The organism is Halorubrum sp. Atlit-8R (assembly GCF_003666025.1).
GTDB classification, from domain to species: Archaea; Halobacteriota; Halobacteria; order Halobacteriales; family Haloferacaceae; genus Halorubrum; species Halorubrum salinarum.
The window spans coordinates 161,150-212,702 of sequence record NZ_QPLV01000003.1; the positions used below are offsets into that span (position 1 = coordinate 161,150).

72 protein-coding genes (1 of these 72 only partly in view) are annotated in these 51,553 nt (G+C 69.1%); 37 read left to right on the forward strand and 35 right to left on the reverse strand.

Going from position 1 to position 51,553, the window contains the following annotated elements:
* Positions 1-201, forward strand: the 3' portion of a protein-coding gene (locus tag DVK05_RS09455; protein ID WP_121563112.1) for a helix-turn-helix domain-containing protein. It extends 138 nt beyond the left edge of the window; the window shows 201 of its 339 coding nt (coding positions 139-339); its start codon lies off the left edge, out of view; its stop codon occupies positions 199-201.
* Positions 202-228: 27 nt separating this feature from the next.
* On the opposite strand, the gene DVK05_RS09460 is transcribed toward DVK05_RS09455, so the two are convergent.
* Complete coding sequence (locus DVK05_RS09460; RefSeq protein ID WP_004597593.1) at positions 229-960, reverse strand: ATPase domain-containing protein; 732 nt, start codon at positions 958-960, stop codon at positions 229-231.
* 144 nt (positions 961-1,104) lie between these two features.
* Between DVK05_RS09460 and DVK05_RS09465 the strand changes: the two genes are divergently transcribed.
* The 4 genes from DVK05_RS09465 to DVK05_RS09480 all read left to right on the forward strand — a co-directional run bounded on the left by DVK05_RS09465 (position 1,105) and on the right by DVK05_RS09480 (position 4,301).
* Positions 1,105-1,668: a HalX domain-containing protein gene (locus DVK05_RS09465; protein WP_121563113.1), complete on the forward strand. Its 564-nt coding sequence runs from the start codon at positions 1,105-1,107 to the stop codon at positions 1,666-1,668.
* Positions 1,669-2,084: 416 nt separating this feature from the next.
* Entirely contained in the window at positions 2,085-3,623 is a 1,539-nt protein-coding gene (locus DVK05_RS09470; protein WP_121563114.1) for a molybdopterin-dependent oxidoreductase, read from the forward strand.
* Positions 3,624-3,723: 100 nt separating this feature from the next.
* A complete protein-coding gene (locus DVK05_RS09475) occupies positions 3,724-4,005 on the forward strand; it encodes a winged helix-turn-helix domain-containing protein (RefSeq protein WP_121563115.1) in 282 nt (93 codons plus the stop codon).
* Entirely contained in the window at positions 4,002-4,301 is a 300-nt protein-coding gene (locus DVK05_RS09480; protein ID WP_121563116.1) for a hypothetical protein, read from the forward strand. Before DVK05_RS09475 ends, DVK05_RS09480 begins: the two co-directional genes overlap by 4 nt.
* Before the next feature lie 43 nt (positions 4,302-4,344).
* Here DVK05_RS09480 and DVK05_RS09485 read toward each other — a convergent pair whose 3' ends face one another.
* Positions 4,345-5,763, reverse strand: a complete 1,419-nt coding sequence (locus DVK05_RS09485; RefSeq protein WP_121563117.1) for a DHH family phosphoesterase — start codon at positions 5,761-5,763, stop codon at positions 4,345-4,347.
* Between the two features lie 198 nt (positions 5,764-5,961).
* Here DVK05_RS09485 and DVK05_RS09490 point away from each other — a divergent pair, with 198 nt between their 5' ends.
* From DVK05_RS09490 to DVK05_RS09500, 3 genes are all read left to right on the forward strand, one after another.
* Entirely contained in the window at positions 5,962-7,263 is a 1,302-nt protein-coding gene (locus tag DVK05_RS09490) for an O-acetylhomoserine aminocarboxypropyltransferase/cysteine synthase family protein (RefSeq protein ID WP_121563118.1), read from the forward strand.
* 1 nt (position 7,264) lies between these two features.
* Positions 7,265-8,563, forward strand: a complete 1,299-nt coding sequence (metX, locus tag DVK05_RS09495; protein WP_121563119.1) for a homoserine O-acetyltransferase — start codon at positions 7,265-7,267, stop codon at positions 8,561-8,563.
* A 423-nt stretch (positions 8,564-8,986) separates the two neighbouring features.
* Complete coding sequence (locus tag DVK05_RS09500) at positions 8,987-10,639, forward strand: long-chain fatty acid--CoA ligase (protein WP_121563120.1); 1,653 nt, start codon at positions 8,987-8,989, stop codon at positions 10,637-10,639.
* Between the two features lie 35 nt (positions 10,640-10,674).
* On the opposite strand, the gene DVK05_RS09505 is transcribed toward DVK05_RS09500, so the two are convergent.
* Positions 10,675-11,115 (reverse strand): DUF5807 family protein, encoded by a 441-nt coding sequence (locus DVK05_RS09505; protein ID WP_121563121.1) that lies wholly within the window; start codon positions 11,113-11,115, stop codon positions 10,675-10,677.
* A 336-nt stretch (positions 11,116-11,451) separates the two neighbouring features.
* Between DVK05_RS09505 and DVK05_RS09510 the strand changes: the two genes are divergently transcribed.
* The 3 genes from DVK05_RS09510 to DVK05_RS09520 all read left to right on the forward strand — a co-directional run bounded on the left by DVK05_RS09510 (position 11,452) and on the right by DVK05_RS09520 (position 14,576).
* The gene (locus tag DVK05_RS09510) at positions 11,452-13,905 is read left to right on the forward strand and encodes a DEAD/DEAH box helicase (protein ID WP_121563122.1); all 2,454 of its coding nucleotides are present in this window, start codon (positions 11,452-11,454) and stop codon (positions 13,903-13,905) included.
* A gap of 69 nt (positions 13,906-13,974) precedes the next feature.
* The gene (locus tag DVK05_RS09515) at positions 13,975-14,187 is read left to right on the forward strand and encodes an antitoxin VapB family protein (RefSeq protein ID WP_053770444.1); all 213 of its coding nucleotides are present in this window, start codon (positions 13,975-13,977) and stop codon (positions 14,185-14,187) included.
* On the forward strand, positions 14,184-14,576 hold the full coding sequence (locus DVK05_RS09520) for a PIN domain-containing protein (RefSeq protein ID WP_121563123.1): 393 nt from the start codon (positions 14,184-14,186) through the stop codon (positions 14,574-14,576). Before DVK05_RS09515 ends, DVK05_RS09520 begins: the two co-directional genes overlap by 4 nt.
* A 6-nt stretch (positions 14,577-14,582) precedes the next feature.
* Here DVK05_RS09520 and DVK05_RS09525 read toward each other — a convergent pair whose 3' ends face one another.
* Both DVK05_RS09525 and DVK05_RS09530 read right to left on the reverse strand, forming a co-directional pair.
* Entirely contained in the window at positions 14,583-15,671 is a 1,089-nt protein-coding gene (locus tag DVK05_RS09525) for a molybdopterin-dependent oxidoreductase (RefSeq protein WP_121563124.1), read from the reverse strand.
* 56 nt (positions 15,672-15,727) lie between these two features.
* On the reverse strand, positions 15,728-16,555 hold the full coding sequence (locus DVK05_RS09530; RefSeq protein WP_121563125.1) for an MBL fold metallo-hydrolase: 828 nt from the start codon (positions 16,553-16,555) through the stop codon (positions 15,728-15,730).
* Between the two features lie 124 nt (positions 16,556-16,679).
* Between DVK05_RS09530 and DVK05_RS09535 the strand changes: the two genes are divergently transcribed.
* Positions 16,680-17,741 carry a succinylglutamate desuccinylase/aspartoacylase family protein gene (locus tag DVK05_RS09535; protein ID WP_121563126.1) on the forward strand — a complete coding sequence of 354 codons (1,062 nt, stop codon included), beginning with the start codon at positions 16,680-16,682 and terminating at the stop codon, positions 17,739-17,741.
* Between the two features lie 28 nt (positions 17,742-17,769).
* On the opposite strand, the gene DVK05_RS09540 is transcribed toward DVK05_RS09535, so the two are convergent.
* The 3 genes from DVK05_RS09540 to DVK05_RS09550 form a co-directional block, all read right to left on the reverse strand.
* Positions 17,770-18,255, reverse strand: a complete 486-nt coding sequence (locus DVK05_RS09540) for a Tfx family DNA-binding protein (protein ID WP_121563127.1) — start codon at positions 18,253-18,255, stop codon at positions 17,770-17,772.
* 126 nt (positions 18,256-18,381) lie between these two features.
* Complete coding sequence (locus DVK05_RS09545; RefSeq protein WP_121563128.1) at positions 18,382-18,855, reverse strand: TRAM domain-containing protein; 474 nt, start codon at positions 18,853-18,855, stop codon at positions 18,382-18,384.
* Between the two features lie 146 nt (positions 18,856-19,001).
* Positions 19,002-19,349, reverse strand: a complete 348-nt coding sequence (locus tag DVK05_RS09550; RefSeq protein ID WP_121563129.1) for a hypothetical protein — start codon at positions 19,347-19,349, stop codon at positions 19,002-19,004.
* A 133-nt stretch (positions 19,350-19,482) separates the two neighbouring features.
* Between DVK05_RS09550 and DVK05_RS09555 the strand changes: the two genes are divergently transcribed.
* Positions 19,483-19,704 (forward strand): hypothetical protein, encoded by a 222-nt coding sequence (locus DVK05_RS09555; RefSeq protein WP_121563130.1) that lies wholly within the window; start codon positions 19,483-19,485, stop codon positions 19,702-19,704.
* Positions 19,701-20,543: a 3-keto-5-aminohexanoate cleavage protein gene (locus DVK05_RS09560; RefSeq protein ID WP_121563131.1), complete on the forward strand. Its 843-nt coding sequence runs from the start codon at positions 19,701-19,703 to the stop codon at positions 20,541-20,543. The genes DVK05_RS09555 and DVK05_RS09560 overlap by 4 nt, the downstream gene beginning before the upstream one ends.
* Positions 20,544-20,548: 5 nt before the next feature.
* Here the strand turns inward: DVK05_RS09560 and DVK05_RS09565 are convergent, their stop codons facing one another.
* Entirely contained in the window at positions 20,549-22,411 is a 1,863-nt protein-coding gene (locus tag DVK05_RS09565; protein ID WP_121563132.1) for a biotin carboxylase N-terminal domain-containing protein, read from the reverse strand.
* 86 nt (positions 22,412-22,497) lie between these two features.
* Between DVK05_RS09565 and DVK05_RS09570 the strand changes: the two genes are divergently transcribed.
* Positions 22,498-22,710, forward strand: a complete 213-nt coding sequence (locus DVK05_RS09570) for a hypothetical protein (RefSeq protein WP_121563133.1) — start codon at positions 22,498-22,500, stop codon at positions 22,708-22,710.
* Positions 22,711-23,008: 298 nt separating this feature from the next.
* Here DVK05_RS09570 and DVK05_RS09575 read toward each other — a convergent pair whose 3' ends face one another.
* Positions 23,009-23,314 (reverse strand): hypothetical protein, encoded by a 306-nt coding sequence (locus tag DVK05_RS09575; protein WP_121563134.1) that lies wholly within the window; start codon positions 23,312-23,314, stop codon positions 23,009-23,011.
* Complete coding sequence (locus DVK05_RS09580; RefSeq protein ID WP_121563135.1) at positions 23,314-24,858, reverse strand: acyl-CoA carboxylase subunit beta; 1,545 nt, start codon at positions 24,856-24,858, stop codon at positions 23,314-23,316. Before DVK05_RS09580 ends, DVK05_RS09575 begins: the two co-directional genes overlap by 1 nt.
* Before the next feature lie 294 nt (positions 24,859-25,152).
* Between DVK05_RS09580 and DVK05_RS09585 the strand changes: the two genes are divergently transcribed.
* From DVK05_RS09585 to DVK05_RS09605, 5 genes are all read left to right on the forward strand, one after another.
* Positions 25,153-25,791: a 50S ribosomal protein L1 gene (locus DVK05_RS09585; RefSeq protein ID WP_121563136.1), complete on the forward strand. Its 639-nt coding sequence runs from the start codon at positions 25,153-25,155 to the stop codon at positions 25,789-25,791.
* Entirely contained in the window at positions 25,788-26,831 is a 1,044-nt protein-coding gene (locus DVK05_RS09590; RefSeq protein WP_121563137.1) for a 50S ribosomal protein L10, read from the forward strand. The genes DVK05_RS09585 and DVK05_RS09590 overlap by 4 nt, the downstream gene beginning before the upstream one ends.
* Positions 26,832-26,847: 16 nt before the next feature.
* Positions 26,848-27,192, forward strand: coding sequence for a 50S ribosomal protein P1 (rpl12p, locus tag DVK05_RS09595; protein WP_121563138.1), 345 nt, complete (start codon positions 26,848-26,850; stop codon positions 27,190-27,192).
* A gap of 124 nt (positions 27,193-27,316) precedes the next feature.
* Positions 27,317-27,508: a hypothetical protein gene (locus DVK05_RS09600; RefSeq protein ID WP_121563139.1), complete on the forward strand. Its 192-nt coding sequence runs from the start codon at positions 27,317-27,319 to the stop codon at positions 27,506-27,508.
* Positions 27,509-27,565: 57 nt separating this feature from the next.
* Positions 27,566-27,781 carry a hypothetical protein gene (locus DVK05_RS09605; RefSeq protein ID WP_121563140.1) on the forward strand — a complete coding sequence of 72 codons (216 nt, stop codon included), beginning with the start codon at positions 27,566-27,568 and terminating at the stop codon, positions 27,779-27,781.
* Between the two features lie 55 nt (positions 27,782-27,836).
* Here DVK05_RS09605 and DVK05_RS09610 read toward each other — a convergent pair whose 3' ends face one another.
* The 5 genes from DVK05_RS09610 to DVK05_RS09630 all read right to left on the reverse strand — a co-directional run bounded on the left by DVK05_RS09610 (position 27,837) and on the right by DVK05_RS09630 (position 32,246).
* A complete protein-coding gene (locus tag DVK05_RS09610; RefSeq protein WP_121563141.1) occupies positions 27,837-28,997 on the reverse strand; it encodes a DNA primase in 1,161 nt (386 codons plus the stop codon).
* A 105-nt stretch (positions 28,998-29,102) separates the two neighbouring features.
* Positions 29,103-29,753, reverse strand: a complete 651-nt coding sequence (locus DVK05_RS09615) for an HVO_2922 family protein (RefSeq protein WP_121563142.1) — start codon at positions 29,751-29,753, stop codon at positions 29,103-29,105.
* A gap of 85 nt (positions 29,754-29,838) precedes the next feature.
* Positions 29,839-30,483, reverse strand: coding sequence for a protein sorting system archaetidylserine decarboxylase (locus DVK05_RS09620; RefSeq protein WP_121563143.1), 645 nt, complete (start codon positions 30,481-30,483; stop codon positions 29,839-29,841).
* Positions 30,480-31,529 (reverse strand): AAA family ATPase, encoded by a 1,050-nt coding sequence (locus DVK05_RS09625; RefSeq protein WP_121563144.1) that lies wholly within the window; start codon positions 31,527-31,529, stop codon positions 30,480-30,482. Before DVK05_RS09625 ends, DVK05_RS09620 begins: the two co-directional genes overlap by 4 nt.
* Before the next feature lie 60 nt (positions 31,530-31,589).
* Entirely contained in the window at positions 31,590-32,246 is a 657-nt protein-coding gene (locus DVK05_RS09630; RefSeq protein WP_121563145.1) for a DUF4013 domain-containing protein, read from the reverse strand.
* Between the two features lie 171 nt (positions 32,247-32,417).
* Between DVK05_RS09630 and DVK05_RS09635 the strand changes: the two genes are divergently transcribed.
* The 4 genes from DVK05_RS09635 (at position 32,418) to DVK05_RS09650 (ending at position 36,918) form a co-directional block, all read left to right on the forward strand.
* A complete protein-coding gene (locus DVK05_RS09635) occupies positions 32,418-33,716 on the forward strand; it encodes an ABC transporter substrate-binding protein (RefSeq protein WP_121563146.1) in 1,299 nt (432 codons plus the stop codon).
* Between the two features lie 53 nt (positions 33,717-33,769).
* A complete protein-coding gene (locus tag DVK05_RS09640; protein ID WP_121563147.1) occupies positions 33,770-34,756 on the forward strand; it encodes a carbohydrate ABC transporter permease in 987 nt (328 codons plus the stop codon).
* On the forward strand, positions 34,753-35,697 hold the full coding sequence (locus DVK05_RS09645) for a carbohydrate ABC transporter permease (protein ID WP_121563148.1): 945 nt from the start codon (positions 34,753-34,755) through the stop codon (positions 35,695-35,697). The genes DVK05_RS09640 and DVK05_RS09645 overlap by 4 nt, the downstream gene beginning before the upstream one ends.
* Positions 35,698-35,799: 102 nt before the next feature.
* Entirely contained in the window at positions 35,800-36,918 is a 1,119-nt protein-coding gene (locus tag DVK05_RS09650; protein WP_121563149.1) for an ABC transporter ATP-binding protein, read from the forward strand.
* A gap of 48 nt (positions 36,919-36,966) precedes the next feature.
* Here DVK05_RS09650 and DVK05_RS09655 read toward each other — a convergent pair whose 3' ends face one another.
* Positions 36,967-37,380, reverse strand: coding sequence for an SHOCT domain-containing protein (locus DVK05_RS09655; protein WP_121563150.1), 414 nt, complete (start codon positions 37,378-37,380; stop codon positions 36,967-36,969).
* 64 nt (positions 37,381-37,444) lie between these two features.
* The gene (locus DVK05_RS09660) at positions 37,445-37,924 is read right to left on the reverse strand and encodes a DUF192 domain-containing protein (RefSeq protein WP_121563151.1); all 480 of its coding nucleotides are present in this window, start codon (positions 37,922-37,924) and stop codon (positions 37,445-37,447) included.
* Positions 37,925-37,999: 75 nt separating this feature from the next.
* Between DVK05_RS09660 and DVK05_RS09665 the strand changes: the two genes are divergently transcribed.
* Complete coding sequence (locus tag DVK05_RS09665) at positions 38,000-39,268, forward strand: tyrosine-type recombinase/integrase (protein ID WP_121563152.1); 1,269 nt, start codon at positions 38,000-38,002, stop codon at positions 39,266-39,268.
* Here the strand turns inward: DVK05_RS09665 and DVK05_RS16880 are convergent.
* From DVK05_RS16880 to DVK05_RS09695, 8 genes are all read right to left on the reverse strand, one after another.
* Entirely contained in the window at positions 39,208-39,396 is a 189-nt protein-coding gene (locus DVK05_RS16880) for a hypothetical protein (protein ID WP_147437751.1), read from the reverse strand. The genes DVK05_RS09665 and DVK05_RS16880 overlap by 61 nt on opposite strands.
* Complete coding sequence (locus DVK05_RS09670; RefSeq protein WP_121563153.1) at positions 39,393-39,734, reverse strand: hypothetical protein; 342 nt, start codon at positions 39,732-39,734, stop codon at positions 39,393-39,395. The genes DVK05_RS16880 and DVK05_RS09670 overlap by 4 nt, the downstream gene beginning before the upstream one ends.
* Positions 39,735-39,815: 81 nt before the next feature.
* A complete protein-coding gene (locus tag DVK05_RS09675; RefSeq protein WP_121563154.1) occupies positions 39,816-40,520 on the reverse strand; it encodes a hypothetical protein in 705 nt (234 codons plus the stop codon).
* On the reverse strand, positions 40,510-40,647 hold the full coding sequence (locus DVK05_RS17095; protein WP_158598855.1) for a hypothetical protein: 138 nt from the start codon (positions 40,645-40,647) through the stop codon (positions 40,510-40,512). The genes DVK05_RS09675 and DVK05_RS17095 overlap by 11 nt, the downstream gene beginning before the upstream one ends.
* Entirely contained in the window at positions 40,644-41,309 is a 666-nt protein-coding gene (locus tag DVK05_RS09680; protein ID WP_199712307.1) for a helix-hairpin-helix domain-containing protein, read from the reverse strand. The genes DVK05_RS17095 and DVK05_RS09680 overlap by 4 nt, the downstream gene beginning before the upstream one ends.
* Positions 41,302-41,580 (reverse strand): hypothetical protein, encoded by a 279-nt coding sequence (locus tag DVK05_RS09685; RefSeq protein WP_121563156.1) that lies wholly within the window; start codon positions 41,578-41,580, stop codon positions 41,302-41,304. Before DVK05_RS09685 ends, DVK05_RS09680 begins: the two co-directional genes overlap by 8 nt.
* The gene (locus DVK05_RS09690; RefSeq protein WP_121563157.1) at positions 41,570-42,307 is read right to left on the reverse strand and encodes a hypothetical protein; all 738 of its coding nucleotides are present in this window, start codon (positions 42,305-42,307) and stop codon (positions 41,570-41,572) included. Before DVK05_RS09690 ends, DVK05_RS09685 begins: the two co-directional genes overlap by 11 nt.
* Positions 42,308-42,541: a hypothetical protein gene (locus tag DVK05_RS09695; protein ID WP_121563158.1), complete on the reverse strand. Its 234-nt coding sequence runs from the start codon at positions 42,539-42,541 to the stop codon at positions 42,308-42,310.
* A 242-nt stretch (positions 42,542-42,783) separates the two neighbouring features.
* Between DVK05_RS09695 and DVK05_RS09700 the strand changes: the two genes are divergently transcribed.
* Positions 42,784-43,044, forward strand: coding sequence for a PhiH1 repressor (locus tag DVK05_RS09700; RefSeq protein ID WP_199712308.1), 261 nt, complete (start codon positions 42,784-42,786; stop codon positions 43,042-43,044).
* Positions 43,045-43,172: 128 nt separating this feature from the next.
* Here DVK05_RS09700 and DVK05_RS09705 read toward each other — a convergent pair whose 3' ends face one another.
* The 8 genes from DVK05_RS09705 to DVK05_RS09740 form a co-directional block, all read right to left on the reverse strand.
* Entirely contained in the window at positions 43,173-43,445 is a 273-nt protein-coding gene (locus DVK05_RS09705; RefSeq protein WP_199712309.1) for a hypothetical protein, read from the reverse strand.
* A gap of 83 nt (positions 43,446-43,528) precedes the next feature.
* Entirely contained in the window at positions 43,529-43,771 is a 243-nt protein-coding gene (locus tag DVK05_RS09710; protein ID WP_121563160.1) for a hypothetical protein, read from the reverse strand.
* Entirely contained in the window at positions 43,768-44,295 is a 528-nt protein-coding gene (locus DVK05_RS17565) for a hypothetical protein (protein WP_233562185.1), read from the reverse strand. The genes DVK05_RS09710 and DVK05_RS17565 overlap by 4 nt, the downstream gene beginning before the upstream one ends.
* Entirely contained in the window at positions 44,288-44,473 is a 186-nt protein-coding gene (locus DVK05_RS09720; RefSeq protein ID WP_121563161.1) for a hypothetical protein, read from the reverse strand. The genes DVK05_RS17565 and DVK05_RS09720 overlap by 8 nt, the downstream gene beginning before the upstream one ends.
* Positions 44,470-44,850: a hypothetical protein gene (locus tag DVK05_RS09725; protein ID WP_121563162.1), complete on the reverse strand. Its 381-nt coding sequence runs from the start codon at positions 44,848-44,850 to the stop codon at positions 44,470-44,472. The genes DVK05_RS09720 and DVK05_RS09725 overlap by 4 nt, the downstream gene beginning before the upstream one ends.
* Positions 44,843-45,244 (reverse strand): hypothetical protein, encoded by a 402-nt coding sequence (locus DVK05_RS09730; RefSeq protein WP_121563163.1) that lies wholly within the window; start codon positions 45,242-45,244, stop codon positions 44,843-44,845. Before DVK05_RS09730 ends, DVK05_RS09725 begins: the two co-directional genes overlap by 8 nt.
* Entirely contained in the window at positions 45,237-45,815 is a 579-nt protein-coding gene (locus tag DVK05_RS09735; RefSeq protein WP_121563164.1) for a hypothetical protein, read from the reverse strand. Before DVK05_RS09735 ends, DVK05_RS09730 begins: the two co-directional genes overlap by 8 nt.
* On the reverse strand, positions 45,815-46,123 hold the full coding sequence (locus DVK05_RS09740; protein WP_121563165.1) for a hypothetical protein: 309 nt from the start codon (positions 46,121-46,123) through the stop codon (positions 45,815-45,817). The genes DVK05_RS09735 and DVK05_RS09740 overlap by 1 nt, the downstream gene beginning before the upstream one ends.
* A gap of 184 nt (positions 46,124-46,307) precedes the next feature.
* Here DVK05_RS09740 and DVK05_RS09745 point away from each other — a divergent pair, with 184 nt between their 5' ends.
* Genes DVK05_RS09745 through DVK05_RS09785 form a run of 11 tightly spaced genes read left to right on the forward strand, consistent with a single transcriptional unit; the run spans position 46,308 to position 50,789 of the window.
* Positions 46,308-46,526, forward strand: coding sequence for a winged helix-turn-helix domain-containing protein (locus DVK05_RS09745; RefSeq protein WP_121563166.1), 219 nt, complete (start codon positions 46,308-46,310; stop codon positions 46,524-46,526).
* The gene (locus DVK05_RS16885; RefSeq protein WP_147437752.1) at positions 46,519-47,289 is read left to right on the forward strand and encodes a hypothetical protein; all 771 of its coding nucleotides are present in this window, start codon (positions 46,519-46,521) and stop codon (positions 47,287-47,289) included. Before DVK05_RS09745 ends, DVK05_RS16885 begins: the two co-directional genes overlap by 8 nt.
* On the forward strand, positions 47,282-47,473 hold the full coding sequence (locus tag DVK05_RS09750) for a hypothetical protein (protein ID WP_121563167.1): 192 nt from the start codon (positions 47,282-47,284) through the stop codon (positions 47,471-47,473). Before DVK05_RS16885 ends, DVK05_RS09750 begins: the two co-directional genes overlap by 8 nt.
* Positions 47,457-47,744, forward strand: a complete 288-nt coding sequence (locus tag DVK05_RS09755; protein ID WP_121563168.1) for a hypothetical protein — start codon at positions 47,457-47,459, stop codon at positions 47,742-47,744. The genes DVK05_RS09750 and DVK05_RS09755 overlap by 17 nt, the downstream gene beginning before the upstream one ends.
* A complete protein-coding gene (locus DVK05_RS16890) occupies positions 47,731-48,024 on the forward strand; it encodes a hypothetical protein (RefSeq protein WP_147437755.1) in 294 nt (97 codons plus the stop codon). The genes DVK05_RS09755 and DVK05_RS16890 overlap by 14 nt, the downstream gene beginning before the upstream one ends.
* Before the next feature lie 52 nt (positions 48,025-48,076).
* Positions 48,077-48,355 carry a hypothetical protein gene (locus DVK05_RS09760; RefSeq protein ID WP_121563169.1) on the forward strand — a complete coding sequence of 93 codons (279 nt, stop codon included), beginning with the start codon at positions 48,077-48,079 and terminating at the stop codon, positions 48,353-48,355.
* A complete protein-coding gene (locus DVK05_RS09765; RefSeq protein WP_121563170.1) occupies positions 48,348-48,791 on the forward strand; it encodes a hypothetical protein in 444 nt (147 codons plus the stop codon). The genes DVK05_RS09760 and DVK05_RS09765 overlap by 8 nt, the downstream gene beginning before the upstream one ends.
* 7 nt (positions 48,792-48,798) lie before the next feature.
* The gene (locus tag DVK05_RS09770; protein WP_121563171.1) at positions 48,799-48,999 is read left to right on the forward strand and encodes a hypothetical protein; all 201 of its coding nucleotides are present in this window, start codon (positions 48,799-48,801) and stop codon (positions 48,997-48,999) included.
* Positions 48,996-50,255, forward strand: coding sequence for a site-specific integrase (locus tag DVK05_RS09775; protein ID WP_121563172.1), 1,260 nt, complete (start codon positions 48,996-48,998; stop codon positions 50,253-50,255). The genes DVK05_RS09770 and DVK05_RS09775 overlap by 4 nt, the downstream gene beginning before the upstream one ends.
* Entirely contained in the window at positions 50,252-50,563 is a 312-nt protein-coding gene (locus DVK05_RS09780) for an SNF2/RAD54 family helicase (protein WP_121563173.1), read from the forward strand. Before DVK05_RS09775 ends, DVK05_RS09780 begins: the two co-directional genes overlap by 4 nt.
* Entirely contained in the window at positions 50,553-50,789 is a 237-nt protein-coding gene (locus DVK05_RS09785) for a hypothetical protein (RefSeq protein ID WP_121563174.1), read from the forward strand. The genes DVK05_RS09780 and DVK05_RS09785 overlap by 11 nt, the downstream gene beginning before the upstream one ends.
* A 59-nt stretch (positions 50,790-50,848) precedes the next feature.
* Here DVK05_RS09785 and DVK05_RS09790 read toward each other — a convergent pair whose 3' ends face one another.
* On the reverse strand, positions 50,849-51,502 hold the full coding sequence (locus tag DVK05_RS09790) for a hypothetical protein (protein ID WP_121563175.1): 654 nt from the start codon (positions 51,500-51,502) through the stop codon (positions 50,849-50,851).
* Positions 51,503-51,553: the final 51 nt, after the last annotated feature.

Here is a 51,553-nt window from a genome sequence, read left to right on the forward strand (position 1 = left end):
AACGAGTTAGAAGAGGCGGACCTCCTCGAGTTACACGACCGGCCGCTGTCGGACGAACACCGGCGCGTGAAGGTGTACCGCCGGAAGGTCGACGGGGTGGAGGTCGACTTCCGCGACGGGCTCACCGTCGAGGTCGAGGAGCGGTCGGCGGTGAAGAACCGCCTCGACAACGTCTGGCGCGACCTCTCGTCGCGGGAGTAACACTGTTCCCCGGCGGTTCCCGACCCGTCAGAACGACGGCTGGTCGTCGGAGCCGCCCATCATCGAGAAGCCGCCCGCGCGCTCGTGGACGGTGATGCCGCCCTGCCCGATCTCCATCGGGAAGATGTCGGTGTCGATGTCCTGTTTCCGCATCTTCGCCACCCAGACGTAGCGGTTGACGCCGGAGTCGGTCGGGGTCTGGATGAAGTAGATGTTCCCGTCCGTGAGGAAGTTCTCTAAGCCGACCTCCGTGTCGGGGAAGACGGCGCCCTGCTCGTTGATGAGCAGCGAGGTGAGCCCGTTCGCCTTGAGGATGTCCGAGAACTTCAGCAGGTACGTGCGCTTCTCCTGTTCGGCGTCGAAGAACAGCTGGAACATCGACAGCGAGTCGAGGACGAGGCGGTCGAAGTCGCCGTCCTCGACGGTGTCGAGCAGCCGGTCGACCGCGGTCGAGAAGTCGGTCTCCCGGAGCATCTCGCGTTTGTCGAGGATGACGATGTCGCCGTCGTCGACCATCTCGTCGAACCCCTCGAAGCCGACGGACTCGGCGGCGCCGCGGATGTCCGCCTCGTCCTCCTCGAAGGAGACGTAGACGCCGCGCTCGCCGTGTTCGGAGACGCCGTGGTGGAGGTACTGGATACCGAAGATGCTCTTGCCGGTGCCCGGGTTCCCCGAGACGAGGACCGTGGACCGCTGGGTGATGCCGCCGGTGAGAATGGAGTCGAGCCCCTCGACCCCGGTGGAGACGAGTTCTGACATTCGTCTCCCCTTACACGGCCGGAGTATATAAAAGACGGTTCGGTACATCGGGCGAACGGACGGCGACAGTTTTATCTCTCGACACGCCGCCCGTTCGTGTATGCCCGGTGAAGCGTGTCCGGTCGCTCCCGGCGGTGATCGACGGTGACCGATCCGTCGATACTCGTCGTGGAGGACGAGCCTGACATCGCGGCGCTGTACGCCGGCTTCTTAGAGGAGCGGTACGACGTCGACGTCGCCGAGACGGCCGCCGAGGCGGTCGACCGCGTCGACGCCGCCGTCGACGTGGTGCTCCTCGACCGCCGCCTCCCTGACGGGAGCGGCGACGACGTCTTGGGACACATCCGCGAGGAGGAGTACGACTGCCGCGTGGCGATGGTGACCGCGGTCGAGCCCGACTTCGACATCATCGACATGGGGTTCGACCTGTACCTCACCAAGCCGGTGAGCCGCACGAAGCTGCTCGCGGCCATCGACACCCTCCTGACCCGCAGCGAGTACGACGACCTCGTCCAGGAGGCCGCCGCGCTCGCCAGCAAGCGCGCCGTGTTGAGCTCGCAGAAGCCGGCCGCGCAGCGCGAGGGGAACGAGGCGTACGCCGAACTCGTCGACCGGCTGGAGGAGTTGGACGCCGACATCGACGACCTCGGCGAGTCGCTGTCGACCGACGACTACCGCGCGATGTTCCGCGACCTCGGCGAGGCCTGACGCGACGCCGCCCGACGTTCTCGCGGCGGGACCGACCCGCGGTTCACCGCTCGCTCGATTCTCCCGACGCGCCGCCGAACGCGACAGCGTTTCCTTCGCCGCTCGCGCGCGAGCCGAACGTTATCGCGCTCCGACAGAACACGTCTATCGCCCTCCGACCGAGAGCGTCTTCCCGAACCCGCCGACAGCGGCGGGATACCGAACGAAGTTTGAACGAATCCGAGCCGGACTCCGAACGGATGTTGTCCGGTCGTTGAAAAATCTATATCCCCGCCGTCGCCCTCGTCGGAGACATGACGCAACGAGACGCGAGAGATCCGGCCGCGGCGTCCGGTCGCGGCGCGCCACCGGCAGTGTCCGCGGGCACACCGGCCGTTGAGGGCGTGGTTCAAGTGACCGCGACCCCGAGGTAGCGTATGATCGACGTTACCGAACAGCGAGACGCGCTGCTCGCGGCGGCGGCCGGCGCGGCCGCGGTCGCGGGCTCGTACCTCGCCACGGGGTGGACGCCCGCGTTCGTGGTCAGGCCGGTCGACCAGACCATCGTCAACCTGACCCCGGGACCGATCGTGACCTTCTCGATCGAGACCTTCGGCGACGCGGGGCACCTGATCCACATCGCCATGGCCGTCGCGACCGTCGTCGGCCTGTTCGGCGCGGTCGCGTTCGCCGGCCTCAAACTCGCCACGCGCACCGATAGCCGAGGGGTCGGCGCCGCGGTCGCGGGAGGCGGATCCTGGCTGCTCGCCGCCACTCTGACAGGCATCTCGCTCGGCGCGCTCGGCGCCGCGATCCCCGCGGCGGCGGTCGTCGGGGTCGGCTGGCTGCCGGAGTCGGCCGCGCCGTCCGGGGGCGACGCCACGCCGTCCGACGGCGATGCCACCGGCGCGCGGGACGCGCCGGCGGTCGTCGACGCGGTGCGCCGCCGGACGCTCGGAGCCGTCACGGGGGCCCTCGGGTTCGCCGCCGCGAGCGCGGTGGGGCGGCGGTCGCTCGCGCCGGGCGACGGGCCGCTCCCCGACGCCCCGCGGTCGGAGGGCGCGGCCGCGCGGCTTCAGGAGGTCGAATCGGCGTCGCTGGCGGTCGAGAGCGACGCCCTCGGCGGGATGGTGAGTCGGATCGGCGAGTTCTACAACGTCGACATCGCGGAGTTCGACCCCGAGGTCACCGCCGACGAGTGGTCGCTGACGTTCACCGGCGAGACCGGGAGCGAGCGGACGGTCGACTTCGACGAGCTGACCGACCGCCCGGTCGAACACCGCGCGATAACGCTGCGGTGCGTCGGCGAGGACCTGAACGGGCGCAAGCTGGACAACGCCGTCTGGACGGGGACCCCGATCCGACCGCTGCTGGAGTCGGTCGACCCGCAGGGCGAGTGTAACTGCGCCATGCTGCGCGGCGAGGACGGGTACTACGTCCAGTTCCCGGTCGACGTCCTCGCGGAGGGGTTCCTCGCGTGGGGGATGAACGGCAAGGAGCTGCCGACCAGCCACGGGCACCCCGTCCGAGTGCTGATCCCGGGGCACTGGGGTGAGACGAACGTGAAGTGGCTCTCGGAGATCGAACTCCTGAATGTCGAGGAGGACGGCTACTGGGAGGAGCGCGGCTGGGAGGGGACCGGCGAGGTGAAGACGGTCGCCAAGCTCTGGGACGAGGGGATCACGGAGCTCGGCGACGGCCGGATCGAGCTCGCCGGGCACGCCTACGCCGGAACGGCCGGTATCGAGCGCGTCGAGGTCTCGACCGACGGCGGCGACACGTGGACCGACGCCGAGCTCTCCGAGCCGCTGCCGGACGCCGACGTGTGGCGCCAGTGGCGACACGTCTTCGAGGCGGACGGGGAGCACGAGGTCGTCGTCCGCGCGACCGACGGCGAGGGGGTCCTCCAGACGCGGGAGGAGTCCGGGTCCGTCCCGAGCGGCGCCTCCGGGTGGGTCCGTCGGACCGTCGGCTGACACGGCCGTCCCGGGACCGTCCCGGGGCCGAGCCGATCCCTGGAGCGACCGCGCGGGTCGAAACGACTTTCATCGCCTGCTCACCACACCAGTACGCCAAATGGAGAAGGCCCTGTGGTACCTGTTCGTCGCGAGCCGCGGTGGCGCCAACAGGGTCCGGATCGTCCGGGAACTCCGCGACCGCCCCCGGAACGCGAACGAGCTGGCGGAGCGACTGGACGTCGACTACAACACCATCACCCACCACCTCGACATGCTCCGAGACCACGACGTCGTCGAACCGAGCGACCACGACTACGGCAAGCTCTACTTCCTGACCGACCGCTTCGAGCGTCACGCGGACGCGTTCGAGGAGATCACCGCGGAGGTGGACGCCGAATGAACCCGGTGACGCCGACCGGGCTCGCCGTCCTGATCGCGGGCGTCAACAGCGCGCTGCTGGCGGTGCTGGCCGCCGTGTGGCTCCGCAACTACCGGGAGTTCGGGTCGACGCTCCTCCTCGGGCTGTTGGGCTTTTGCGCCGTCCTGCTCGCCGAGAACCTGATCTCCATCGGCTTCTTCTTCAGCAGCATGCGGACGCTGTACGCGATGGACCCGCTGGTGGGGCGGGTCGTGCTCGGGATGAGCGTGCTCGAACTGCTCGCCGTCGCGCTCCTGACCTACGCCACGCTGAAGTGACGGCCGAGCGGGTCGCCGCGGGCGGCGCGGCGACCGGACAGGCTCAGGAGAGCTGCTCGCCGACGATCCGGTCCGCCTCGGCGAGGAACGCGTCGCGCTCGTCGGTCGGGATCGTTGCGCCCGCGGCCACGTCGTGGCCCCCGCCGTCGCCGCCGACGGCCTGGCTCGCCTCGCGCATCACCGCGGACAGGTCGAGCCCGCGTCTGACGAGCGCGTGCGAGCCGCGCGAGGACACCTTCAGCTCCTCGGCGCTCTCCTCGGCGAAGGCGATCACCGGCTTCGAGCGGTCGACCGCGGGGGAGCCGACCGCCATCCCGGCGACGATGCCGACGATGGTCTCGCGGATGCGGGAGCCGGCGTCGAACCACTGGAGGTGCTCCTCGTGGGTGACGCCCTCGTTTTTGACCCACTGGAGCCCCTCGGAGAGGTTCTGTCGGTGCGTGCGCAGCAGGCGGCGCGCCTCCGCGAGCGCGTCGCCGCGGTCGCCGAGACACACCGCGAGCCCCACGTCGCCGCGCTCGTAGCGCGCGGTGGCGTTGAGCAGGGTCGAGAACTCGCTGACGTCGCGCAGCTCGGTGCCGGGCTCCTCGTCGACCAGCGTGTAGGCGGTGCCGACGAGCGCCTCGATCCGGTCGGACGGGACGCCCGAGGCGACCGCGCGGCGCATCAGCGCCGACGCGAGGGTCCGGCGCTCCCCGCCGTCGAGGTCGACCCAGCGCCGCCACTCGCCGTCGCGTTTCACGTCGACGTCGAGGTCGGTGAGGAAGGCGATCGCGCCCGCCTCGTCGTTCGAGACCCCCGGGATCTTCACGTCCGAGGCGTACTCTAGGAACTTGGGGAGCGGGCGGGTCTGTCTGCCGTACAGGTCGAGGTCGGTCTGGGCCTCCAGGACGCCGGCGTCGACGCCGTCGGCGACGATCGACTCGTTGGCGCCGACGAGTCCGCCGTCGGAGTCCTGCATGTCGCCGACCGCGCCGACGACCGCGAGCGCGGCGAGGTCGCGGTTGTCGCCGTCCGGCCCCTCCAGCGCGCGGGCGAGGACGTAGCTCGCGCCGGCGCCGGAGAGCTCGCTCGCGCCGTCGATCCCTTCCAACAGGGGGTTGAGGTGGTAGCGCGTGTCGCGGTCGGCCGGCTGGTGGTGGTCGGCGATGACGGGGACGAAGTCGCCGCGCTCCTCGTGGTCGGCGATCACGTCGAGCTGGCCGGAGCCGAAGTCGGTGAAAAGCACCACATCGAACTCGCGGGCGGCGATGCCGGCGATCGCGTCGGCGTCCAGCTGCTTCTCGAAGACGACCTCGTGGTCGATCCCGGCCCGAGCGAGCGCGGTCGAGGCGACCGCGGCGCTCGTGATCCCGTCGGCGTCGATGTGCGACGCGAGCAGCACCCGGCCGGCCTCGCGCAGTCGGTCGGCGCAGTCGGTCGCGCGGTCGGCGAGGTCGGGGACTGGGGCGGCGACTGCCATTACCACCGGTTGGCGCCCGACCGGCCATAAACGCACGCTTCGACGGGGCCAGCGCGGCCCGGCGCGGCTCGACGCGGGGCCTGCGCGAGCCCGGCGCGGCGTGGCCCCGGTCCCGGCGACGCCCGGCGTCACCGGCGAAGGGGCATCAATTGCCGTAACTGACGGTTATAGAAGTGCGTAGACGTATGAGCAACAAACATGACACGTGGGTTTTCCACCCGGAGTCTCCACGCCGGCGCCGAGCCCGACCCGGCCACCGGCGCCCGCGCCACGCCGATCCACCAGACCACGTCGTACGTCTTCGACGACGCGGACACGGCGGCGGAGATGTACGCGCTCCGGGCGGAAGGTCACATCTACTCCCGGCTCTCGAATCCGACGGTGAACGCCTTGGAAGACCGGATCGCCGACCTCTCCGGCGGGTCGGACGCGGTCGCGACGGGCTCGGGGATGGCCGCGTTCGACGCGATCACGACCGTCCTCGCGAGCGCGGGCGACAACGTCGTGGCCAGCTCCGAAATGTACGGCGGGACCGCGGCGTACCTCACCAGCATCGCGGACCGCCGCGGCATCGAGACGCGGCTCGTCGACACGCTCGACTACGAGGCGTACGCGGACGCGGTCGACGACGACACCGCGTTCGTCCACGTCGAGACGATCGCGAACCCCTCGCTCGTCACGCCCGACTTCGAGCGGCTCGCCGAGATCGCCCACGAGCACGCGGTGCCGCTCGTCGTCGACAACACGTTCGCGACGCCGTACTGCTGCCGGCCGTTCGAACACGGCGCGGACATCGTCTGGGAGTCGACGACGAAGTGGATCACCGGCAACGGCACCACGGTCGGCGGCGTCGTCGTCGACGGCGGACAGTTCCCGTGGGGCCACCCCGACGCCGACTACGACGAACTGGACGGGCAGTCGCCCGCGTACCCGATCGACTTCGTCGAGCAGTTCGGCGACGCCGCGTTCGGCAACGTCGTCCGCCAGCGCGGCGTCCGCCCGACCGGCGGTCAGCAGTCCCCCTTCGACGCGTGGCAGACGATCCAGGGGCTCAACACGCTCCCGCTGCGGATGGAGCGACACTGCGAGAACGCGCGGGAGGTCGCCGAGTACCTCCGCGACGACGACCGGGTCGACTGGGTGAGCTACCCCGGCTTCGAGGACCACGAGAGCCACGGGAACGCCGCCGAGTACCTCGACGGCTTCGGCGGGATGGTCACCTTCGGCGTCGACGGCGGCTACGAGGCCGCCAAGACGTTCTGCGAGTCGGTCGAGCTGACGAGCTTCCTCGCGAACATCGGCGACGCGAAGACGCTCGTCATCCACCCGGCCTCCACGACGCACGCGCAGATGGACGAAGACCAACAGCGGGACGCGGGCGTCTACCCGGAGATGCTCCGGCTCTCGGTCGGTATCGAGGACCCCGAGGACGTGATCGCCGACCTCGACGCGGGGCTCGCGGCGGGCGAGCACGCGGTCGGCGCCGAGGAGGGGAGCTGAGATGAGCGCCGTCCCGACGGACCACGGGGTCGCCGAGCTCGGCGAGTTCACCTTCGAGTGCGGCCAGTCGGTCCCCGACCTCGAGGTGGCCTACGAGACCCACGGCGAGTTCGACGGCGACAACGTCGTGCTGATCTGTCACGCGCTCACCGGGAGCCAGAACGTCGCGCGCTCGCCGGAGCCGGAGCGGGACGCGGAGACGACCGGCGCCGGGCAGGCCGGGCAGGCCCGGGCGTGGTGGGACGACGTCGTCGGGCCGGGGAAGGCGATCGACACGACGGAGTACTACGTCGTCTGCGCGAACGTCCCCGGCTCCTGTTACGGGACGACGGGGCCCGCCAGCGAGCGGCCCGCGGACCTCGACCTCCGCGAGGAGCCCGACCACGACCGTTGGGGGACCGCGTTCCCGCCGGTCCAGGTCGAGGACTGGGCGCGCGCGCAGCGCCGCCTCCTCGACCGCCTCGGCGTGGGGCGGCTGCGCGCGGTCGTCGGCGGCAGCGTCGGCGGGATGAACGCCTTAGAGTGGGCGAAGCGGTACCCGGACGACGTCGACCGCGTGGTCGCCATCGCGACCGCGGGGCGGCTCGACGCGCAGTGCCTCGCGCTCGACGCGGTCGCGCGCCGCGCGATCCGCGCCGACGACGACTGGAACGGCGGCGACTACTACGGCGACGACCGGCCGGACCCGACCGAGGGGCTCGCCATCGCCCGACAGATCGGGCACGTCATGTACCTCTCGAAGGCGTCGATGGAGCGGAAGTTCGGGCGCCGGTCGGCGGGCCGCGACTCCTTGACGCGCGAGGACGGCGACCTCGGGCTGCCGCCGGAGCCGACGGCCGGCTTCTTCCCGTACCGCGAGGTGGAGTCGTACCTCGACTACCAGGCGGAGGGGTTCGGCGACCGCTTCGACGCGAACAGCTACCTCTACCTCACGCGCGCGATGGACGAGTACGACCTCGCCGCCGGCCACGGTACCGACGCCGACGCGCTCGCCGCGTTCGAGGGCGAGGCCCTGCTGATGAGCTTCACCGCCGACTGGCACTTCACCGTCGAGCAGTCCGCCTCCCTCGCCGACGCCTTCCGCGAGACGGGCGTGCCGGTCGCGCACCACGTCGTCGACTCCGACCATGGCCACGACGCCTTCCTCGTCGAGCCCGAACACGTCGGTCCGCCGGTCCGGGACTTCCTCGCGGACGGCGTCGACGGCCGCGCCGTCTCCGACGACGGCGGCGACGACGGCGACGACCCGCGGCCCGACTCCGACCACGCGCCAGTCCACGCGAGCCTGTTCCGAGGATAGTCTCTTTTTTCGTGGAACGTGTGCGGTGGCGCGTGCCGACGAGCGCCCGACAGGGCGCGAGTCGCACGCGCGAGGGAGTCGCGAGCGAAGCGAGCGACGAGGCTGGGGAGGCGTGAGGCGCGGTTGCCTGCGGGGCGGGACTCGAAGGGGCAGTCGCGAGGCGGGCGCAGGGGACGCGAGCACCGCAGGGAGCGAACGGAGTGAGCGACCGAGGAGCGCGGCGAGCGTGCGCCCGCCTCGCGACTGGGGCTTCGGCGAGTTCCTCCATGGTGGCAGCTGCGTATTGTCGTGTAACTGAAACTTCGGCGGTGTTCTCCGTGGCGGCAGCTACGTCGCACCGATCGGCGTCGGGGTCGCCCACGTCCTACAATCACGATCAATCATGATAACGTTCATAGTTCCCGACCGCGTGGTGTGTGAGGTATGCCAGGCGGACACGCTCAGACCCTGCGACCGTTCATGTGGCGCGCGGAACGACTGTACCCCGACACGGAAATCGTCTCGCGCACCCACGAGGGGCGGACGCGGCACACCTACGCCGAGTACGCCGACCGGACCGCACAGCTGGCGAACGCCTTGGACGACCACGGGATCGAGCGCGGCGACCGCGTCGCGACGTTCTGCTGGAACCACACCCGGCACTTCGAGACGTACTTCGGCGTGCCGAACACGGGCGCGCAGCTCCACACGATCAACCCGCTGCTGCCCGACGAGCACATTCAGTACATCGTCGACGACGCCGACGACGAGATAATCTTCGTCGACCCGTCGCTGGCCGAGAAGATCGCGGGCGCCGCGGAGGGCGCCGAGGAGTTCGAGGGCGTCGACTTCGTCGCCATGGGCTCCGAGGGGATCGACGCGCTCGACGCGCCCGCCTACGAGGAGTTCATCGCGGACCACTCGACGGAGTACGACTGGCCCGATCTCGACGGCGACCAGCCCGCCGGCCTCTGTTACACCTCCGGCACGACGGGGAAGCCGAAGGGCGTCGAGTACACCCAGTCGATGCTGTGGAGCCACACGATGGCCTCACAGACGCCGCAGGGGATCCCGATGGAGGACTCGGACGTGGTGATGCCGGTCGTCCCCATGTTCCACGTCAACGCGTGGGGGATGCCGTTCACCGCGGCCGCCGCGGGCGCGAAGCACGTCTACCCCGGGCCGTCGCCGGACCCGGCCGACCTCGCGGCGCTGATCGAGGAGGAGGGCGTCACCATCTCCGCGGGCGTGCCGACCGTGTGGCTCGGCCTGCGCGAGTACATCGAGGGGGGCAACGAGGTGGACCTCTCGACGCTCGACACCGTGATCGTCGGCGGCGCGGCCGCGCCGCAGGCGCTCATCGAGTGGTACGACGACCGCGGCGTGGAGGTGCTCCACGCGTGGGGCATGACGGAGCTGTCGCCGATCGGCACCGTCTCGCACCTCACCGACGACCTGCGCGACGCCGACTACGAGACGCAGGTGAACAAGCGCTCGAAGCAGGGGCTCGTCGTGCCCGGCTTAGAGTTCGAGGTCATCGACGAGAACGGCGAGGAGATCGCGTGGGACGGCGAGGAGTTCGGCGAGCTCCGCATCCGCGGCCCGTGGGTCACGAAGGAGTACTTCAAGCGCCCGGAGGCCAACGAGGAGGAGTTCGTCGACGGCTGGCTGAAGACCGGCGACGTGGTCACCGTCGACGAGGACGGCTACATGCAGCTCGTCGACCGGACGAAGGACGTGATCAAGTCCGGCGGCGAGTGGATATCGAGCGTCGAGTTGGAGAACGCGATCATGGCGTACGACGGCGTCAGCGAGGCGGCCGTCGTCGGCGTGCCCCACGAGCGCTGGCAGGAGCGGCCCGTGGCGTTCGTCGTCGTGGCCGAGGGCGTCGACCGCGAGGCCCTCGTCGAGCGGATCGAGTCCGGGCTCCGCGACGACTACCCCAAGTGGTGGGTGCCCGACGCGGTGGAGTTCATCGACGAGGTACCGAAGACCGCCACCGGGAAGTTCTCGAAGAAGGACCTGCGCGAGCAGTACGGCGACCAGTCGCTCGTCGAGGGCGCCGTTCCGGAAGACGACGCTCCCGACGGGGAGTAACGCGCCGCCGCGCGCAGCGATCGTTCGCTCCGGTTTCAGTCGTCGCGGTCGCCGATCACCCACTTGTGCGAGTAGCTCTCGCCGCACGTGCAGTGGGCGTACGCGTGGACCACGTCGCCCTCGGCGTAGAGGCCGCCGACCTCCTCGTTTTGCGCCTCCGCGAACGCGAAGACGAACCGGATCTCGTGGTCGTCGGCGTCCGCGTCGTCCGCGAACGGGCACGCCCCGTCGTCGAGCGAGCGCGCGATCTCGCCGTCGGCGTCCATCGCCGTCTTCGCGAACTCCATCGCGCCCATGCCCGTGCCGGCCTGGAACGCCGACCGTCCGGTCTCGCCGTCGAGGATCAGCCGGACGCCGCCGTCGGTCTCGGTCCCGACCTCGCGCAGCCGGGAGTCGTCGTCGAGGTACTCGTCGCTCAGGTAGAAGACCACGTCGTCGAGCCGCTCGCCCGCGAGGAACTCGTCGAGGTTGCTCATGGCGGTCGGAGGCGCGTGAGCGGTAAAAGGCGTGCGAGTCGGCCCGAGCGGCGAACGGACTCCGCGGCCCGGAATGGCGCGCGTCGCGACCGGGTGGCCGGCGGGATCCGTCCGGACCCGTGCTAAATCATGCAGAATCGGGGTAACTGTTAAGACGTATCACGGAGATCCGTCGCGTGATGAGTGCGCAAACCCGATCCGGCGACCGGCTCGCTGAGTGGGCACAGCTGGTCGACGAGGACGTTCCGGAAGAGCTCCGCGAGGAGCGCTCCGCCGACGGATAACTTTCACCCCGCTTCGCGAAGGCTTTAGGCCGACGGCGGCGAAGCACCGCCGATGGCGACCGAGGCCGCCGGGATCGACAGGGATCTGCTCGTCGACGGGTTCTTACAGCGCCGCCGCTACCAGCTCCAGCTGGCGGACGCCGCCGCCGACGAACACACGCTGGTCTGTCTCCCGACCGGCCTCGGCAAGACGACGGTCAGCCTGCTCGTCACCGCCGAGCGCCTCCGCGAGGCGGGCGGGAAGGCGCTCTTCCTGGCGCCAACCAAGCCGCTCGTCCAGCAGCACGCCGACTTCTACCGCGAGGCGCTGCGGATCCCGGACGACGAGATCGTCGTGTTCACCGGCGACGTGAAGCCCGCCGACCGCGCCGCGCTGTGGGACGACGCGCGGGTCGTGATCGCGACCCCACAGGTCGTCGAGAACGACCTCGTCGGCAACCGGATCTCCTTGCGGGACGTGACGCACCTCACCTTCGACGAGTGCCACCGCGCGACCGGCGACTACGCGTACGTCTACATCGCGGAGCGTTACCACGCCGACGCGGCCGACCCGCTCGTCACCGGCATGTCCGCGTCCCCGGGCGGCGACACCGAGGAGATCGAGACGGTCTGTGAGAACCTCGGGCTCGGCAACGTCGAGGTGATGACCGAGGAGGACGCGGACGTCGACGAGTACACGCACGACACCGACGTCCAGTGGGAGCAGGTCACCCTCCCGGACGAGGTCCTCGCGATCCGCGACGCGCTCAACGAGGTGATCACGGACCGGTTGGAGAAGCTGAAGCAACTGGGCGTGACGAACACGACGAACCCCGACCTCTCGCAGAAGGACCTCAACAAGATGCGGGGGCAGCTGAAGCAGATGATGGACAACGACCAGTCGGACGGCTACAAGGGCATGAGCACCCACGCCGAGGTGATGAAGCTCCGGCGCGCGACCGAGCTGGTCGAGACGCAGTCGGTCGAGTCCGTCCGGCGCTACTTCGAGCGCCAGCGCGAGGCCGCGCGCTCCTCGGGCGCCTCGAAGGCGAGCCAGCGGATGGTCGCGGACCCGAAAGTGCGCGAGGCGATGCGGAAGGCGGAGTCGTTCGACGGGCTCCACCCGAAGTTCTCGAAGGCCCGGATCCTGCTCGCCGAGACGCTCGGGATCGACGGCGGCGAGCGCGCCATCCTGTTCACCGAGTCGCGCGACACCGCGGAGGCGCTCGTGGACTTCCTCTCCGCGAGCTTCGACGTGCGGAAGTTCGTCGGGCAGGGCGACAAGGACGGCTCCGACGGGATGACCCAGAAGGAGCAGCAGGAGACGCTCGACGAGTTCAAGGCCGGCGAGTTCGAGGTGCTCGTCTCCACGAGCGTCGCGGAGGAGGGGCTCGACGTGCCCGAGGTCGACCTCGTCTGCTTCTACGAGCCGGTCCCGACCGCGATCCGGTCGATCCAGCGCAAGGGCCGGACCGGCCGGCAGGCCGAGGGGAAGGTCGTCGTCCTGATGGCCGAGGACACCCGCGACGAGGCGTTCTTCTGGATCTCGCGCCGCCGCGAGAAGGAGATGGCCAGCCAGCTCGCGGAGCTGAAAGCGGCGACCGACGACATCGAGGACTCCGTCGGCGACGACGGACAGGCCGGCCTCGACGCGTTCGCGAACGAGTCCGGCGGAGACGCGGAGGCGACCGAGGACGCCAGCGGCGAGGGGGAGACCGACGCGGACGAGGGCGGCGACGCCGGCCTCACCGACTTCGCGGCCGACGCGCGAGGAGAAGGAGACGACGGAGAGGGCGAGAGCGAGGAGAGCGAGGACGACGCGGCCGCGGACGACGGTTCGGACGACGACGGCGTCGTCGCGACCGCCGGGGTAGAGGACGGCGTCGAGGTCGTCGTCGACCAGCGCGAGCTCGACTCCTCCATCGCGAAGGACCTCTCGACGCGCGACGGGCTCGTCACCCGGCTGGAGACGCTCGCGGTCGGCGACTACGTCCTCTCGGACCGCGTCGCCGTCGAGCGCAAGTCCGCGGCCGACTTCGTCGACTCCATGCTCGACGCCGACCGCTCGATGTTCGAGCAGGTGGGCGAGCTCTCGCGGGCGTACGCCCGCCCCGTGATGGTCGTCGAGGGGACGAACCTCTACGGCCAGCGCGACATCGACCCCAACGCGATCCGCGGCGCGCTCGCGTCGCTCGCGGTCGACTTCGACGTGAGCGTGCTCCGCACCGAAGACGAGGCGGACACCACCGAGCTGCTCGCCACCATCGCCAGGCGCGAGCAGGAGACGCGCGACCGCGAGGTGAGCGTCCACGGCGAGAAGACGACGAAGACCCGCGCGGAACAGCAGGAGTACGTCGTCTCCTCCATCGCCGACATCGGCCCCGTCACCGCCCGGTCGCTCCTGGAGCACTTCGGCACCGTCGAGGCCGTGATGACCGCGCGCGAGGAAGACCTCTTGGAGGTCGACGGCGTCGGGCAGGTGACCGCGGAGCGCATCCGCGAGGTCGTCGGCAGCGAGTACGAGTAGCGTTGATCGAGGGGACGAACGACAACAGCGGCGAAAGGATATTGTATACGAGGTAGTATACGAGTAGACATGAGCAAGAGCATCCGCGTCGACGAGGAGACACACGCCGCGCTCGCCTCACTGAAAGGCGACGACGAGACCTTCGACGACCTGCTGACGCGGTTGCTTCGCGAGCGCCGCGAGGATATCCGGTCCGGGGCCGGCCTGTGGGAGGGAAGCGACGCGCCGGAGCGCGCCCGAGAGAAACGCCGGGAGATGAAACGCGGGGTCGACTCGCGGTGACCCTGTACGATAGTAGCGTCCTCATCGATTACCTCGCGGGACGATCCCCCGCCGTCGAGTATGTCGAGTCTCACGCTGACGAGCGTGCGGTCGCACCGCCGCTCGTGCTGTTCGAAGTGTATCAAGGCGAGGTGTTCAAGTCGGGAGCGACGGACCTCGGCGCGGTCGACGACGCGCTGGACTGGATAGATGTGATCGATACGTCGGCGGCAGTCGCTCGCGAAGCGGCGGTGCTTCAGGATGCCCTCCGTGATCGAGGAGATCCCCTCGCGGCCCGCGACGCTTTCATCGCGGGGGCCGCCGTCGCACAAGACGAACGGCTCGCCGTGTCGGACACCGACTTCAACGTCGACGGGATTCGTGACGCACTCGATTTCGATTTCGTCTGAAGGGGCTCAGTCGAACCCGCTCACCAGCGTCACCACCCACTGCCCGAGATCGTACTCCGCGCGGACCTCCACGCGCGTCACCCACTTCACCCACTGGAAGCCGCGGCGGTCGGGCGCGACCAGCCGCGCCGGCGCGCCGTGGCCGTGCGAGAGTCGCTCGCCGCCGACGTGCGTCGCGAGCAGGGCGTCCGCGGCCTCCTCGATCGGGAGGCTCCAGCGGTAGCCCGTCACGGACGTGAACCGGACGTACGCCGCGCCGTCGTCGAGGTCGCCGGCGGCGTCGAGCAGGTCGCCGACGCGGATCCCGCCCCACTCCTGGACCGTGTACCAGCCGCTCGTACAGTCGAGCAGCGCCTCCGTCTCGTGGCCCGCCGCCAGCTCGTCGGCGGTCAGCTCGACGGGGTCGCTCACGAGCCCGTCCACCCGGAGCCGGTAGTCGTCGCGGTCGATCGGGTCCGGGTCGTCGGCGACCCACGAGGTGATCGGGAAGGCGCCGTTGCCCGCGCCCTCGCGCGGCTGCGAGCCGGTGAACCGGCGGTCGGCGCCGGCGGTGTCGAGCGCGTCGTTGATCCCCTGCTGGAGCCGGTAGGTCGCGCCGCCCGCGGCCAGCAGCGCGAAGTAGGTGACGGCGGTGCGCCGGCGCTCGAAGTCGACGCGGCGCGGGAGCCGGAACCGGGTGGACGCGTGGGCGGCCACGAGCGGGACCAGCGCGAGGCCGAACCCGACGTGAACGGAGAGCAGCGTCCAGTAGGAGATCCGCACGTCGAGCCCGAACACCCACGCGATCCCGGTCCCGACGGCGCCGACGGCGGCGACGAGCGTCAGGACGGACAGCGCGGTCGACCGCCGCCACAGGCTCGGGTCGGTGAGCCGGCGGCGGACGCGCGCGAGCTTCCACGCGAGCAGCGCGACGATGCCGATCCCGAGCGCGCGGTGGAGCCAGAACAGCGGCCACCCCTCGGGGACGCCGACGGTAAAGGAGACCAGCCCGGTGAGCGCCTCGGCGACGACGAACGCGAACAGCGACCAGTCGACCGCGCGCGGCGGCGGCTCTACGCGGTCGAGCGCGGTCCGGAGGCGGTCCGTCGCGGCCATCTACGCGCGTTAGGCGCTAGCGAGACAAAAGGGTACAGCCCGCGGCGCGCCGTGACTCACAGCTCGTACACCTCGCCGTCGACCGCCAGCGGCTCCGCGAACGCCTCGTCGGCGGGGTAGTAGTGCGCGAGGTGGACCAGACGGGTGCGGTCGGGGTCGAGCTCGTCGGCGAGCGCGAGCGCCCCCTCCCGGGTCATGTGCTTCGTGCCGAAGGTCCGCGGGACGCCGTCGGGCCCCTCGTGGCGCCCGCCGATCGGGTGGTGTTCGCACAGCGACGCGGGGACGATGGCGTCGGCGAGCAGGAGGTCCGCGCCGGCGAGCGCGTCGCGGGACCGCTCCGGCACGTCGTAGCTGGTGTCGCCGGTGAGCGAGAGCGTCGCGCCCGTCTCGGGGTCCTCGATCACGACCCCGTAACAGACGAGCGGCGGGTGGTCGACGGGGACGAACCGCACCTCGAAGCCGCAGGTCTCGAACGGCTCGAACGGGTCGCGGGCGTGGACGCCGATCCGGTCTTCGAGGTAGTCGTACTTGTCGCGGATCGTCTCGGCGACGCTCCGGTCGGTCGCGGGGTCGGTCTCCGCGGGCGCGTGGACCGGGAGCCCGTCGACGAGCCGGTAGACGTTCCCCAGCCCGTCGAGGTGGTCGAAGTGGATGTGCGTCACGAGCCCGGCGTCCGGGAGGGGGACGTCGGCCGCGAGGAACTGCTGTCTGAAGTCGGGACTGAAGTCGACGAGCAGCGACTCGCCGGTGCGCTCGTTGGCGACGTGGACGGAGAAGCGCGACCGCGACACCCCGCGCTCGCGGGCCGCCTCGCAGGTGTCGCAGTCGCAGCCGACGGTCGGCGTCCCCGTCGTGTCGCCCGTCCCGAGGAGGGTGACCCGCATGGGACGGGATGCGCGGGCCACAGCCTTAGCGTCCGCGGTCGAGACCGTCGCGACCGGCGGCCCGGGGCGACCGCGTCGCGCTCGCACCCCGGACGTATAACTCCGCGCCGCCCCGATCCGAACCGTGCACACCAGTCGTACCCTCACCCTCGCGCGGCTCCCCTCTGGCGTACCGATCCGGACGACCGTCCACGCGTACGGCGAGGGGCGGCTCGTCGACGGCGACGACGGGCCCGAAGTCGACGCGCCGGGCGACGGCCCCGTCGTGTACGCGCAGGCGGCCCAGCACGGCCGCGAGGTGAACGGGACGGCGGTCCTCCGGCGCCTCCACGACCGGCTCACGGGCGGCGCCGAAGGTGAGGCCGGTACCGGCGGCGCGGAGCGCGCCGACGGACCGACCGCCGCCGACCTCGACGGGACGCTCGTGACGGTGCCCGTCGCCGACCCGCTCACCTTCGACCGCGTCTCGTACACGACGCCGGAGTCGCTCGACTCGCGGCAGCCGAACATGAACCGCTGTTGGCCCGGCGACCCCGAGGGGTCGCTCCACGAGCGGATGGCGGCCCGGCTCTGGGCGTTCGCGAGCGAGGCGGACGCGATCGTCGACCTCCACACCGGGTCGCCGTCGATGGCGACGCACACGGTGTACATGCGCGGCGACGACGACTGCCGCGGGCTCGCGGAGGCGTTCGGCACCGACCTCCTGCTCGCGGAGGCGGCCGGAGACGACGCCGACACAGAGTGGGACGAGCGCGGCTTCGCCGGGAAGCTCCGCGTCGCGGCCACGCGCGAGGGCATTCCGACGATCACGCCCGAACTCGCCCACAGCAAGGAGATCGTTCCCGCGGCCGTCGAGACCGGCGTGGCGGGAACCCTCGGCGTCCTCCGACGCGAGGGGCTGCTCGACGGCGAGCCCGACCCGTGGGACGGGGTCGTGGCGCGCAACCACCTCGGCCGCGTGATCGCCGACGACTCCGGGCTGTTCGTCCCCGAGCCCGACCTCGCCGTCGGCGACCGCGTCGCGGCGGGCGAGCGGGTCGGCGAGGTGTTCGACCCGACGGCGTTCGAGACGCTCCAGGTCGCGCGCGCCGACCGCGACGGGATCGCGTACTCGGTCGCTCGGGAGGCGACCGTCACCGCGGGCGCGACGCTCGTCGGCGTCGCGGAGCGGATCGACGGGGAGTAACGGGGCGGCCGACGGGCGAAACCGAGGGCTACGGCCGGCGGACGCGGATCCGTCCGTCGGCGGCGACCGTCACGAAGAGCCGGTTGCGGACCTCGCGGCCGCGGACCGCGTCGCCGGCGCGGTCGCCGATCGCCTTCATCAGCTCGGGCGCGGTCTGGTTCACTTTCACGCCCGCCTCGTCGCAGGCGTCGTACACGCGCTTGGGCGCGTCGTAGAGGTCGGTCCCGGCGTCGATCTCGACGCGGACCGGCGCCGACAGCGCCTCCGCGAACGCGACCGTCTCGCGGGCGCGCTCGACGTTGTCGCGGGCGCTCGCCTCGACGCTGGAGACGTTCGCCCGCGAGGTGCCGAGGCGGTCCGCGATGTCCGACTGTCTGAGCCCGCGCTCGCGGAGCGCCAGCACTTCGGCCTGCCGACGGGTGAGCACGCTCTCGTCGGCGTCGAAGCCGGCTCGCTCCAGGATCGAATCGGCGTCGACGTCCGCCGGATCCGGCCGCCCCTCGTCTGCCACCATGTGGTCACCGACGGGGCGGGCCGTCAAAAAACGGCGGATTCGCGGGCGGGCGGAGACGGGCGCGTGTCGCGCGGAAAATCGACGGCGTCCGGACTGTCCGTGGGGCGGGGCTCCCCCGGGACGCCGTCACTTGCCCCAGAAGTTCTCGCGGCTGCCGAGCCGTTCGCGGTCCGGGCGGTCGCGGCGACTGCGCTCGTCGTCCGCGTCCTCGTCGTCTCCCTCGTCGCCGTCCGCGGCCTCGCCGTCGGACTCCTCGTCGGGGTCGTCCGGGAGGCGCTCGATCACTTCCTGGGCCGTCGCGTGGCTCGACTTCACGCGGTGGATCTTGACCTCGGCGCGCGCCGGGGGGAGCAGGCCGTCGACGAGGACGATGAACCCGTCGTCGGTGCGGCCGACGCCGGCGCCGCTCTCGTGGATGTCGTCGACCTCGACGACGACCGCCTCGCCGGGCTGGACCGGCTGCTGTTTCAGCTCGTAGATCGGCATGTCGTAGTGGTTACACCACTCCGCGCCGCCTTTGTTGCCGTAGTGTTGACACCCCATCCCCTGGATCCGTTCGTCGAAGCTGGGGCAGTCGTCGGCGAGTGGACAGTCCGCCATACCGTAGGGGAGACCGGCCGCCGTTGTAAACGTTTTCGACTCTCAGACCGAAATTTACGAAAACGGCCGATTCACGCGGGCGAGCGGCGGCTGCTTCGAGACGGGGAGAGAGCGCGGAGCGCGGCGGGACGCGGATCCCGGCGGCCTCACAGGAACTCGCGGACCTCGGAGTACCACATGTCGTGGTGGTCGACGGCGTCGAGCGCGTCCGCGACGTCGACCGCGATGGCGTGCCAGCAGCGCTGGTCGGGGTCGTCGGCGTCGAGGTTGTACGTCGCGTCCGCGCAGTTACACTCCCCCTCCTCGACGACGTACTCGTCCTCGTGGCCCACGACGACGGTGAAGTCGCGGTAGCGCTTCACGCGCCCCTCGCCGACCGCCTCGATGGCGCGCTGTCCCCGGTCGCCGTGGGCCTCGACGATCGCCGCCGCGATCGGGCCGGTCAGCTCCCCGGCCTCGTCGATCGCCGACCGCCAGTCGTCGACCGGCTCCATGGCCACCCGTTCTCGGGCGGTCGGTTAAACAGCGTCGGTCAGATCGGACCGGATCGAATCGGATCGGATCGCAACGAGTCGGAGCGGTCGCCCCGACGCGGGGTTTCAAGCCGCCTCCCCGCCTCCGTCCGCCATGGACGAGACGTGCCAGCACCTGACATACCGCGAGGAGGGCGACGGGAAGTCGTTCGAGACCGCCCGCGCGTTCTGCACCGTGACGGAGTCGTTCGTCCAGCCGATGCGCGCGGACGTCTGTAACGCGCGGTACGACCTCGACCCCGCGACGGACTGCGAGTTCTACGTCGACCCGGACGCGGAGACGACCGACGGCGCGGACACCGACGGCGACCGATGACCTACGACGACTACCTCGACGGGAAGCCGGCGGTCATCACCGCGGCGCTCACGGGCGGCGTCCACGGGAAGGAGGCGCACCCGGACCTCCCGGAGACCCCCGAGGAGATAGCGGCGGCCGCGGCGGCCTGCGAGGACGCGGGCGCGAGCGTCCTCCACCTCCACGCGCGCCGCGACAACGGGGAGCGCGCCTTCTCGACGGAGCGGTTCCAGGAAGTCGCGGACGCGGTCCGCGAGGCCACCGACGACGCCGTCCTCCAGCACTCCACCGGCGGGACGGCGGCGCCGGACGCCCTCCGCCACGAGCCGCTGCGAACCGATCCGGCCCCCGAGATGGCGTCGCTCGACATGGGACCGCTCAACCGCTACGAGCGGCTCACCTCGGAGAACACCCGGGAACTGGTGGCGTCGCTCCACGCGGAGATGAGGGAACGGGGGATCAAGCCCGAACTGGAGGTGTTCAACGACGGCCACCTCAACGAGTCGCTGGCGATCCTCGACGACCTCGACGACCCGCCGTACCTCAACTTCCTGTTCGGCGGCGGGACCACGTCGCCGCCGCACCCGCGGAACCTCGTCAATCGGGTCGAGGCGCTTCCGGAGGGCGTCGAGTTCAACGTGATCGGCTTCGGCCCGCACCAGCTCCCGATGACGACCCAGTCGCTGCTGCTCGGCGGGCACGTCCGCGTGGGACTGGAGGACAACCGGTACTACGAGAAGGGCGAACTGGCGACGAACGAGCAGTTGGTGGCGCGCGCGGCGCGGATCGCCGAGGAGCTCGGGCGCCCCGTGGCGACGCCCGAGCAGACGCGGGAGCTACTGGGGCTGCGCGGTCGATAGCCCGCTCACTCCAGCACGATCAGCACGTCGCCCATGTCGACGCTGTCGCCCTCGCCGACGTGGACGCCCGCGACGGTGCCGCCGCGCTCGGCGACCACGTCGTTCTCCATCTTCATCGCCTCGAGGACGCAGACCACGTCGCCGGCGGCGACCTCGTCGCCCTCGTCGACATCGACCGAGAGGATCGTCCCCTGCATCTCCGCCTCGATGGCCTCGCCGCCCTCCGCGACGTCGACGCCACCGGCATCGCCGCCGTCGTCGGATTTCGCCTGCGGCGGGCGCTGCTGCCCGCCTCCGCCGCCGCTCTCGGGCACGGGGATCGCGGGCGCGCCGCGCTCCTCTAGCTCCACCTCGAAGCGCTTGCCGTTCACCTCGACGGTGAATTCGCGCTCGGTGACTTCCTCGTCGTCGTCGCCCGCCGAGGCCGACTCCGTCCCCCACTTCTCCTGGGCGTCGGCGACCAGGTCGCGGTCGAGCTCCTCGTCGAGGTACTTCGTCGTGTGCGTCCCGTCGACGAAGCGCTCGTCGTCGAGCATCAGGCGGTGGAAGGGGACGATGGTGACGACGCCCTCCAGGTCGTACTCTGCGAGCGCGCGCTTCGAGCGCGCGAGACACTCCTCGCGGTCGCCGGCCCACACGATCAGCTTCGCGATCATCGAGTCGTAGTCGGTGACCAGCTCGTCGCCCTGGCGGAGCGCGTCGTCGACGCGGACGCCGATCCCGCCCGGCGGGTCGTACGTCTCCAGCGACCCCTCGTTGGCGGGCTGGAAGTCGTTGGCGGCGTTCTCCGCGTTGATCCGGAACTCGATTGCGTGGCCTTCGAGCTCCACGTCGTCCTGCGAGACGGAGAGGCCCTCGCCGCTGGCGACCCGGAGCTGTTGCTTGACGATGTCGATCCCCGTCAGCTCCTCGGTGACGGTGTGTTCGACCTGGATCCGGGTGTTGACCTCGAGGAAGTAGAACGGCGTGTCGGGGCCGAGCGGCTCCGACGGGTCGCGGTCGGGGTCCTCCTCGACGAGGAACTCGACCGTCCCGGCGTTGGTGTAGTCGGCGGCGGCGACGCCGCGGCGGGCGGCCTCGCCGATCTTCTCGCGCAGCTCGTCGGAGAGCGCCGGGGAGGGCCCCTCCTCGATCACCTTCTGGTGGCGGCGCTGGAGCGAGCAGTCGCGCTCGCCGAGGTGGACCACGTCGCTCTCGCTCACCGAGCCGTCCGGGTCGTCGGCGACGACCTGGACCTCGACGTGGCGGGGGGTCTGGAGGTAGCGTTCGAGGTACACCGAGTCGTTCGAGAAGTACGCCTCGCCCTCGCGCTTGGCGGACTCGAGCGCCTCCGCGGCCTCGTCCGCGCCCTCGACGACCTTCATCCCGCGGCCGCCGCCGCCGCCCTCGGCCTTGATCGCGACCGGGTAGCCGTGCTCGTCGCCGAACGCCGTGACGGCCTCGGCGTCGGTGACGGGCTCGGTCGTCCCGGGGACGATCGGCACGTCGGCGTCGTCCATCACGCGCCGCGCGTGCGTCTTCTCGCCCAGCCGCTCCATCGCGTCGCTCGACGGCCCGACCCAGGTGATCCCGTCGGCGGCCTCGACGCGGGCCGCGAAGTCGGCGTTCTCCGCGAGGAAGCCGTACCCAGGGTGGATCGCGTCCGCGCCGGCCGACCGCGCCGCCTCGACGACGGCCTCGCCGTCGAGGTACGAGTCGGCCGCGCGGGCGGGTCCGACGTTGTACGCCTCGTCCGCATACCGGACGTGGCCGCCGTGCTTGTCGGCGTCGCTGTAGACGGCGACGGTGTCGACGCCCAGCTCCGCACAGGCGCGCATCACCCGGACCGCGATCTCGCCGCGGTTCGCCACGAGAACCTTATCGAACATTCCTGTCGGTTCTTCCACCAACTGCTACCAAACTCTGTCGGTCCGTGCCGAGACGGTTAAGGGGACCGCGGGCGCCACGGTGAGGTATGCTCGACGCGGGAAACCCGTACGTGCTGCCCTCGGTGCTGGTCGGCGCCGCCGTCTACCTCGGACTCACCGTGGCCACCGACGCCTCGCTGCCGGTCCGGATCGGCGCGCTCCTCGTCTTCGTGGCCGTCGTGCCGGTTGTCCTCAACCGACTCCTCGGCGGCCGAGGCGGGCCGACCGACCCCGACGACGGCGACGAGACGGCGGAGTAGCGGGGACGGACGCGACCGACGCGGGCCGCGCGACCCCCGGCGTCCTCGCCGGCGACGAGCGGGCACGCCGGCCGACCGCGTGAGCCGCTACCACAGGTATATATGTCAGCGGACGTATCTGCGAACGCGCCCTGAGTCAGGGCCGGGTCGACGGCGCGACGGACCGACGCCGCGCTGTCGGGGGAATGTACGCGGTCGGACGCCGCCGCGTCCGGCGGCGCCGTTCGACGTGTCGAGGACTCGACCAGCGACGGGTCGGGCGGACGAACGCGAAAAGGCGGAGCGGCGCGTCGGCGCGTCAGAACCGGTCGCTGCGCCCGGCCGCGGTCCACGGGTCCGCGGGCGCGTCGGCCGGGACGCGCACCCGGCGGCGGTGGAGCCGCTCGATCCGACCGGCGAACGCCCAGCGGTCCTCGTCGCGGCCGTCGTCCGTCTCCTCGACGGCGGCCGCGGCGGCGAGTTCACCGTCGCGAAGGTGGGCGGCGACCGCGGCCGCGATGGCGGCCGCCTCGTCGTCGCGGGCGTCGTCTGGGATGGAGAGCCCGGCGAGCGCGGCTGCCGGGTCGGTCGCCCCCGCCTCGCCCGGGTCGTCGTCGGCCGCCATCAGATCGGGATGTTGCCGTGCTTCTTGGCGGGCTGGTCCGAGTTCTTCCCCTTCAGCATCTTCAGGTCCTCGACGAGGCGCGCGCGCGTCTCGGTCGGCTCGATCACGTCGTCGACGAAGCCGCGGTCGGCGGCGGTGTAGGGGTTCGCGAACTCCTCGCGGTACTCGTCGATGAGCTCCTGCCTGCGCGCGTCGGGGTCGTCGGCCTCGGCCAGCTCCTCGCGGTAGAGGACGTTGACCGCGCCCTTCGGCCCCATCACGGCGATCTCCGAGGTGGGCCACGCGTAGTTGACGTCGCCGCCGATGTGCTTCGACGACATCACGCAGTAGGCGCCGCCGTACGCCTTCCGAGTGATGACGGTGAGCAGGGGGACAGTCGCCTCCGAGAAGGCGTACAGCAGCTTCGCGCCGTGGCGGATGATCCCGTTGTGCTCCTGGTCGGTGCCGGGCATGAAGCCGGGCACGTCCTCGAAGGTGACGATGGGGATGTTGAACGCGTCGCAGAAGCGGACGAACCGCGCGCCCTTCTGACTCGCCTCGATGTCGAGCGTGCCGGCGTTCACGCGGGGGTTGTTCGCGACGACGCCGACGGAGTGGCCGTCGAGGCGGGCGAAGCCGACGACGATGTTCTTCGCGAAGTTCTCGTGCACCTCGAAGAAGGAGCCCTCGTCGGTGACGCTCGCGATCACGTCCTTCATGTCGTACGGCTTCCGGGGCGCGTCGGGGACGATCTCGGCGAGCTCCTCGTCGGCGCGCTCGGGGTCGTCCCACGGCTCGACGCGCGGCGGGTCCTCCACGTTGTTCGCGGGGAGGTACGAGAGCAGCCGCGCGATGTTGTCGAGCGCCTCCTCCTCGCTCTCCTCGGCGAAGTGCGCGACGCCGGAGGTCGACGAGTGGGTGACCGCGCCGCCGAGCTCCTCGAAGCTCACCTCCTCGCCGGTGACCGTCTCGATGACGTCCGGCCCGGTGATGAACATGTGGGAGGTGTCCTTCACCATGAAGGTGAAGTCCGTGATGGCGGGGGAGTACACCGCGCCGCCCGCGCACGGCCCCATGATCGCCGAGATCTGGGGTATCACGCCCGAGGCCTCCGTGTTGCGCCGGAATATCTCCGCGAAGCCGCCGAGCGAGGCGACCCCCTCCTGGATCCGGGCGCCCGCGGAGTCGTTGAGGCCGACGACCGGCGCGCCCACGTCCATCGCCTTGTCCATCACCTTACACACCTTCTCGGCGAACACCTCGCCGAGCGACCCGCCGAAGACGGTGAAGTCGTGCGCGAACACGAACGTCTTCCGGCCGTTCACCTCGCCGTAGCCGGTCACCACCCCGTCGCCCGGGATCTGCTGTTCCTCCATCCCGAACGTGTGGTTGCGGTGGGTGCGGAACCGGTCGAACTCGTGGAAGGTGCCGTCGTCGAGGAAGTAGTCGATCCGCTCGCGGGCGGTCATCTTCCCCTTGTCGTGTTGCGACTGGATCCGTTCTTCGCCCCCGCCCTTCGCCGCCCGCTCGCGGCGCTCCCGGAGGTCCTCGATACGGTCGTCCATCGTCACGGCGGACCACCCTGCGTCATTACCTCGTGGGTCGGCGACCGCCGTCAAAAGGGTTCCCCTATCCGACGTTTCGGCCTTCGACGCCCGTCGAATTCGGGCCGCGGCGGCCGACGACGGGCGCCGGGTCCGAACGCGAGCGCGCGAACGACCCGGAGCGGCCCTGTCGCCGGTTCACACGGCGACCGGCGGTTCGACGCTTTTAAACCTCCGATGAACCACTCTCCGATGAGACAGGCTTCGCCTGTTTCACTGACCCGTAGGAGCGACCTGCGTACTACGGAGGTGAAAATGGCAGACACAATACAAGAGGCCGTAACCCTCGCACTCGACGATGCGCCCGAGCGGAACTTCCGCGAGACCGTGGACATCGCGATCAACCTGCGAGACCTCGACCTCAACGATCCGTCGAACCGTATCGACGAGTCCGTCGTGCTGCCGGCTGGAACAGGGCAGGAGACACAGATCGTCGTCTTCGCGGAGGGCGAAACCGCCGTCCGCGCAGAGGAGGTCGCTGACGAAGTGCTCGACAGCGACGACCTCGAAGACCTCGGAGACGACGACGACCGCGCAAAGGACCTCGCCGACGACACCGACTTCTTCGTCGCCGAGGCCAACCTGATGCAGGACATCGGTCGGTACCTCGGTACCGTCCTCGGTCCGCGCGGGAAGATGCCTACCCCACTACAGCCGGACGACGACGTCGTCGAGACCGTCAACCGGATGAAGAACACGGTGCAGCTCCGGTCGCGCGACCGGCGCACGTTCCACACCCGCGTCGGCGCCGAGGACATGGGCGCCGACGCGATCTCGGACAACATCGACGTCATCATCCGGCGACTCGAAGCGAACCTCGAGAAGGGCCCGCTCAACATCGACGGGATCTACGTGAAGACCACGATGGGTCCCGCGAAGGAGGTGCCCGTATGAGCTCGGTCCGCAAGACCGAGACGATCCCCGAGTGGAAGCGGGAGGAGGTCGACGAGCTCGTCGAGTTCATCGACTCCTACCAGTCCGTCGGGATCGTCGGCGTGTCCGGCATCCCGAGCCGGCAGCTCCAGGCCATGCGCCGGGAGCTCCACGGCTCGGCCGCCGTCCGCATGAGCCGCAACACGCTCACGAACCGGGCGCTCGAGGAGGTCGGCGACGGCGTCGAGGCGCTGACGGAGTACGTCAGCGGCCAGGTGGCGCTCGTCGGCACCAACGACAACCCGTTCGGCCTCTTCAAGCAGCTCGAAGCCTCGAAGACCCCCGCCCCGATCAACGCGGGCGAGGTGGCCCCCAACGACATCGTGATCCCCGAGGGCGACACCGGCGTCGACCCGGGGCCGTTCGTCGGCGAGCTCCAGACCGTGGGCGCGGCCGCCCGCATCATGGACGGCTCGATCAAGGTGACCGAGGACTCGACCGTGCTGGAGGAGGGCGAGGTCGTCGACGACGACCTCGCGAACGTCCTCGTCGAGCTCGGCATCGAGCCCAAGGAGGTCGGCCTCGACCTGAAGGCCGTCTACTCCGAGGGCGTGCTGTTCGAGCCCGACGAGCTCGAACTCGACGTCGACGAGTACGAGGCGGACATCCGGTCCGCCGCGGCCGCCGCGCGCAACCTCTCGATCAACGCCGCGTACCCGACGGCCGCCACCGCCGGCGCCCTCATCGCGAAGGCGTCCGGCGAGGCGAAGTCCGTCGGCCTGTTCGCGGAGATCGAGAGCCCGGACGTCGTGCCCGACCTGATCGGGAAGGCCGACGCCCAGCTCCGCGCGCTCGCGGCGCAGATCGACGACGAGGAGGCGCTCCCCGAGGAGCTCCAGGGCGTCGAGGCCGCGCCGGCCGCGGAGCCGGCGACGGACGACGCCGACGAGGAAGAGGAACAGGCGGACGACAACACGGAAGACGCCGAGGAGGCCGACGACGACGCCGACGACGACGACGGCGACGACGGCGGCGAAGGACTCGGCGCGATGTTCGGATAACACGAGGTACACACCAATGGAATACGTTTACGCTGCGCTCATCCTGAACGAGACTGGCGAAGAGATCAACGAAGACAACGTCACCGGCGTGCTGGAAGCCGCCGGCGTCGACGTCGAGGAGTCCCGCGTCAAGGCGCTCGTCGCCGCGCTGGAGGACGTCGACATCGAGGAGGCCATCGAGACGGCCGCCGCGGCCCCGGCCGCCGGCGCGTCCGCCGGTGGCGCCGCCGACGCCGACGCCGCCGACGAGGCGGACGACGACGAGGACGAGGCCGACGAGGCCGACGCCGCCGACGAGGCGGACGACGACGACGAGGACGAGGGCGACGGCGGCGAAGGGCTCGGCGAGCTCTTCGGCTGAGCCGGCGCGCGACTCCCTCGACGCCGACCGCGTCGACCCGCACCGATTTTTTCGCGACGAGCCGCTATCCGGAGTGATAACGCCGGCCGCGATTTTATATATCGATCTCGGGAACGGGGAGGCGATGAAGATCGTCGACGGCGACAAGGCGGAGTGCGACCGGTGCGAGTCGGTGTTCCCGCTCGCTGACGTCTCCCTGCTGGAGAAGGAGACCAACCGCGACTACGAGCGGGTGTTGTGCGACGACTGTCTCGGGGTCGTCGGCGTTCCGCAGGGGTACACCCTGCGGCGGGACATCACGCACCTCGCGACGTGAGCGGCGGGCGGGGCGCCCATCGAAGTCCTTTTTTAGCGGCGACGGGAAGCCGCGAACATGGAAATCGATGCGGAGTTCCGTCGGCAGATCGCGGTCTCGCTGGCGGCGGCCGCGGTGTTCATCGTCGGGCTGGTCGCCATCGGGGTCACCTTCGGCGGGTCGGCGGTCCTCCCGGAGGCGGGGGCGATCGCGCTCGTCGCGCTCCTGGCCGGGTTCGTCCTGCTGATGGCCGGCGTCGGGACGTTCCTGATGCGGGCGAACGGCGGCTCGTAAGGCCGTCGAGCCGCCGCGGTCCGTTACTTCTGCCGTCGCGTTCGGTTCGCCGCGCTCACGCCGCTTCCGTCCCGTCCGTCTCTCGGTCCGCCCGCCAGTCGGTCACCTCGTCGGCCGCGGCCACCCGGGTCTCGTAGTACGAGAGCGGGTCGGCCGCGACCTGCATGTGGTCGTCCTCGTTGTGGCAGATCCCGTAGTTCGCGAGCGTCTCGCAGGTCGGCGGGGGGTACTGGGTCCCGCGGTCGTCGGTGAGGAACTCCGTCTGGTAGCGGATCCCCTCGGCGTCGAGGCTCGTGTCGGCGCAGAAGGCGACGACCTCGTCGGGCGTCATGCCGATGCCGACGAGGAACGCCATCAGCGCGAACGACTCGGCCGCGGAGAGCGCGGCGTCGCGCTCCGCCTTCTCGATCAGGTTCGTCATACACGGCGGGAACAGCGCGGGGGCGACGACGTCCGGCGGCTCGGCGTACGTCCGCTCGGAGAGCAGCCGCCGGAGGTCGGCGACGCGCGATTCCAAGGCCGCGGCGATCTCCTCGTCGGCGCCGAGTTCGAAGGGGAGCCCCTCGGCGACCCGCGCCTCAACGGCGGCCTCCAGCGCCGCGAGCAGCTCCTCGCGGGAGACCCGCACCGCGCCGTCGGCGAGCGCCCGGTTGACCAGCCGCCACGAGTCGCCCCACTCGGGGGAGGTGAGCCGGAGGTACGGGCCGACGTCGATCCGGTAGCTGTCGGGGTCGCGGCCGGCCCCGCCGCCCGTCGCGGCCCCCGCGCCGCGGGCGCCGGCGGGCGCGGTCGCGTCCGGTCGCACGGCGTCGGCGAGGTCGAACTCGGCGAGCAGGTCGTCGAGCGCGACCGTCGCGGCCGACACGGAGCGCAGTTCGTCGTCGGTCTCTAAGTCGCGGCGGACCCGCTCCATGGCGGTCGCCGCCTCCGCGGCGGCGTACTTCTCGATGGCGGGGTCGGAGTCGAGCAGCGAGACGAGGATCCGCGCGATGGGGTACGAGAGCAGCTCCGCCTGGGTGTCGTACGCGGACTCGCCGGGGAACGCGCCGCTCTCGGAGGCGACGGTCCCCTCGAGGAGGGCGCGTTCGACGCGCTCGCGGGCGCGGTCGACCGCCGGGGCGTCGGTCGCGACGAGCTCCGGCAGCGACACCGCGGCCGACGCGACCGCCTCGCGGGCGCTCGCGAAGAACGGGTACTTGGCGTCGAGCGCGTCCATGTCGCTCAGAGGTAGTGAAGGCCGGCGAATAAGCGGTGCGGTCCGCGGTCGCGCCGCGGGCGGGACGGCGGTCGGACCGCGGGCGCCTCGCCGCGGGACCGAGAGCTACTCTTCCGGCTCCTCGACGGCCGCGCCCGGCGCGTTCGACTTGACGCTGTTGAGGCCCTGCTTCGCCTTCTGCTTGGAGGCGTACCCCTGGCCGCTGTCGGCGATGATGTTGCCGTTGTCGTGGCGCAGCCGCCAGCGGTACTCGTCGGCCTTGTCGCGGAACAGCTCGAACACGGCGTTGCTGCCGCCCACCTCGGGCGCCTCCTCGTCGCGCGAGACGTCGATGACGTGCGCGCCCGCCGCGTTCCGCTGGACGCTCTCGATGCCGGAGCTGGCGTCGCGCTTGTCGGCGTACCCCTCGCCGCCGTCGGCGATGATGTTGCCGTTGTCGTGGCGGAGCCGCCAGCGGAACTTGTCGGCCTTGTCGGTATACAGCTCGAACGTCGCCTTGCTCGCGCTCGCGTCCTCGTCGACGGCGACCTCCTCCTCGGGCCACTCCACCTCTATCTCGAAGTGGACCGTGCCGTCCTCCCGTTCGAGTTCGACCTCGACGTCGCCGGCCCCGGCCGCGTCGACCGTCACCGTCCCGTCCTCGTCGACCGGCACGGGTTCGCCGCGACCGAGCGCGCGGGCGATCCGGCGGAGGTACGTGGCCAGCCCCTGTCGGGTCCGCGACCGGCTCGACTCGTGGATTGTCTCTTCCGTCATCGAAGATACTGTCTCACGGACGAAACAAAAGCGTATGGCCCGCTTCGAACGGCCGACGCGGCGACCGCGTCGCGACGCGGCGGCGCTACCCGTCGTCGCTCGGGCGCTCCGCGATGATCGTCTCGCCCGCGCGGACGCCGTCGCCCTCGACGACGAGCAGGTCCTCGCGGCCCACGTCCGCGGGCAGCACCACGTCGGCGCGGGAGCCGAACGAGACGTGCCCGACGCGGTCGCCGCGCTCGACGCGGTCCCCCGGCTCGACCGACGGGTGGATCCGCCGGGCGAACCAGCCCGCGATGACGAGCAGCTCGTACTCCCCGAAGTCGATCGCGACCTGCTCGTTGCGGTCCGACTCCTTGTCGAACGCCGGGCGGTTCGCGCCGGGCCGGTGGCGGACCTCGCGCACCTCACCCGCGAGCGGCGCGCGGTTCACGTGCACGTCGGTGACGTTCATGAACACGCCGACGCGCAGCCGCGAGCCCTCCTCGCGGACCACGGAGACGGTGCCGTCGGCCGGGGAGACGACCGTCCCGTCGCCCCTCGGCGGGTCGCGCGCCGGGTCGCGGTGGAACCAGAGGACCCCGACGGCGAGCGCGACGAGCGCGACGCCGACGGGCGGGACGAACGGCAGCGCGACGGCGCCCGCGAGCGCGGGGACGAGCGCCAGGTCCCACGCGGCGTCGACGACCGGGAAGGGGAGCAGCCGCGAGAGCGGCGGGCGGCGGGTCACGACGCCGCCTCCGCGTCCCGGAGCTCGGGGGAGAGCTCGGTCCGCCCCGCCGCCCACGCCGCGAGCAGGTGGACGAGGTGGGTCGTGTCGTGGAGCCCGTCGGACATGTCGAGGTCGGCCTCGCCAGCGAGCGCGTGGAGCCGCGCGAGGTCGTCGCCGCCGTACTCGGAGCCGGCGCGGGCGACGCGGAGCGTCTCGCGGAGCAGCTCCTGCCCGTCGTACCCCTCGTCGAGCAGGTCGTCGAGCGCCGAGCGGGCGTCCTTCAGGTCGCCGGCGCGGGCGTCGGCGAGCGCCCCGCGGATCGCGTCGTCGTCGCCCACGTCGCCGAGCGTCTCGTAGGCGGTCGACATGGTGATCTCGCCGCCCTCGACCGCGGTCGCCTGCGCCGAGAGGATCGCCTCCCGGAGGTCGCCGCCGGCCGCGCTGGCGACGAACTCCAGCCCGTCGCCGTCGTAGTCGACGCCCTCGCGCTCGCAGATCGCTTCGAGGACGTCTATCGTCTCGTCGGTGGTCGGCGAGCGGACGCGGACCGGGAAGCAGCGCGACCGGATCGGGGCGATGAGCTTCGAGGGCTGGCGGGTCGCGATCACGAACTGGGTGGTGCGGTGGTGCTTCTCCATCACGCGGCGCAGCGCCTGCTGGAAGTCCTCGCGGATCGCCTCCGCGTTGTCTAACAGGACCGTCTTGTACTCGCCGGACATCGGCGCGTACGACGCGGACTCCTTCAGCACGCGGTTTATCATGTCGCGTTTCGCCATCGAGCTCCGCCCCGCGAGGAACCCCTCGAACCGCGGGTCGGTCCGGATCTCCTTTTTCGTCCGGTCGAAGAAGTCGGCGACGTTGATCTCGATCAGGTCGGCGTCCGGGTCGGCGTGCGACGCCTCGGCGAGCGCGCGCGCCGCCGCCGTCTTCCCGACCCCCGGCGGCCCCTGAACGACGAGGTTCATCGGCTCGTCGACGGCCCGACGCAGGCGGTCGCGGGCCTCGTCCTGCCGGATCTCGTCGAGGTCGGGCGCGTGCGTGTCTGTCCACAGCGGTCCGTCCATGCCGTGTGGGTCCGGGCCGGGCGGTCAAGAATCGGTCGGTCGCGGCGCCGCGCCGCCCCCCTACCGTCGCCGGGCGCGTTCGACCGCGCGGCCCCAGAGGTACGCGGCCACGAGGAGGCCGTACGCGAGGACGAACGTCCCGAAAAGCGGGCCCGCGCGCGAGACGGTGAACAGCGCGCCGCCGACGCCGACGGCGGCGACGAGCGCGGTGAAGCCGAGGGTCCAGCCGAAGAAGTAGGCGGCGTGGCCGGCGACGGGCCGGAGGGCGCCCGGGGAGAAGGCCCGGCGGAGCGACCCCTCCCGACCGTAGGTGATCAGCGAGACGGGCGCGAGGTACGTGCCGAGGACGCCGACGAAGAGGACGGCCGTCGAGCCGGCGAGGATGCGGCCGACCGGCGCGTTCGCGCCGGGGTCGAGCGTGACGACCCCGTAGAGCGTCACGAGGAGGGCCGCGAACGGGACCCCGAGGAACACCAGGCAGACGGCCGTCCCGCCGAGCGACCGGCGGAGGAGCGTCCGGCCGTCGGCGAGGAAGGGCGGCATCGAGTCGCCCCGCTCGCTGGCGGTCAGCACGCGGACGAGGTAGCCGACGACCGGCAGCGCCGGGAGGACCGGCACGACGACGGCCAGCGCGAACAGCAGCCAGACGGCGAGGAGGGGCCGCTCCCGGGCGTCGCCGGCGACCGGATACGTGACGGCGGCGGTCGAGGGGCGCATGCGTACGCCCATCCGCCGGACCGTAGTATGCCCGTCGGTCCGTCGCCGTCCGACCGGACGTAAAGAACTCCGATTACGACGGGGGCGACGTGCGAATAGATACTTCAAAAATAGTTCTCAAAGAATGAGTAAGTATATATGGCAATCATCCATTGTACACCGTGAAGTACCATGACAGACCAAGACAAGCGGTTATCGCGGCGACACTTCGTCGGAGCGACGGGGGCGGCGACGCTCGCGGGGCTCGCCGGCTGTTCCGGCGGCGGCGACGGCGGCGACGGCGGCGACGGCGGAAGCGGCAACACGCTCGAAGTTCTTCACGCGTGGACCGGCGGCGACGGCGCCCGCGCGGCGGAGGCGCTCGTCACCGCCTTCGACGAGGCGCACCCGGACGTCGAACACGAGTTCAACCCGATCGGCGGCGGCGGGAACCAGAACCTCGACGCGGTCGTCGCGAACCGGCTCCAGAACGGCGACCCGCCGAGCTCGTTCGCGAACTGGCCCGGCCCGAACCTCCAGCGGTACGAGGGCGTGCTGGGCGAGGTCGGCGACATCTGGGAGTCCGAGGGCTTCGCGGACGTGATGGTGGACGAGGCGGTCGACCTCCACCAGTACAACGGCGCCTATCGGGGCGTCCCCCTCGGCTCGCACCGCCTGAACTGCCTGTTCTACAACACCTCGGTCGTCGAGGAGGCGGGGGTCGACCCCGACTCGCTGACGAGCGTCTCGGCGCTCATCGACGCGCTGGAGACGGTCCAGAGCGAGACCGACGCGATCCCGATGACCCACGGCGCGAGCGGTACCTGGACGACGACTCAGCTGTTCGCCTCGACGATGCTCGGGCAGGAAGGGTACGACGCGTACATGAGCTTCATCGACGGGAGCCCGGACGAGGCGGCCGTCCGCGCGACCTTCGAGTCGCTCGCCGAGATCCTCGGGAACTACATCAACGAGGACGCCTCCTCGATCGGACTCACGGAGTCCAACCAGAACATCATCGAGGGGAACGCGGCGTTCATCCACCAGGGTAACTGGGCCGCCGGGGCCTACCGGAACGCCGAGGACTTCAACTACAACGAGGACTGGGGCTTCAAGACGTACCCCGGCTCGGAGAACATGTACATGCTCCACTTCGACTCGTTCCTGTACCCGTCGGACAACCCGAGTCCGGAGGCGACCGAGACGTTCCTCTCGTTCGTCGGGAGCGAGGCGGCGCAGGTCGCGTTCAACCAGTACAAGGGCTCGATCCCGACGCGGACCGACGTCGACATGAGCGAGTTCGGGCCGTACCTCCAGGAGACGCAGCAGGACTTCGCGGAGGCCGAGGAGCGGCCGCCGAACCTCCAGCACGGGCTCGGCGTCCCCTCGGAGACCATGACGGCGCTGAACGAAGTGATCTCCAGCGAGTTCTCCGGACCGTACAACGTCGACGCCGCCACGCAGGGCTTCGTCGACGCGGTCTCTAACTGACACCGGTCCTCGATGCGACCGGATTTTAGCGGTTTCGGCACACGACGACCCACATGACACGGAACACTGACACCGGCGACGAGAGTGGCGACGCGGTCACGGACGGCGGCGTCGCCGAGGAGCGCGGCGGGTCCGGGTTCAGTCCGATCGACGCGCTGAACGAGCGCTTCGGCAGCGACTTCGTCGAGTCCTCGCAGTTCTGGCTGCCGCCGTTCCTGCTGGTCGGCCTCTTCGTCTACGGGGCGATCATCTGGAACCTCCTGATCTCGCTGACCGACTTCACCGGCTTCGGAACCCCGGACTACGGCGACTTGGACCTCGAGATGTACAGCCGCGCGCTCGCCGACAGCGGGTTCGTCGACGCCGCGATCAACACCTTCATTCTGCTCGTCGGGTTCACCCTGGTAACGCTCGCGATCGGGCTCGGACTGGCGATCCTGATAGACCGGAACATCCGGTTCGAGAACACGTTCCGGACGATCTACCTGTTGCCGATGAGCCTCTCGTTCGTGGTCACCGCCCAGTTCTGGGCGTGGATGTTCAACTTCAACAACGGGGTCATCAACATCGTCATCACGTCGCTCGGCTTCGGCCGAGTCAACTGGATCGGTAACCCCGACATCGTCCTCTGGGCGGTGATGTTCGCGCTGATGTGGCAGTTCGCGGGGTACGCGATGGTCGTGTTCCTCGCGGGCCTGCGGGCCATTCCGAACGAGCACTACGAGGCGGCGAAGGTGGACGGCGCCTCGACGGCGCGGATGTACTGGCGCGTGATCATCCCGCAGCTGAAGGGGTCGACCATCAGCGCCTCGGTCGTCCTGATGGTGTTCGCGCTGAAGGCGTTCGACTTCCTCTACTCGCTCGTCGGCGGCTACCGACCGCCCAACGGGTCCGACATCCTCGCGACGAAGATGGTCCGCGAGGCGTACGCGAACCTGAACTGGGCGTACGCGTCGGCGATCGCCATCACCCTGTTCGTGATGACGCTCGGGATCGTCGGCCCGTACCTCTACTACCAGTACAACCGGGGGAACCTATGAACGACGACGCACGAACGGACGGCGGCACGGCATCGGCGACGGACTCCGGCGCGCCCGCGGGGGCGCTCGCGGAGGTCGACGGGTACCGGGTCCTCCTGTACCTCGGGCTCCTCGGGATCCTGGCGTTCTTCATGATCCCGATCGAGTCGGGGCTCGTCACCTCGTTCAAGACGTCGACCGGCGTCACCGGGTCGCTCCCGTTCGCGCCGCCGACGGGGAGCACGTTCACGCTGGAGAAGTGGCGCACGGCGTTCGACGCGCTCGGACGCGGCCTCATAAACAGCGCCCTGTACGCCATCCCGGCGACCGTCATCTCGGCGCTGCTCGGGAGCTTCGCGGCGTACGGCCTCACGCAGTCCAACTGGAAACAGCGGTACAAGGCGCCGGTCCTCGCGCTGTTCGTCGCGGGGATCTTCATCCCGTACCAGGCGGTGCTGGTGCCGCTCTCGCAGTTCTGGTCGATGATCCCGCTCCAGGACGCCCTCGGCTTCCTGTGGGCGCTCGGGATCAACAACGACTACACCGGGATCTTCGAACTGATCGTCACGCACGTGGCCTACGGGCTCCCGATCTGTACGGTCCTGTTCAGGTCGTACTACAAGAACATGAGCGAGGAGATGATCGAGGCCGCGCGGCTGGACGGCGCGTCCATCCGTCGGATCTACCGCCGCATCGTGCTCCCGCTCTCGGGACCGATGTTCGCGGTGGTCCTGATCTACCAGTTCACGCAGATCTGGAACGACCTCCTGTTCACCCTCGTGTTGGTCCAGACCGAATCCAGCGCGGCGGCGCCGATCGTGTTGATCCTCGCCGGGCTGGGCACGTCGCTCGAAGGACAAGACTTCGCGCTCCGCATGGCGGGCGCGTTCATCGCCGCCCTCCCGACGCTCGCGGTCTACATCGCGTTCGGCGAGGAGTTCGCCGAGGGGGTGGCGACATGAACGGCGCCGTTCGCGGGCAGCAATCCATGACTCGACAGCAACCACGCAGCCGACAGAAGGTATCGCTCTCAAACCGCCGCGCCGTTCCGCGGGGGCGATAGCATGGGGACGCTCGAACTCGACGGCGTGAGCAAGGTGTTCCCCGACGGGGACGGCGAGGTCGTCGCCGTCGACGACGTCGACATCGAGATGCGCGACGGCGAGTTCCTCGTCGTGGTCGGCCCCTCCGGCTGCGGTAAGTCGACAACCCTCCGGATGGTCGCGGGGCTGGAGACGGTGACCAGCGGCGAGATCCGACTCGCCGGGAGCGTCATCAACGACGTGAAACCCCAGCACCGCGACATCGCGATGGTGTTCCAGTCGTACGCGCTGTACCCGCACATGACGGTACAGGAGAACATGGCGTTCGGACTGGAGGAGTCGACGGACCTCTCCGACGACGAGATCGAGACGCGCGTCACCGACGCCGCGGGGACGATGGGGATCGGCGAGCTGCTGGACCGGAAACCGTCCGACCTCTCCGGCGGCCAGCAGCAGCGGGTCGCGCTCGGGCGGGCGATCGTCCGCGACCCCGAGGTGTTCCTCATGGACGAGCCGCTCAGCAACCTCGACGCCAAGCTCCGCTCCGAGATGCGGACGGAGCTCCAGCGGCTCCAGGCCGAGCTGGACGTGACGACGATGTACGTCACGCACGACCAGACCGAAGCGATGACCATGGGCGACCGGATCGCGATCCTCAACGCCGGCGAGCTCCAGCAGGTCGCGACGCCGCTGGAGTGTTACCACGAGCCGGCCAACCGGTTCGTCGCCGGGTTCATCGGGGAGCCGTCGATGAACTTCTTCGAGGTCGAGCGCGACGCCGACACCCTCCTCGGCGACGCCTTCGACTACCCGCTCTCCGAGTCCACCCTCGGCGACATCGGCGACATCACCGACCTCACGCTCGGGGTCCGGCCCGAGGACATCTCGCTGGCGGACGACCCGGCCGGCGAGCACACCTTCTCGACGGTGGTCGAGGTCGTCGAGCCGATGGGCGACGAGAACACCGTCTACCTGCGGTTCGAAGACGCGCCGGAGGGCGAGACGTTCATCGCCACCGTCGGCGGCCTCCAGCAGATCTCGGTCGGCGACGAGGTCCACGTGGAGATCCCCGAGGAAACGATCCACCTCTTCGACGGGACCACCGGCGACGCGGTCCACAACCGCGAGATCGACGAGTAGTCCCGGAGGTCTCCCTCCGCGTCGGCGGCGACGGCTGTCCCGGCGCCGTCACTCCCGGATTCGGTCCACTTCTCGCCGGACGCTCTCTCGCACTCGGTCGGCGACATCGCCGCCCGGGTCGGTGACGGTCTCGGCGTCTTCGGTCTCCAGGAGGCGGTCCAGCTTGCGCTCGAACTCCTGTTCGTCGATGTCGCCGCGCGCGTAGCGCTCGCGGAGGGCGTCGAGCGCGGGGTCGCCGGTGGCGTCCGCGCGGTCGGCGGCGTCGTCCTCGGGGACCGGCTTCGTGAGGACGTGGAAGACGGGCAGGACGATGACGAGCCCGAAGAACCACACGAGCGGGAGCCACCACCAGACGCCGGTGAGGAGCGGGGCGGCGACGCCGGCGCCGACGACGCAGAGGGCGAACACCCGCCGCCAGCGGTGGCGGAGGTTCCACGCGATCCGGCCGGGGAGTCCGGTCATGGTCGAGGCGACGCCGGCGAGGCCCAAAGCGGTTTCGTCGACCGACCCGGCGGCCGCGGCGGTGTCACTCCCGGTCGATCACGAGCCGGTCGCCGGGGCCGACGCCGTGGCGCTCGCTCCACCCGCGCGGCACTTCGAGGACGTACCGCCCCGTCCCCTCGTAGCGGGTGAGCGGCGGCGACTCCGGGGGCGCCTCGTGGACCGTCGTGACGGTCCCGTCGGCGTCGGCGAAGACGATGTCGAGCGCGAACGCCATGTCGCGCATCACGTAGGCGCGCTCGGCCGCCTCGTCGTGGACGAACAGCATCCCCTCGCCGGCGGGGAGATCGTCGGTCGCGGAGAGTCCGACGTAGCGTTTCACGAAACCGTCGGCGACGCGGACCTCGACGGTCGCGAGCGTCTCGCCCGTCTCGCCGTCGACGGCCTCGACCGTGGCGGTGTCGTACCCGGTGATGAGGAGGGCCGGGTTCGCGGCGGCGGCGCCGACGGCCGCGAGGGCGATCAGCGCGAGCGCGGCCGCGACACCGACGAGGCGGCGGTTCACGGTCGATCCTCGCGCCCGAGAAAGAAACCGTTTTCCCACGTGTGAGTTTTTGTAAGAGGACTCAAACACCGGTGTATGGGACTTGATGATCCGGCGCGTTTCCGCGAGCGCTTCCGCGACGAGCTTGACCGGCTCGACGACGCGGACATCGCCGAGGCGGACAAAGACGCCATCCACGAGTTCATCCGCGCTCGCGACGGCGGGCTCGCCGTCTCCTCGCTCGAACAGTACTGTAAGCAGCTCCGGATCGTCGCCGGCTTCTCCGAGATGCCGATCAGCGACCTCGATCTCGATCGAGCGCGTGACCTCTTCTTCGAGATCCGTCACAACGACGGCTGCGCGCACTCGACGAGTCGAAACCGGCAGCGCATCCTCCGGCTCTTCCTGGAGCATCACGGTGGCGACTGGGCGAAGGAACTCGAGGTCATGGCGACCGAGCAGACGACCGTCGACGCCGACGACATGCTCAACAGCGACGACATCGCGACGCTCGTCGACGCCGCGAACAACCAGCGCGACATCGCGCTCATCGAGTTCCTGGCCGACTCCGGCGCGCGGCGTACCCTCTCGGTCTCCCTCCGGATCAAGGACGTCGATCTCGAGGGCGAGACGGCCACCTATCGCCCCAACGCCGACGCGATCGGCCTGAAGGGCGCGGAGATCAAAGACTACCCGCTCATTGACAGCGTCGCCGCGCTCCGCTCGTACAAGCGCTTCACGCACCCGTGTCCGGACGACCCCGAAGCGCCGTTCTTCCACAAGCTCGAGAACTTCGAGGACGGCGACCGCGGCATCAATCCCGACCACCTCCACAACCATCTCGGCCGGATCGCGCGCCGGACGGATCTGGAGAAGCCGTGTAACCCCCACAACTTCCGACACTCCGCGGTGACTCGTATGGTCCGCGAGGGTTACACGCGCGAGGAAATCGAGCATCGAGTTCACTGGAAGCTGAACACCGACATGTGGGAGACGTACGTCCACATCGACGCCGAGCGGTTCAACCGCGACATCTTCCGGAAGGCCGGCGTCGCCCACCAGGACGACGACGATGCCCACACCCGGGAACGGCACCCGTGTGGCGTCTGTCGCGAGCCGCTCGCGCCCCATCACGAGTACTGCCCCGTCTGTGGCGAACCCGCGACGAAGGAGACGCGAGAGCTTCAGAAGTCCGCGACGACGTCTGCTGCGAAAGGACTCGCCGAACTCTCGACAGCCGACCGACGCGCGTTCGTCGCCGACATGCTCGAACAGATCCAGGCCGACGGCTCGCTGCTGGGCACTCATGACCCACCGGCCTCCTCGTCGGACTCGTCGTCCTCCTCTTCCTCCTCGAGGCGCTGAAGGATCCGCTCGGCCATCCACGCGTGCGGAAGGTCTGAGTTGGCCTCTCGTTCAAGCTCGTCGCGGTGGCGTGCAGCCCACTCGAGCCCCTCTGCCTCGTCGTCTTGGTGTGTTGATATTGCGCTCATCGGTTTACTTCCTCCAGATTCGTCGCGTCGATTCGGGACCGGTAGCTGGTCCCGAACTGTGCGTCGACGGCGGCCGCGACGGCCACGCCGTGGATGTTGGTGAGGTGCTCCGCATCGAGCCCGTACACCGTCGTGAGAGTACTCTCGCGGCGGAAGACAACGACCGCCGACTGCGCGTCGTACCGCGCTTCGTCGTGCCGTGGGACTGGCGCCGCGTCCGGAATCTCGACACGGAGACCGCGATTCCACGAGCCGATCACGCTCGCAGTCGGCCCAGTTCCGCGGATCCGTAGCATCCGGTCGGCGTGCTCGGTCGACCCGCGGTACTTCGAGCTCATCCCATCACCTCGATGAAGATGAGTACGCCGAGCGTGACGGCGAGTCCGACCGTCATCCAGCGAGCACTCCAGCGCAGCGGGTCAGTCATCGGCGCGGCCCTCCTGATACTGCCGCCACGTTTCGTCGCCATCCGGGACGTCGGCGGAGACGTCCTCCCGCTCGGCAGCCTGCTGTGCCTTGATCTGGATGAGGTTGCTGTGAACGCCCATCTCGATCAGTCGGTCGCTGACCTCGTCACGCGTCAGGCGATCGTCGTCATCGAGGTGGTGGTTCGCCCGCTTGTGCGTCTCCTTGATCGTGTGCTCCTCGTACTCGTAGAGCAACCACAGCAGTGCGTCGACATCATCCGGGCGCGGCTTCGACGTCTTCAGCTCACCTTCACAGGGATGCGAACAGGTCTGCTTGTCTGAGGTCTGTTGCGTCCGGAACGTCGTTCCACAGGGGCACGTCCGGACTTCAGTGGTGTCTTTCGCGACACCGTAGCACTCCTTCGAGCAGTACTTCCGCCCCTCGGCGTCCGAGGGCGAGAGATCGAACTCATCGCCGCACTCCTCGCAGGTGAGCGTGACGCGCTCGGAGCGCGCCGCACCGGCGCACGCCGTCGAGCAGTAGGTGCCCGTCGCTCCCGAGGCGGGCTCAAACTCATCGCCACAGTGGTCGCACGTCGCGGTCTCAACGAGCCGCTCGCCGTGCGCCCGAGAGTGGTGGATCTTCATCGACGTCCGACTGAGGAACTCGCGCTCGCAGCCGTCCCACTCGCAGGAGATTGTCTCGTCACTCGTCATCGTCGACCTCTTCGAGGACGTACGTCGTCCCGTCGTCGTGGGCGAGGATCGCGCTGTCGTTGCGCTCTAAGAGCTCAGCGGTCTCGCGCTCAACGTGGTCGACGACGCGATACTGCGTGGCGGTCACGCCGTCTCACCCCGGTGCTGGTACTGTCGCCACGTGTCGTCGCCGTCGGGCTTCGCCTTTTCCTTGTCGTCGTCAGCTTGAAGCTGGACAAGCGAGCTCGTCGACACCCGGCCGACGGCGCCGACTGACTCCACGTCCCAGCCGGGCGCGTCCGGCTGCGCGCTCACATACTCGACCGGCGGGTCCTCGACGCGAATCTCATCACCGGCGAGCACGAGGTCGAACTCTCGCGCCTCCTTGGCGGTGCCGGACGCCGACTCTGACATCCGGAGCCGGCGCGTGTGCCAGTTGTCGCCGTCGCCAGACACCCACTCGACTGGCTCTTCGGTCTCGATGACGTTCCACGCGTTCGCCCACGCATCGCGTTCGGCGAGCGTTATCTGGAGCTTCTCGCCGAGCGTCGCCTCGAGAACGACCTCGACCGAATCGACGAGCGGGTCAGCGTCGGAGTCGTCCGCGATCTCGTCGGCGGTCTCCCGGAGCAGCCCGGCGCGCGTCTCGGAGACGTACGACACGTCCGTGAGCGCGCCCTCGTCGGCGATCAGGATGTCCGCGACCGTCTCGATGCCGTGGTCGTCGAGGCGCCGCGCGACCGACTGGCCGAGCCCGTCGACGTGCTCGGCGAGGGTGACGACGCCCGTCGTCGCGTCGAGTTCAGACATCGTCACCTCCGTCCAGGTCGAGCAGCTGCTCGAGTTCGAACGCGCAGTTTCGCCGGGCGCGCGCCACGTCGTTCGTGTCGGCCGCCGCGGCCTCGCGGCGCCACTTCGCGGCGAGGTCCGCGGGCCCGTCGACGTCGAGTTCCGCATCGGCTTCGGGCAGTGGCGCGCCGCACTCGCGACAGTACTTGTCCGCGTCCGAGCAGAGGTGGCCCGCCGGACAGCGGACCTGCCCGTCGAGTGGCGTCTCTTCGCGTGGGTGCTTACTCGCCATCTGCCTCCACCTCCTGGTCGTCGGTCTCCTGGGCGTCGCCGAGCGTGCCCTGGAACTCCTCGGGCAGACTCGCGAACGGGAGGATCTCCGAGTTGATCCACGCCGCGTACGTCCCGGCCGCGTCGCCGCCGTCGAACAGCGCCGTGTAGCCGCTCTCGGCGATGACGCCGCGGACGTACGTGCCCTCGAACCAGTACTCGAAGCCGAGCATCGTCGTCGCTCGACTCCCGCCCGTGTCGGCGAGGTGGGTGGCGTCGTGGTAGTGGATGGTCGCCTCTTCGGCGTCGTCGTCCGGGTCGAGGCTCCGCGTCTGCGTGACGTTCCACGCGTTCGCGTTCGGGTAGTCGCTCAGGTACTCAGCGAACCCGTCGACGTCGATCTCGGCCCGCTCGATGAGCGTGCCCTTCGTCGCGCCGAGCGTGTTGAACAGCCAGTCGCCGTCCGAGCGGTTGACACCGACCCAGCCCTCGCGAAGGTCGGCGATCCACTCACAGTAGACGTCCTCTTTGCCCTGCTCGGTCTCAGTGATGATCCCGTCTTCGGTGACGTAGATCGCCTCGCGCTCGGTGTCGATCGTGCCGGCGGCCTCGCCAGCGTAGATGGTCGTGCCGTCGAGGCGCTCGTACGCGGTCGACTCGATCGCGGGGTACGTGCTCTGCTCGAGGTGCCCGTCGATCGTTGGGTCGGCAATGTCGTCGCGGGCGAGGGCGAGGATGGTCGCGCGCATCTACACCGCCCCCACTGGCTCGTATTCGATCCACGCCTCCTCGCGCTCACGCTCGCTCACGCGGAGGGTGGTACTGTCGGGGTCAACCTGCTCGACGTCGAGCCGCGGGGCGTGGCCGGCCGGCGCCGGGATGTGCCCGTCGTCGATCGTCAACGAGGAGTCGAGAATCTGTGCGTCGTCGCTACCGCCGTCGTTGGCCCTATTACTAAGGCCGTTGGGTGATCTATCTTCCATCGGGTCTCAAACGCCTCGTGTAGAGGCGGGTTGCTTGTGACCCAGCCCGTCGTGTGCCACCACGGCGGGGTTTTCTGCTCCCGCGGAGGCCAGGTCAAATGCGTGTTAGTGCGCCCCTTACAAATACCTTACTGACAATTCGTCATTGAACAATGGCGTTATGCCATTGTTTAAGTGCTATCCACCACTATACTGTTATAATCGGTGGCCATATGTCGGTAGCAACCAACTCGGCGGACAACATGCGAGAGGAAGCGGACTGGATGGTCCCTTCGGATGACACCATCCTTGAACTGGTCCGCGAACACGGGAACCTGACCCCACAAGCGATCGAAGACCTTGGTGGTCCTACTGCGGGTACGGCCAGAAACCGTTGTCCGAAACTTGCCAAGTATGGCCTGCTCGTCAGGATATCCCGCGGCCTCTACAACATCACTCCCGAAGGCGAGGCCTATCTCAACGAGGAACTCGACGCGTCCGAGCTCGAGCCGACCGACTCCTGACATCGCGTTTTGCCCGTGGCTCGCACTCCCGATAAGCGAGGGGTGTATTTCGGAGGGGGTAGTGGTCGAGGCCACACGCCCACCTGCCGGCGCGGGAGACATAAACCGGGGGCTCACTTCCGGCCCCTTCACTCCAGCCGCAGCTGGTCCCACGGGATCATCACCTCGCGCTTCTTATCGAGGACCTCGTAGTGCTCGGGGTCGACGTCGAACCCAGACTCGTTGAGCTGTCGACAGGCCGGACACCAGGCGTGGTTGTTCGTCCGGTCCCAGTCAGTGTGCCCGTACGGACAGGTGTAGCGCCACCGGTCGGGCGTCGTATCGCGGTCGATCGTGACGACCTCCTCGGCGTCGATCGTCGTGGAGGGCGGGTCCGGCGGCGCGTGCCGTTGTGTCGACATGCGACTACCACCGAGACCCGCTGAGTATATAATGCGAGTTCTTGTCCGGACTGAAAGTGAAAATGAAGCGATCAGCCGCCGCCTCAGGCGAACCGTTCCTCGAAGTACTGCGAGACGACGTCGCGCTGGCCGCAGTCCCGCTCGTGCGGCAGGTTGTCGATCGTGGTCGTGTGCCCCTCGGGCCCGTCGATACGGACGCGAGCCCCGCACTCGGCGCACTCGAGGTACTTCGGCTCAGTGATCGCCAACCCATCGACGCTCGGCGGGGTGCCGGACTGAACGATCCGGAAGTGCGTCTTAGGAGAGGCGAACGAGCGGAGGCTCATGGCCCCTCCGTGATACTTACTGCGGCACGGTGCTCGCCCTGGACGATGAGCTCGGACAGCTCCTCGCCCCCACAGGGCTCCCACCCGACTTCGTCATCCCACCGGTCGACATGACGCTCGACTCTCCAGGGCTTCTCAGGAGCGCGCTCGTAGCGAACGCGCCGGCGCTCGCCTGAGCCAGTCGTGTACGCGATCGTCGGCAGGCTATCGTCGTCCTGGACGTCGCCGACGGCGTGCTCGTAGAACGCGGCGTCGAGGTACGGGATCTCATCGCCGAGGTCGGCTTGCTCGCCGACGTCGTACCCGGTGAGGTCTGGCGCCCAGCCGAGCTCCAGACACCAGGAGGCGATGGCGTACTTCGCGACGGCCGTCTCGTCGCCGTCCCACGCACCGTCGTAGCGCTTGCCCTCGAGGAGCAGCCCGACGAGGTAGTCGATCGGGTTCTCCGGGTCGAGGAGCTCGCCGTCGACGGCGCGGCGGATCGAGCTCACCGACTGCTCCGAAACCGGGGCGTCCTCAGACATCGTCGCCCTCTTCGACGTCGAACACGTCGTCACTCGTCTGGTACTCCTCGCGGACGAGCTCCGCGATCTCGGTCGCCTGTGCGACGTTGCCATCGATCGGCGTCACCGTCACCATCGTCTCGATGCGCCCCTCGTCGTCGCGAACAGCAACGTCGAAGCCGCGCTCGGTCTGCCTCACGCCTCGAACACCTCCGTCCGGCCGTCGGCGGTAGCGATACGCGGACTCGCGGAGAGGTGCTGGCCGAGCTGATCGTCGACGGCGGAGCGGTCAGCCCAGCCCGGGATCGGCACGGCGCCGCGAGCGTAATCGATACGGCGTTGATGTTTGCATCTGACGCCCCGGTGGAGGGCGTCCGGGCAGTCGCACGTCTCCGCCACCATGTCCACCGTGTAGGTGCCGGTCGGCGTGTACACGCGGAACTCCTCATCGCGGAGGTCGCCCTCGAGCGTGTCGTCGAGCACGGTCATGCTCTCGGTGAGCGCTTTCGCCGCACGCTCGTCGAACGTTCCTGGCCCAGTGGTCGCGTCGACGGCACCGTCGTCAGCCTTAGACATCGCCGATACCTCCGTCAGACCACGCCTGCTCAACGCCGACGACGGCGAGCCGCCCCGCGGGGAAGTCGTAGTCGCGCAGGTCGGCGAGCTCGTCGAGACTATCGAGTGAGAGGTCGTTCACGTAGTAGCACTCGTAGGCGGCGTCGTCGACCGACACCGGCAGCCACGGGTGCGGGCCGTACGTCGCGAGGTCGAAGCCCTCCTGCTCGTAGTACTCGCCGAGCGTGTCGGCGACCTTCGAGCGGACGAACAGCAGCTGCCGCGTCACGAGGTCGATCGCGAGGCTGCCCGGGACGGGCTCGGTGCGGACGTCCGCGAGCGCCTCGGCGACGCGCTGCTCGTACGGGAGCTCGGCGTCGTCGAAGTCGGCGTCGATAGCGCCCTGTTCAGACATTGGGCGTCACCTCCTCGTCGTCGACCATCGGGTCGAAGTAGTCGAGGATCCGCTCAATCCCGTAGCCGTTCGGCGCCGCGAGCAGCGCCTCGCGGACGTCGTCGTAGTCGGCTGGGTCGAACGCCTCGTCAGCCTCGTCGTTCGGAACGACCTCGTCGACATCGATGCTCTCGGCCGCGGCGGCGTCGCGATGCTCAGCCAGCCAGATGCTCGCCTCTGCGACCGCACCGTCGACGGCGTCCTGGTCGTCGGCGTCGTCGAACCAGTCGCCACGGGCGTCCTCGATGAGGGTCGCGCACTCCCGGGCGACCGCCATGTCGACGAGCAGCCCGTAGTGGTCGTTGATGTCCTCGGCCGCGTTGAACGCGACGTACTCCATCTCGTCGGGCATATCGGCGCGGTCGTGGAGCTGGTACGCGCGCTCGACGACGTCCAGCGTCTCACGCAGCCGGTCGTCCTCGTGGACAGCCACGGAGACGCGGTTGTGAAGGATACTCGACTCGAACTGTTCGCGAGCCGCCTCTTCGAGGGCGCGGACGCGCTTCTCAGCGGACCGAGTGATCTCGCGCATCAGAACGCACCTCCGAAGACATCGCGGTTCGTCGGGTCGCGCTCGACCCACCCGACCTCGGCGCCGATGTACTCGTGGACGTACGTGTCGACGGCGTTGCCCATCTCGACGTTGTCGCGGGCGGCGAGCCACTCGCGAAGGTCCGAGCGGCGCTCGCGAGCGCCCGTCCCGGGGTCGATACGGTGGACGACGCCGGCGTCGCGGTCGAGGTGGTGAACGTATCCCTCGGCGTCGATGCCGAGCGTGGTGTGCTGTGCGATCAATCGCGTGTCGGTACGCCTTTCAGCGCGTGGGTTCGTAGTTGACATCGCTGGTTTCTCCAGCACGGTCAGGGGCGCTGGAACGCCCCGGGCCACTTCTGCGGCCACGTCCCGTGCTCAACTCCTACTTGTAGTCCTTGCCACTTAACCCTTAGGTTCTATGGACTATGGCCAAAGGCATAAGTTGTAGTGACCTATACCTTATGGCGTGAGTACGACAAGTACCATCCGAATGCTCGACGAGGACGACCTCGCACCGGCAGACCGGGATCTGCTCGACATGCTTCGCGACGGTCGTATCACCGCACCATTCGGAGCCGAAGAGACAGGGTACAGCCTACAGTACGTCCGGGACCGGCTCGGCCGACTGGTCGAACACGGAAACGCCCAGAAGGTGTACGATGGGTTGTACGAACTTGTAGAAGATCCACGAGAGACAGATGATGACTGACACCGAGACCGCACACGTCTACATTCTTATAGACCCCCGGACCGACAACCCGCGATACGTTGGGGCCACCACTGATCCTGACAACCGAAGGCAGGCGCACGTTTCGCATCCGCATAGCGATCCTCTCAATGAGTGGATAAACGACCTCCAGTCTGATGGTGAGGAACCTCGGATGGTTGTGTTGTCCGAGCATCCTCTGAGCGAGATATCAGACAAGGAGGAATACATGATAGAACAGATATCAACACAACATGACCTTCTAAATGGAAGTGCTCGTTCCGGATACCACCATTGTCGGCCGAAGGCCGATGAGGACAGAACAGAAGATCGAGATGATGGTGATATCGAGGAACGTGAACACAAAATCGAAGAATTGAGAGAGCGGAAACAGGAGCTGCTACAAATTGCGTGGGAGAAGGAAGCAGAACTCATCGAGATCAGAGAGGGTGCTGACACACCAGGAGTGATTGATAAAGAAAAGTTAGCCGAAATGAGCGAATCTGTTGATCAAGCTATCTCATGGGCTGATGGAACAATCGAAAGTATAGAAAAAATAAATCCAAAGCCGGCTCGACTAGGTGTTGAGTTTGTAAAACGAGAATTAGAAACAGTAGAGTCTATTCTTTCTGATGCTCTACAAGAGGATCAAGAAGACTTCGACGCAGTTCAAGACGCCCGTGAGTCGTACGAGGACGTCGACGGCAACGGTGTTGACGACGCGATCGCGCGGCTCGAAGAACTCACAGAGGTCAACGATGGCTAACCCGATCGTCATCGACGAGGACGCCCTCGAGGAGACCTACCGCGACCTCGCCGATGCGACGCAGGCCGCAGCGAGAGGCGAGCACAACGAGTGCGCGTCGAAGGCGGCCGACGCGAAGGACCGCGTGCTCGAACTCCACGACAACGCGACAACGCTGGAGGAGATCGATGCCATCGACGACTGACGACGGCGACCAGTTCGCGGAGCAGCTGAACAAGATCTCGGACGAAGGGTACGCCCGCGTCGACGACGAGGGCGATGACAAGTGGCTGAGTGTCGTCTGGGAGGGGAGCATCGGTCACATCCTCTGTACGACGCTCCACTCGAACGGCGTCGCCGACGGCGAGGAGATCCCGACGCCGCTGGCCCGCGAGTTCATCGAAGATGACGGGCTCGTGTTCGAAGAGCCGCCGGAGAAAGTCAAACGCGAGGTGAAGCGTCTTGAGCAGATCTGATCAGGGGGACGGAGAGATTGAACACCGACCGTTCGAGACGCTGAAACCGTACCACGACCTCGCGCAGGAGATAGAGGAGTACACCGCCGAACTCGGACGAGAAGCCGCCGACGGCTGCCGTGGTCTCGGCTGGATCGCGCTCGGTGGGAGATCGACGACGAACCCCGCGGAGGTAGCCGAGACGCTCGAAGCCATATCTCGGAACGCCGAATCACTCGCGGAGCAGGTTCGGGAACTCGACGATCCCCGTGAACTTCGTGAGGTGAAGCATGGCAAGTGATCGATCCGGAGTAACTGACCGATGCGGCGTGTGCGGGGAGCGAGTCGCTGGCGTGGTTGACGCGCTCGAGCACTACCTCGCCCAGCATCCGCGTTCCGACCTCCTTCACAACACACTCTCCGAAGTCTCCGTCCGCACGGAGTGTTCCGAGTGCGGCGAGACGTTCACGACCGTCGTCTCAGTCGGGATCGACGCCAAGCCCGACACGGCGACACTCACTGTCCCGTCGTACTGTGACGAATGCGTCGACAGCGATCCGATATCAGGGCTGATTGTCAGAGAGACGGCTCCCGACAACGTTCTGAGTCGCGAGGTACCCAGCGATGCCTGAGGGCAGTCCCGCCGGAGATGTTGAGGAGCCGCGCGACGACCGAGACGAAAGCGAGCGCAAACGGAACGCCCGGACGCGCGACGTCGTCGACGACTATCTCTGGGAGCAGTACGGCTTCGGGCTGACCAAGGTCGAAGAGGAGCTGGGAGACCGCGCGATGACCGAGGAGCCGTGGGATGACGTCACCACCGAGCACGTCGCCGCGATCTCGCCGAACGAGGTGACGGCCGGCGTCCACGTCCGGCGCGTCGACGTCGACGAACGCATCGACGACATGCCGTTCATGATCGAGCTCGAGCAGTACTTCCCGCCCGAGGATGACCGCGCCGGCGACACGGTCGCGCTTCACGGCGAGCACGCTGCTCTGGAGCTGATCGCTGCGCTCTCGTCGGTGACATCGAGCCGGTTCGACGAGGTGCCGTGGGATGTCGACTGACTGAGCCATGCCTAGCATCAACATTTCGGGGCTCTCGGAGGAGACGATCGCCGATATCGAGGCGCGCGCTGAGGAATCCGATGCGCGATCTCGGTCGGAGTGGCTCCGGTGGCGGCTCCGCGCCGGGATGCAGATCTACGACGCCGGCGAGTTCGATCGCGAGGCGCTCGACGAACTGACTGGTCACCAAGACGGAGGATCCAGATGAGCGAGGCCGCGCCCACGGACTGGTCGGATGATGAACTCCTCGCGATGGACACGTCGACGTCGGCCGACGAACTCGCCATCAAACGACGGCCGGTCGGCGTCTACATCGATCGGCTCGAAACGTACGGGAAGGAGGCCTCGTACATCACGAAAACGGAAGCGATCCTCCGCGAGTACCAAGCGTTCCTCGCGGCGGAGTTCGACGAACACCCGTGTAACATCGACGACACCCACGTCGTCGCGTTCAACGAGCACCTGAAAGGGAACCTTCGCGAGCACTACTACGCCATCGGCGCAGGCGACGGCCGCCCCGACCGGATCGACGTCTCCGACCGGACGCGCTACGACTACCTCCGCCGTCTCGCGACGTACTACAACTGGCTCGTGGAGTCGGCACAGATCGTGAGCGCGAACCCCGCCCGAACCGCGATGGATGATCTCCCGGATGTCGAGACGCCGTCGAGCTCGCCGAGCCGTCCGAAGATCGACCTCGACGAGATGCGGTCGTTCGTCGACTGGCTGGGGACACCCCGGCAGCGGGCGTTCATCCTCACGCTACTGAAGACCGGTGCCCGGCTCGGCGAAGTCGTCAACATCGACCTATGCTGTCTCACCCTCGACCACCCGGTCTACGAGTCCTTCCTGGAAGAGCGTGGCGTCGACCTCCTTCCTGCCGTTCGCGATCGTCGTGACGCGCTCTTCCTCGAACCGGGGTATCAGGCTGGGACGGAGGTGCGTGGCGAGGTTCGCGAGGCCGGCGTGAAGCGGCAACGGGAGAGTGGGACGATCGTGCCTGTCGACGCCGAGCTCAAGACCGCGCTGCTGGAGTACCTCCTCGCACGGCGACCGGCGGTACAGCATTCGGCACAGGCCTGCCCGTTGTTCACCAAGTCGCAGCGAGGCGACCGGAACCGGCTCACGAGTTCAGCCGTCTCGCAGATGCTCACCGGTAGCAACGCGTACGAGGGCATTCTCCAGCGATATGGCTGGTGGGAGCCCGGCGCGAGGACGTCTGAGAAGGTGACGGCGCACTACTTCCGGCACTACTTCACGCACAACCACCGGCTCGGCGGTGGAGTCTACGACGACCACATGTCGGACCAGTTGATCGCCTACATCCGCGGGGACGCTCCGGACGGGACGACGGCCCGCGATCGCGTGTACCGTCACGGGGACTGGGACGACTGGGAGCGGTCGGTCCGCGAGCCGTATCTGGATGCGATCTACCAGTTCGGAACCTACGGAGGGGACACATGAGCGTCACCGTGTCCGAGCCCGAGTCGGCAGAGAGCCGCGTTCGCCCCGGTCAAACGTGGCGCTGTGACGAGAGCGCTGCCGAAGACCTGCCCGAACCGTGGGATCGGCCGTATCAGGCGACAGGGATCGCGGAGTATGCGCGGTTCCGTGTCGCTGTCGTCGCTGTCCTCGACGGCGTCGCAGAGCTCTCGGTGACGATCGGGAACGGTCACCCACGGACGCCAGAGCCCGGTGCGACGCTGGACATCGCCGTCGAGACGCTTGCGAGCGATCCGCGGTGGATGGAGGTGACACCTGATGACGACTAGTAACTGCGCCGACTGCGGCGTCGGCTCGAACGGCGCCGTGCTCGTGGACGTCGACGGCGAGACGCGCTGTACGAGCTGCGCCGACGGTCACTGCGAGCGCTGCGGGACGGCGACCGAGGCGACGACAATCGCCGGCGACTTCCTCTGCGAGTCGTGTCAGGAGGTCCGCCGCGGGCAGGACACGACCCGAGACGACGGCCAAGGCGCGCTCGGTGACTTCGCGTAGAAGGAGTCGACAGCGTGACGCTATTTCTCTGAGTCCGGAAGCGACCACCGGTCGACGACTCAAACGGCGTTGTCGCTCGCGCGGAACCGTCTGTCACTCGCGAACAGCGACGCGATCTCGCGGACGCCCTCCTCAGCTGACCACCCCACGCCGCGGTAGTGCCGGACCGGCGCGCGCCACGCAGAGCGTTCGTAATGGCTCCAAACGCGCGTCTGTCGGCCGCCTGCCGCCGGCGTGAGCCGGATGTGGAACTGCCACATCCCGAAGAAGCCCTCCGGTCTGTAGGCGTACGAGCCGACCTCCCAGACGCGCTCGCCCGTCGCCTCGTCGACATCGTACTGGATCGACGCGAGCGTGTTCGGATACACTCTCGACATCGACCGGAACTCGGTGCGGACCTCGCTCGGCGGCGCGTCGATCGTCCCGACGAGCGTCCGCGTGTTGAGTCGAAGCCCGGTCTTCTCCGGGAGGGCGTCGGCCGCCGCCGACACATCGATAGCGGTGTGTCCCTCGACGACGTCGAGCTCCGCGTCGTAGTCGCCGTCGGCGAGGCGGTCGAGCACAGGGAGGACAAGCCGGCGGGCTCGCCACAGGTCGGGCCACCGGCCGAGGTAGCGCTGCGCAACGAGGAAGAGGACGAACGCGAGCGCCGGCGCGAGCAGCTGGGCGTGTTCGAGAGCGATGCGACTCAGGGTGTCGATGAGTGCGGTCATGAATCAGGGTGCGCTGGTAGCCTCACGCCCGCCGCGCGAAGCGGGCGCTCA

Coding starts and splice junctions, on each gene's coding strand:
- DVK05_RS09790 (WP_121563175.1), bottom strand. CDS start 51,502: ATGACCGCACTCATCGACACCCTGAGTCGCATCGCTCTCGAACACGCC.
- DVK05_RS09730 (WP_121563163.1), bottom strand. CDS start 45,244: ATGTCTGAACAGGGCGCTATCGACGCCGACTTCGACGACGCCGAGCTC.
- DVK05_RS09775 (WP_121563172.1), top strand. CDS start 48,996: ATGAGCGAGGCCGCGCCCACGGACTGGTCGGATGATGAACTCCTCGCG.
- DVK05_RS09700 (WP_199712308.1), top strand. CDS start 42,784: ATGCGAGAGGAAGCGGACTGGATGGTCCCTTCGGATGACACCATCCTT.
- DVK05_RS09635 (WP_121563146.1), top strand. CDS start 32,418: ATGACAGACCAAGACAAGCGGTTATCGCGGCGACACTTCGTCGGAGCG.
- DVK05_RS09665 (WP_121563152.1), top strand. CDS start 38,000: ATGGGACTTGATGATCCGGCGCGTTTCCGCGAGCGCTTCCGCGACGAG.
- DVK05_RS09555 (WP_121563130.1), top strand. CDS start 19,483: ATGGACGAGACGTGCCAGCACCTGACATACCGCGAGGAGGGCGACGGG.
- DVK05_RS09565 (WP_121563132.1), bottom strand. CDS start 22,411: ATGTTCGATAAGGTTCTCGTGGCGAACCGCGGCGAGATCGCGGTCCGG.
- DVK05_RS09515 (WP_053770444.1), top strand. CDS start 13,975: ATGAGCAAGAGCATCCGCGTCGACGAGGAGACACACGCCGCGCTCGCC.
- DVK05_RS09525 (WP_121563124.1), bottom strand. CDS start 15,671: ATGGCCGCGACGGACCGCCTCCGGACCGCGCTCGACCGCGTAGAGCCG.
- DVK05_RS09750 (WP_121563167.1), top strand. CDS start 47,282: ATGGCTAACCCGATCGTCATCGACGAGGACGCCCTCGAGGAGACCTAC.
- DVK05_RS09530 (WP_121563125.1), bottom strand. CDS start 16,555: ATGCGGGTCACCCTCCTCGGGACGGGCGACACGACGGGGACGCCGACC.
- DVK05_RS09480 (WP_121563116.1), top strand. CDS start 4,002: ATGAACCCGGTGACGCCGACCGGGCTCGCCGTCCTGATCGCGGGCGTC.
- DVK05_RS09485 (WP_121563117.1), bottom strand. CDS start 5,763: ATGGCAGTCGCCGCCCCAGTCCCCGACCTCGCCGACCGCGCGACCGAC.
- DVK05_RS09670 (WP_121563153.1), bottom strand. CDS start 39,734: ATGAGCTCGAAGTACCGCGGGTCGACCGAGCACGCCGACCGGATGCTA.
- DVK05_RS09510 (WP_121563122.1), top strand. CDS start 11,452: ATGGCGACCGAGGCCGCCGGGATCGACAGGGATCTGCTCGTCGACGGG.
- DVK05_RS09710 (WP_121563160.1), bottom strand. CDS start 43,771: ATGAGCCTCCGCTCGTTCGCCTCTCCTAAGACGCACTTCCGGATCGTT.
- DVK05_RS09745 (WP_121563166.1), top strand. CDS start 46,308: ATGCTCGACGAGGACGACCTCGCACCGGCAGACCGGGATCTGCTCGAC.
- DVK05_RS09615 (WP_121563142.1), bottom strand. CDS start 29,753: ATGACGGAAGAGACAATCCACGAGTCGAGCCGGTCGCGGACCCGACAG.
- DVK05_RS09470 (WP_121563114.1), top strand. CDS start 2,085: ATGATCGACGTTACCGAACAGCGAGACGCGCTGCTCGCGGCGGCGGCC.
- DVK05_RS09645 (WP_121563148.1), top strand. CDS start 34,753: ATGAACGACGACGCACGAACGGACGGCGGCACGGCATCGGCGACGGAC.
- DVK05_RS09655 (WP_121563150.1), bottom strand. CDS start 37,380: ATGACCGGACTCCCCGGCCGGATCGCGTGGAACCTCCGCCACCGCTGG.
- DVK05_RS09650 (WP_121563149.1), top strand. CDS start 35,800: ATGGGGACGCTCGAACTCGACGGCGTGAGCAAGGTGTTCCCCGACGGG.
- rpl12p (WP_121563138.1), top strand. CDS start 26,848: ATGGAATACGTTTACGCTGCGCTCATCCTGAACGAGACTGGCGAAGAG.
- DVK05_RS09575 (WP_121563134.1), bottom strand. CDS start 23,314: ATGGCGGCCGACGACGACCCGGGCGAGGCGGGGGCGACCGACCCGGCA.
- DVK05_RS09585 (WP_121563136.1), top strand. CDS start 25,153: ATGGCAGACACAATACAAGAGGCCGTAACCCTCGCACTCGACGATGCG.
- DVK05_RS09685 (WP_121563156.1), bottom strand. CDS start 41,580: ATGGCGAGTAAGCACCCACGCGAAGAGACGCCACTCGACGGGCAGGTC.
- DVK05_RS09625 (WP_121563144.1), bottom strand. CDS start 31,529: ATGGACGGACCGCTGTGGACAGACACGCACGCGCCCGACCTCGACGAG.
- DVK05_RS09630 (WP_121563145.1), bottom strand. CDS start 32,246: ATGCGCCCCTCGACCGCCGCCGTCACGTATCCGGTCGCCGGCGACGCC.
- DVK05_RS16880 (WP_147437751.1), bottom strand. CDS start 39,396: ATGAGCGCAATATCAACACACCAAGACGACGAGGCAGAGGGGCTCGAG.
- DVK05_RS09540 (WP_121563127.1), bottom strand. CDS start 18,255: ATGGTGGCAGACGAGGGGCGGCCGGATCCGGCGGACGTCGACGCCGAT.
- DVK05_RS09550 (WP_121563129.1), bottom strand. CDS start 19,349: ATGGAGCCGGTCGACGACTGGCGGTCGGCGATCGACGAGGCCGGGGAG.
- DVK05_RS09780 (WP_121563173.1), top strand. CDS start 50,252: ATGAGCGTCACCGTGTCCGAGCCCGAGTCGGCAGAGAGCCGCGTTCGC.
- DVK05_RS09505 (WP_121563121.1), bottom strand. CDS start 11,115: ATGAGCAACCTCGACGAGTTCCTCGCGGGCGAGCGGCTCGACGACGTG.
- DVK05_RS09475 (WP_121563115.1), top strand. CDS start 3,724: ATGGAGAAGGCCCTGTGGTACCTGTTCGTCGCGAGCCGCGGTGGCGCC.
- DVK05_RS09705 (WP_199712309.1), bottom strand. CDS start 43,445: ATGTCGACACAACGGCACGCGCCGCCGGACCCGCCCTCCACGACGATC.
- DVK05_RS09490 (WP_121563118.1), top strand. CDS start 5,962: ATGACACGTGGGTTTTCCACCCGGAGTCTCCACGCCGGCGCCGAGCCC.
- DVK05_RS09735 (WP_121563164.1), bottom strand. CDS start 45,815: ATGCGCGAGATCACTCGGTCCGCTGAGAAGCGCGTCCGCGCCCTCGAA.
- DVK05_RS09580 (WP_121563135.1), bottom strand. CDS start 24,858: ATGGACGACCGTATCGAGGACCTCCGGGAGCGCCGCGAGCGGGCGGCG.
- DVK05_RS16885 (WP_147437752.1), top strand. CDS start 46,519: ATGACTGACACCGAGACCGCACACGTCTACATTCTTATAGACCCCCGG.
- DVK05_RS09785 (WP_121563174.1), top strand. CDS start 50,553: ATGACGACTAGTAACTGCGCCGACTGCGGCGTCGGCTCGAACGGCGCC.
- DVK05_RS09590 (WP_121563137.1), top strand. CDS start 25,788: ATGAGCTCGGTCCGCAAGACCGAGACGATCCCCGAGTGGAAGCGGGAG.
- DVK05_RS09605 (WP_121563140.1), top strand. CDS start 27,566: ATGGAAATCGATGCGGAGTTCCGTCGGCAGATCGCGGTCTCGCTGGCG.
- DVK05_RS09765 (WP_121563170.1), top strand. CDS start 48,348: ATGCCTGAGGGCAGTCCCGCCGGAGATGTTGAGGAGCCGCGCGACGAC.
- DVK05_RS09640 (WP_121563147.1), top strand. CDS start 33,770: ATGACACGGAACACTGACACCGGCGACGAGAGTGGCGACGCGGTCACG.
- DVK05_RS09460 (WP_004597593.1), bottom strand. CDS start 960: ATGTCAGAACTCGTCTCCACCGGGGTCGAGGGGCTCGACTCCATTCTC.
- DVK05_RS09600 (WP_121563139.1), top strand. CDS start 27,317: ATGAAGATCGTCGACGGCGACAAGGCGGAGTGCGACCGGTGCGAGTCG.
- DVK05_RS09725 (WP_121563162.1), bottom strand. CDS start 44,850: ATGTCTAAGGCTGACGACGGTGCCGTCGACGCGACCACTGGGCCAGGA.
- DVK05_RS09570 (WP_121563133.1), top strand. CDS start 22,498: ATGCTCGACGCGGGAAACCCGTACGTGCTGCCCTCGGTGCTGGTCGGC.
- DVK05_RS09500 (WP_121563120.1), top strand. CDS start 8,987: ATGCCAGGCGGACACGCTCAGACCCTGCGACCGTTCATGTGGCGCGCG.
- DVK05_RS09770 (WP_121563171.1), top strand. CDS start 48,799: ATGCCTAGCATCAACATTTCGGGGCTCTCGGAGGAGACGATCGCCGAT.
- DVK05_RS09680 (WP_199712307.1), bottom strand. CDS start 41,309: ATGTCTGAACTCGACGCGACGACGGGCGTCGTCACCCTCGCCGAGCAC.
- metX (WP_121563119.1), top strand. CDS start 7,265: ATGAGCGCCGTCCCGACGGACCACGGGGTCGCCGAGCTCGGCGAGTTC.
- DVK05_RS09610 (WP_121563141.1), bottom strand. CDS start 28,997: ATGGACGCGCTCGACGCCAAGTACCCGTTCTTCGCGAGCGCCCGCGAG.
- DVK05_RS09690 (WP_121563157.1), bottom strand. CDS start 42,307: ATGCGCGCGACCATCCTCGCCCTCGCCCGCGACGACATTGCCGACCCA.
- DVK05_RS09755 (WP_121563168.1), top strand. CDS start 47,457: ATGCCATCGACGACTGACGACGGCGACCAGTTCGCGGAGCAGCTGAAC.
- DVK05_RS09695 (WP_121563158.1), bottom strand. CDS start 42,541: ATGGAAGATAGATCACCCAACGGCCTTAGTAATAGGGCCAACGACGGC.
- DVK05_RS09675 (WP_121563154.1), bottom strand. CDS start 40,520: ATGACGAGTGACGAGACAATCTCCTGCGAGTGGGACGGCTGCGAGCGC.
- DVK05_RS09545 (WP_121563128.1), bottom strand. CDS start 18,855: ATGGCGGACTGTCCACTCGCCGACGACTGCCCCAGCTTCGACGAACGG.
- DVK05_RS17565 (WP_233562185.1), bottom strand. CDS start 44,295: ATGTCTGAGGACGCCCCGGTTTCGGAGCAGTCGGTGAGCTCGATCCGC.
- DVK05_RS09560 (WP_121563131.1), top strand. CDS start 19,701: ATGACCTACGACGACTACCTCGACGGGAAGCCGGCGGTCATCACCGCG.
- DVK05_RS09740 (WP_121563165.1), bottom strand. CDS start 46,123: ATGTCAACTACGAACCCACGCGCTGAAAGGCGTACCGACACGCGATTG.